Source organism: Thermococcus henrietii (assembly GCF_900198835.1).
Classification (GTDB): Archaea; Methanobacteriota_B; Thermococci; order Thermococcales; family Thermococcaceae; genus Thermococcus; species Thermococcus henrietii.
Map to the genome: position 1 here is coordinate 496,185 of NZ_LT900021.1, position 55,476 is coordinate 551,660.

The following is a 55,476-nucleotide window of genomic DNA, read 5'->3' on the forward strand; positions in this document are numbered from 1 at the left end:
GGCGGGAACTGGAGTCCCCCTCTTTACGAGCTTTTCCGAAAGCTCAACTGCCAATGCGTACTCCCTGGGTGTGGGGATTAGAATCCCCAGGTCAAGAACAACGGCTTTTGGATACTCGACGAGGTTGAGGGTCGTCGTGTACCCCCTGCTGGCGTTTATCGTTCCTTTGACCATCTCAATCAGGACGTTCGTGTCGTAAAGCTTTCTGTCCTCTCCCATTCGAGCTCCCTCGCTTTTTTGTAGTTCATTTCATACTCATCAGCGGGAGTCGATGATATCTCGTCGAGTACGTTCTTCCCCAGGATTTTCCTGAATTCCTCCATTGACATCTCGGTTCTGGAGTTCTCAAGCTCTCTGAGGTATTCGGCTATTGCCCTTCTTGCAACTTCACTCCACTTTATCTCTGGGTGTTCCTTCATCTTCCTGTACAGGTCGGGGGGTATCGAGAGCGTCATCGTTGGCATGGCACCACCGTACATAATTATGTGTAATCACATACTTAAGTTTTCTCACCATCCCAGCTTCCACGGCGTCGGGTGGAGGACCTTCTCGTTCACCAGCGGCCTCCACCAGTCCTCGTTCCTCAGGTACCACTCGACGGTCAGCTTTATGCCCTCCTCAAAACTCACCTTCGGACGCCACTTCAGGTCCCTCGTTATCTTCCAGGAGTCGAGGGAGTACCTCAGGTCGTGTCCGGGTCTGTCCTCGACGAACTCTATCAGCGACTCGTCCTTTCCGAGGAGTTTGAGAATCGTCCTGACGACCTCTAGGTTCGTCTTCTCCTCGCCGGCAGAGACGTTGTAGACCTCCCTCGGTTCACCCTTCAGCAGAACCCTCTCGACGGCCCTCACGTGGTCCTCAACGTAAATCCAGTCCCTGACGTTCTGGCCGGTGCCGTAGATTGGAACCTTGAGCCCCATGTTGGCCCTTATTATTGTCTTGGGTATGAGCTTCTCCGGGAACTGGTAGGGGCCGTAGTTGTTTGTGCATCTCGTTATCGAGGCGTTGAGCTTGTAAGTCCTTGCCCATCCGAGGACGAGGGTGTCGGCGGCAGCTTTGGTGGCGGAGTATGGGGAGGAGGGCTTCAGCGCGTCTTCCTCCCTGAAGGAGCCCTCGAGTATGTCACCGTAGACCTCGTCTGTGCTTATGTGGACGAGCCTCGCCTCGGGGTTCTCCTTTCGTATCGCCTCGAGGATTGTGTAAACGCCAATCACGTTGCTCCTGAGGAAGTGGTCAGGACTTGAGATGCTTCTGTCGACGTGGGTGTTGTGGGCTACTATGTTCCCGACACCAGCTATAAAGTTGTGAGATCTTTCGACCTCTAAGTCATAGACGTAGCCCTCGTACTCGATTTCAATTATCTCCCTTTTCCCAGCGGAAACGTTGTAAAACAGCCTTGTCCTGATGGTGTATGAAGTATGGTTCCCATTTCTCGGCTTGCTTATATGGTACGTGTAATCAACACCCATCAGTGCCAGGAGCAATCCCAGCCCAGCTGCCAGTCTTCTTGAGACCGTTGTATACTCGGCAGTCTTATCTCTTTTCCAGCGCCTATACGTTCCGTCTCCTTCTAACAACGTTTCCCAGAATAACGTCTGATACTTCTTGTCCAGTCCGTACACGAAATCTGGAAGTCTTTTTTCTGGGGCATTTTTGCCGCAGAGCCTTATGCACATTTGGTAAAATTCTTTGCTGTTTAGTTCCAGCTGATAAACTCCGTGTTTTCGTTTTATAATTGAGTATGAGCCGTTCGAAATTAGCCTATAATCTTCAGCCAAGCTCTTTAGCCAATCTTCGTTGCTATTATTTATGACCACAGTGTATGAGCCGTTTGCTTTGTTGTATGTGGCGTTTCCTTCTGAAATGTATGCTGCGAGTAGTCTCAGGAGGGCTTCTAATTTCTCTCCAGTGTATGTTTTATCAAGAGCTACCCTTAAATGGCCGGTTCCCTCAGCATGAATCTTGGCAGTGTTTCTAAATTTGTGTTCGTGTGGGTAGTAGTTTATCCTCCTAATTGCCAAAAGCTCCGGGTTTAAATCTGCATCGACGAGGTTTCCAAAAACATCGTATACGGAGTGGTTTGGGGTCACGCAGATTTCTCCCCACTTCTGGCGCAGACATAGGAGTTTCCCTTTGTAATAATGCCGGATAATCTTTTTCAGCGGAAACCATGCCCCATAGCCGTTGTAAAATGACAGTACCTTTATGTTTTTCCCCGAAACATCGATTATTTCATGCTTCCCGTCTTTTATCACCCTGTTAGTTTTGCGCAGTTGCTCAAATAATTCACCGAATGTTACAAGCCTTATCCTGCCATGTCTGTGAACTGCCACAAATTCATCTTCCGCAACGCTTTCTGCCGCGAAGTTAACGACCGCATCAACCTGCTTTACGAGCCCCTTCATCAGCTCGAAGTCCGCTATGTCACCCTTCACGAAGGTGTAGCGGGGGTCGTCTTCAACGTCCCTCAGGTTTGCCGGGTTCGACCCGTAGCCGAGCTTGTCGAGGTTGATTACCTCCCAGTCAGAATGCTCTTTGAGGACGTAGTGGATGAAGTTGCTCCCTATGAAGCCCATCCCACCGGTTACGAGGAGCCTCATCCTTCCACCTCACAGGATTATCCTCGAGTTGTCGCCGACGACGAGCTTCTTCCCGAGGGGGTGGGAGTTGCCCTTTAGAATCTTAACCCCCCGTCCGATGACGCTCTCGACTATCCTGCCGGCGTTCCTAATCTCGCTGTCCGGCAGGATTATCGAGTCCTCCACCTCAGTGTTCTCAATGACGACGTTGTCGCCGATGCTCGTGTAGGGCCCTATGTAGGAGTTCCTTATCACTACGTTCCTGCCGATTATCACCGGGCCCTTTATGACCGTGTTCTCGTCTATCTCGCTCCCCTCCCCGATGACGACCCTTCCGTGAACCCTCGCCCTCGTCTCGATTCTCACGTCCGGTTTCAGGTCGTCTAGTATGAGCCTGTTGGCGTCGAGCAAATCTTCAGGCTTCCCCGTGTCCTTCCACCATCCGGTGACCTTCGTCCAGCCGACGCGGTAGCCGTGGTCGATGAGCCACTGTATTGCATCGGTAATCTCGAGCTCGTTCCTCCAGGAGGGCTTTATGTTCCTGACCGCCTCGTGGATTACCGGCTTGAAGAAGTATATCCCGACAAGCGCGAGGTTGCTCGGCGGGTTCTTCGGCTTCTCGACGAGCCTCTTTATCGTTTTCCCATCCTCGCTCAGCTCGGCGACGCCGAACTGCCTCGGGTCCGGGACCTCTTGGAGGAGTATGCTCGCGTCGTAGTTTCCCTTCTCGAAGTGCTCCCTGTGTTTGGCTATTCCCTCCCTCAGGATGTTGTCCCCGAGGTACATGACGAAGTCGTCGTCGCCCAGGTAGTCCCTGGCCACGAGTATCGCGTGCGCCAGACCCTTCGGCTCCCCCTGGTAGATAAACTCTATCTCCGCGTCCCAGTCCCTGCTCATAACGGTCTCCTTCACCTGCTCGGCGTTCGGGCCGACTATTATCCCAATCTCGTGGATTCCCGCCTCGATGACGTCCTCTATCGCGTAGAAGAGGACCGGCTTGTTAGCCACCGGGATGAGTTGCTTCTGCTGGGAGTAAGTAAGGGGCCTGAGCCTCGTTCCGTGGCCACCGGATAGTATGAGTGCCTTCACTTCCATCCCCCCTCGAGCACGTCCTCAATCCTAAAAACTCCCCTGTCCACTATAACTTTTCCCTCCGCGTAGGCGTACCTGACCACAACGCTCCCGTTCAGGTTCTTCGGAAGCACGAACTCATTTCTGCCCTTCACGCCGTACCACTTCTTGAACACGAGCGTTCCGTTGTCGAGGTATCCAAATATCCCAAGTCCGGTCCCGGTCGCGTTCTCAAACCTCAGCACGATGGAGCCGTTTTCAGCGGTAACAACGACGTTCGGATGAAGGAAGCGGTAGACCTTGATGTAGCCGCCGTCGGAGTACACTAGGCGGTACCCCTTCATCCCGCCGTTGAAGAGGAGCTGGGCGAGCGTCGTCCTGAATGCCTTTTCGTTCATGATGAACGCGTAGTCGTAGTTGAGGTTCACGTAGACGTAGAGGCCGTTTCCGCCTTTTCCCACGCGCTTGATGGACTTCCCGGCTTCAATAATCAGCTCCGCGGGGGTCACGGGGCCCCTCGGCGTCTGCACCGAGACGGAGATGGCGTTGCCGCTCCGCGCGAGGACGACGGAGTAGCCCTCTCCCGAGAACACCATCGTCCCCCCTAGTCCCCCGTGAAGCCAGAGGGGCACGATGAAGTAGCCGTCCCATCCCTTTATCCCCGCGGTGTCGAGTATGGACGGGAACTGAAGGGCGGTTGGAAGCGAGACGATGACGTAGTCAACGCCTAGACCCATCAGCGTCCTGTTGGGCAGGAGGCCGAGGTAGTACTTTGCAACCAGTCCGCTTGGGCTCCCCTGTGCAACCGGTGCCCTGTGGGCGTAGTAGGTTACCCAGTGGCCGTAGTTCCACCAGGTGATGACAACGTCGTTTATAGCTGAGTGGTTGCCTATGTACTCTAGGGCGGCCTCCCAGTGGGGGTTCATGAAGGGCTCCACGTCCCACGTCGTCTTGACGCCCTCGACTGCAGTCACCGCCGGAACCAAGAGCACGAGGGCGGTGACGGCGAGCGCCGCACCCTTCGTTTCCCTTCCCTTCACCAAGTTGGCCAGCTCGGTGAGTCCAACCCCCGCCATAACCGCGACCGCGAGGGACCCTATGAATAGGAACCGCGTCCATATCAGGAGCATTGGAACAGATACGAACGCCAGGCCAAGGATGACGTAGTCGCCGAGCCTTTTCCTCCTGAAGCCCAGGAGGAACGCGGGGGTCACGAGAAAGGAAAGGCCGTAGGCCTCCCACAGGTCGTGGAGACCCGTTCTCTGGGTCTCTATTATCGGTGCGTTCACGAATATCCCCTTTACCAGCGACTCCGCTGTTCCGTAGTACCTGAGACCGATGAGGGCCGCGACGACCGCACCGGCTCCAACGACCCAGAGCCTCTTCCTTCCCCTGACTTTCCTTCCGACTATGAGGAGGACCACAATCGCAACCAGGGCAACCGGAGCGGCGTACTTCAGGTAGGCCAGAAGGAACGCGTCCTTTATGAAGCCGAAGTGGAGGCCGAGCTTCTTCGCGAGGCTTTGTCCGAGTCCCCTGTCGTAGCCGACCATGCCGTAGTGGAAAATTCCCCCGAGGGCGTTTGCAAGCAGGGCCCCGAGGGCGGTTGAGATTGTTATTGCGGCCCCGTCAAGTATCGTCTCATCTTTCTCGAGTATGAAGGCCCCCACCGAGAGCAAAACCGCGTTCGCGAGGACGAAGGCGAATATGGGGTAGTACGCCTGCCAGAATATGGCGGATAGGCCCACCGCGATTCCCGGGATTGCGTAGAACGCGAACCTCTCGTACCTCCACCGCCGGGGCCTCCACGTCAGTCCGAGGGAGATTCCCAGGAGGGCAACGCCGTACCAGAAGAGCATGTAGTTATCGCCGCGGTAGTATCCAGCCATCGAGCGGAAGACGTGGCCAAAGCTCACGGCGAGGAGGAACGATGCCAGGAACGCCTCCTTCTTCCCGTACAGCCTGAGGACCGCGAGGTACGTTAGGACGACCGTCAGCACGCCGAAGATTACGGGTGTGATTCTGAAGGCGTTGAAGACCGAAACTCCGAAAGGATGGAGGAGCTTGTACACGTAGGCCGGCGTCATCCAGAGGCCGAGCGGGTGGAAGAGCTTAATCTGCATGCCCCACGGGCCGAAGGCGTAGGGAAAGAAGTTCACCCAGCCGTGCCTAAGGGCGTACTCGATGTAGGCCAGGTGGAAGTACGGGTCGTAGCCGAGCAGGTACTTGAAGCGCATGGGAAGGAGCCTTACGACGAGCGCTACGGCTGTCACGACCGAAAGGGCAACCTTAGGCTCCAAGAACCTGACGAGAACGTTTTTGGTTTTGTTTTCACCGCCCCCCATCAGAATCTCCCTCTTTTTCGCTGTTGTTATTCCTACGAAGGGGGGCAATAAAAGGGTTGCGCAAGCGCTGGGGGGTTATCAACCCCGTTGAGCGCGGGGAAATGCCTCCAAGAACAGAAATTATTTTCGAATCACTTAAAAAATTTTACGCTAACTAAAAGTGAAGATTTATATGGGTGAAACTTCACTCCAGCCTTTCCAGGGGCACTCCTCACTCCTTCTAACTCCCTCTTACACAGTCTGAAAATATCACGTCTGGAAGAGCCTTCTGACCACCGGGTCAGGGATTATGTATTCCCTTCCCACATGCTCCAGAAAGCCGTAGTTGACGAGCTTCTTGAGGAGCAGGTTAAGATTTTTGTCATCAATCCCCTTACCTTCTCTGAGTTCTAGGGCGTTCTTTATTTCCGTCCAGGAAGCAGAGTTCTTCCTGGAAGTGATGCCCGCCACGATTTCCATAATGGTGATACCTTCAATGGAGTCCGTTATTTTCAAGAGCCGCCTTTTTTTTGGAATGTTTTCTAATGCTGAGGAGCTCTCTCACAATTTGACCCTGGGGGTTCTTTGAGTTGGCAGTTGAAATGGCCCTGGCGTCGATGATTATGTGGGGTATTTGTACTTCTCGTGAAGGTCGTTCAGCGCCGCCGTGAGGAAGGTAGTCTTTCCAATCCTCCTCGGGCCGGTTATAACAAAGAAGTCCCTCCCGTTTTCGATTTTCTCAACAGCTCCCAATACTCGGCCTTCCTCCCAAAAACCTCATTCATTGAAGCCTTTGGACGGGTGTCAAAAAGCATTAGACCCTACCTGTTTCAGGTAGGGTCCAGTTGTCAATAAGGGTTGCGATTTGATTTACCTCAAGGCCAAAGAAGTAGGCCCCACCTGAAACAGGTAGGGTCTTACTCTCCCCTCTGTATCTTCGCGTGGCCGCCGACGAGGCTCTTCCTCAGCTCGAGGTTCCTTATCTCGCACTTCTCGTCTATGATGGAGCGCCATATGGTTGCGTTCCTTATCACGGTCTTCCTGAATATTATCGAGTCGCTGACGTCGGAGTTCTCAATGAGGCATTCCTCGCCGATGTAGGCAAAGGGCCCTATAATCGAGCGGCCCAGTATCTTCGCCCCGCGCTTTATGACGACCGGCGGGATTATCTTCGCGTAGGGGCTTATCTGGATTTCCTCTATGCGGCTCTCCTTCAGAAGCGTCTTCAGGGCCTCTAAGTAGCTGTCCGCGCTCCCTATGTCGTACCAGTACTCTGAGAAGCGGTAGGCTTTTATCGGCTCACCCCTCGCGAGAAGCCACTGGACGAAGTAGCCCGGCGAGTCCCTGTTCCCATCCCTCAGGTACTCGTCGAGGAGCTCCATGACCCTCTCCGGGAAGACGTAGACACCGGTGCTTATCAGCGTCGAACGCGGCTGTGCCGGCTTCTCCTCAAATGCCACTACCCTGTCCCCCTCAAGCACGACCACGCCGTAGCGCTTGGCCAGCTCCAGGTCGCCGACGTCGTAAACCGCTATGAGGGTTTCGCCGGAGTACCTCGCCAGGAAGTCCTTCAGTGAGAATGAGAAGAGGTTGTCGCCTGCGATGACGAGGTAGTCGTCGAGCCCGAGCTCATCGACGGCTTTCTTCATGGCCCCTATCGTTCCGAGCTTCTCCTCCTCGTGGAGCGTGTCCTCGACGATTAGCTCGACGCCGTACTCCTCCGCGACTGGCCTGAAGTGGGACTCAAAGAAGCGGTTCGTGGAGATGTAGACCGGGAGGTCGAGTGTGAGGACCTTCTCGAGGATGTAGTCTATTATCCTCTTCTCCCCGACCGGGAGCAGTGCCTTAGGGTTGTCCTTCGTTATCGGCCACAGCCGAGTTGCGTAGCCGCCGGCCATGATTAGGACCTTCACGGTTCTCCCTCCCTGGTGTCTCGGCATACCGGGGCTATAAACTTTTCATCGTATTCCAAGGGCCTCCCTCCTGTACATGTTCAGGTAGTATGAGTAATCGTGATACTCCCGCATTGTCCCCTCCTCGAAGTTGCACCGGGCTTTCTCGTCCCTGCTGAAGAGCAGCAGGCCCCCAATGGCGCGGAACCTGAACGCTACAGGAGCGTCGTTGAGAACTCTAACGTCAACCGGAAGCCCGATTATTCTTGAGAGCTCCTCTTCCAGCTCCTCCTCGTAGAACGGGTGAACCTTTGACTTAACGTAAACTGCAACGTCCACATCCCTGAAGGGGCCGTCCTCGCGGAATGAGCCGTGCAGGTAGGCGAAGGCAACCTCCTCTCGTTTCAGAAGAAACTCCCTGAGCAGCTTGATAATTCTCTCTTTCTCTTCCTTCCCCAGCGTGTAAACCCGCATGGTTATAGGTATGTGCTGGATACAAAAAACTTTCCCAAACCTTAATAACCTTCCTTCAAACTCCCAACGGTGATGGCATGAGGGTTCTCGTTACCGGCGGGGCTGGCTTCATAGGCTCGCACCTCGTTGATAAGCTCATGGAGCTCGGACACGAGGTCAGGGTCCTCGACGACCTGAGCGAGGGCAGTTTGGACAACGTAAGGCGGTGGCTCGAGGACGAGCGCTTTGAGTTCATAAAGGGCGATATGAGGAACCCCGAGATTGTAAAAGAGGCCGTTAAAGACGTTGAAGCCGTCTTCCACCTCGCGGCCAACCCGGAGGTTAGAATCGGCTCCCAGAGCCCCGAGCTCCTCTACGAAACCAACGTGCTGATAACCTACAACCTCCTCAACGCGATGAGGGATTCGAGCACGAAATACATCGTCTTCACGAGCTCCTCAACGGTTTACGGCGACGCCGAGGTCATACCGACTCCCGAGGACTACGCTCCTCTCGAGCCCATAAGCGTCTACGGCGGGGCGAAGCTCGCGGCTGAGGCCTTGATAAGCGGCTACGCACACACCTTCGGCTTCAGGGCTTTAATCTTCCGCTTGGCGAACATCATAGGCGAGCGCTCCAACCACGGCGTAATCTACGACTTCATCAACAAGCTCAGGAGGAACCCCGAGGAGCTTGAGATACTCGGCGACGGAACCCAGAGGAAGAGCTACCTCCACGTGAGCGACACCGTGGAGGGCATGCTTAAGATCTTTGAGCACTTCAGAGGGATCGAGAAAACCGTGGACTTCTACAACCTCGGCAACGACGACTGGATAACCGTTCGGGAGATTGCGGAGATAGTGAGCGGGGAGATGGGCCTTAAGCCGAGGTTCGTCTTCACGGGCGGCGTTGACGGTGGCAGGGGCTGGAAGGGCGACGTTAAGTTCATGCGCCTCAGCATAGAGAAGGCAAAGAAAACCGGCTGGAGGCCGAGGCTCAACAGCTATGAAGCCGTGAGGAGAACGGTTGGGGAGCTCCTCTAACCGAAAACTTTTTAAACCCTCCAGCGCCCTTAATCTCGGACGCGCCCGGGTGGTGTAGCCCGGTCAATCATGCGGGACTCTCGATCCCGCGACCCGGGTTCAAATCCCGGCCCGGGCACCATAATTCTCGCGGGCCCGTGGCTCAGCCTGGTCAGAGCGCCCGCCTGATAAGCGGGAGGTCCGGGGTTCGAAGCCCCGCGGGCCCACCATTCAGCCCTTTCTCCGAAAGCGCTGGCGGAAAGTTAAGTGCATGTTCTAAGATTTAGCAATTGTGAAGTGGAGTTTCTTATTAACTTGCCCTTTGTTGAGTGTTTCACTCTCCAAACGGCGTCCTTTGGACGCCAAAACTAAGTTGAAACTAATACTCAAGGCATCTTTGAAGTTAAACTCGTTTTAAAACCGCGTCTTAATTAATGCACGACTGACTTTTGCTTCTTTGGGGGAAAGGGCATTCTTTGGTCAAGCTTTCATAAAGCTTGCTCGCCTGCGCGAAGTTTGACCAAGGTTCGTGATTCTTTGTTGAAAATTGCGATTTGAAAAAGGATTTTTCACTCAAACTTCACGATTCCAGCTAGAATTCATTTCTAAAAGAGCAACATTCACAGGGTTCAAAAACCTTTATAGCGCTCCTTTGGAGCGCGGTTTAAGTAGAACCTGTGTGAGGGAGCCCTTAGAGTGTGAATTCAAACTCTCAACGGCTGACTTGATTTTGAAATCCTTTGAAGAGGAGCCCTAAAGAGGAATCACGAGCTTTTGGTCAAGCTTTGTTAAAGCTTGCTTTGTACTCTTAAACCCCTGGAGTGGGGCTTCGCCCCACGTTGGGAAACTTTGCCTTCGCAAAGTTTCATCAAAGTTGGCATGCCTTTTGAATGGTTTGTTCTCAGGGGGGTTTACTTCCAAACCTGCCAATTTTGAGCGTGTTTCCTCCCGTTAGCGCCCTTCGGGCGGTGTTTAAAACTAAAAACTTCCCTCCACACGCTATCATGAGAGTAAAACCCTAACTCCTTGACTGTTTAATAACACATGCAACTTTCCCTCTGCCCTTCTGGACAGTTAAACCATTTTGGTCAAGCTTTGCGCAAGCAAAGCTTGCGGGGAGTAAAATTTATAAATCCTCCCCTTTAGCTATCAACGGGCACAGCCCCGTGGTGTAGCGGCCAAGCATGCGGGACTCTGGATCCCGCGACCGGGGTTCGAATCCCCGCGGGGCTACCATCGTTTAAGGGCTCCAGAACCCCGAACCCCCTCTCTTAAATTCCCTTCTCGAACCTCGTGTTATACCTCAAGACGTATTTTTGCCGTTGATGTTCATCCTAACTTGTCGTGTTTTGTGACGTTTTTTTTACCTCGCTGGCTTCGTGGGAGGAGCCTTGGGAGGTCCCCAGTTTCCGAAACTCTGGAAAATATCCAATCGTTCCCCTACCGAAAAAAGGCATTCCTTCGACTTCGGTGGTGTTGCCCGTTGATGTTTCCTTGTACCCCCAAACGAACCCCTTCCAGCAGTTTTTACTCATTTAAAGTCTCTTTTCGAACTTTTGAGGCAGGTTTAAATACTCCTGTGACTTAATTCTCCCAAGGCCGGGTCTTACTCCGGTCGGGAGGTCGTAGTCATGAGGAAGGATTTTGAAAGTGAGATTGTTGACATGCTCCGGGAGAGGGAGCTCACGGTTGCGTTTCTCACGCGGTTTTTAACGGAGAGGGGCTTTGACGTCACCCGTCAGAGGGTTGAGAGAACGCTGAGGAAGCTCGTGAGCATGGGTCTCGTCGAAGCGAGGGTCGGCAACAACGGCAGAAAGCACTACAGGTTGGCACGGTGATTGCCATGGGAACCTCCTCGGTCATACTCGGAAACAGCCGGAGGATGCTCCTCATAGAATACCTCCGAAGCTGTGAGGGGAAGGCCGAGCTGAGGGACGTTGTTGAGTTCATAGCCGAGAATGAGGGGAACACTGACAGGAAGCACAGGAAGAGCGTCTACGTGAGCCTCGTTCAGACGCATATCCCGAAGCTTGAGCGAGAGGGAGTTATCACATTCAAGCACGGCGTTATCACCCTCGTTAAGGTCCCGGACGACGTTACGGTTTACATGGAGACTGTAAAGAAGAACGACATAAGCTGGAGTTCGTTCTACATCGGGCTCTCGGTTATGTTCTTCATAACCGCCCTCTACCTAAACAACCTTCACCTTGCCCTCGCATCGCTGGTTTACGCCGGTGTTGGGGTCATTCACCATAGAAAAATGAGGCGCATCTGAGCCTTTTTCTTTGGGTAATCTCCCATTACCGGCCGTTAATCCGACATTTCATATATACCACAAAGGTCCAATGAATCAGTGAGCAACCCCACGGGGTTGCAGAGGCACTGCGTTGATTTCACCGTTGCAGTGGTCGTGAGTGTGTCTTGGTTTAGGGATGAACCTTCACTCTCACCGCTGGCTTCTCTACCACAGTGCCTCCCTAATCCGGAGGCGAAAAAAGATGAGAAAGAATATTGCCCTTGGAATTTTTGGCCTGTTGGTGGCCTTTGGCCTTGTCTTAGGGGCTGGAGCCAACTTCAGGGACTACCACGCCAGCAGGAGCGTCCACTGGGATATCGTCAGCGACGATAACGAACTCATTGACCTGACTCCCCTTCAGCCCTACGCGTACATAAACAGCGGTGGCGTTCTGGTGGTGGATATCAGTCCGGACAACCCGAACTACCCAGGCTACGGCCAGGGCCTCAGCCCGAACTCGGAGTACAACTTCGACGAGGTCTTTGAGGTAAGCAACGACCTTTGGGAGAACAACATGAGCATAGTCGTTAGGATTACAAACGCCAACACGGCGATTCAGTTCTACGGCGCCGACCACGACGTGCACGACGCCGCGACTGGAGCGATTGTCTACCGCAGTGACATGGCCAAGAACGACGTCTGCTTCACCCTTGGTCCGGGAGAAGCCGCCAAGATAGGTATGGACTTCACCGTTGGAAACAACGCGCTCAACACCACTGAGAGCAGCACCATACACATCCAGGCATGGAGGCTCGGCACCGAGCCTGATGAACTCGCAGGAAAATGTGGACAGCCGGGACAGTGAGGGGGTGTAAAAGATGAATAAACTGTTTGGATTGGCCTTATTGATGGTTGGAATGCTCCTGGCCGTTGGAGCCGGAGCCAATTTCAGGTACTACTCTGCCGACAGGCAGGCGAGCTTTACCGTCGTTTCAGACGATAACGAGCTCATTGATTTGACCGCCCTCCAGCCCTACGTAACCTACGACGCTGGAAAACTCTACGTGGACATAAGCAAGTACAACCCGAACCACCCCGAATACGGCGGTGCTGGAATGAGCCCGAACACGACGTACGTCTTTGAGGAGATGTTTGAGGTCAGCAACGAGCTGTGGGAGAACAACAACACAGACTACCCGATATGCGTCACCATCACGACCGGAAACGACCATGTGTTAATCTTTGCCGGCGACTACGGAAACGAGATTGCCGGACCGGCCCACAACCTCAAGTTCACCGTTGAGCACGGAAGCCCTGTAAAGATTGGCATGATATTCAACAACACCAACGTCAGCATGGGCGAGTACCAGTTCCAGATGAACGTAGAGGCTCAGGCTGGTGCATGCGGACAGTGATTTCTTTTCGGGGCCTTTGCCCCAACCCCTTTGAGGGGGAGTTGATATGAGAAAACTAATCGAACTCACGTTTGCCATCATCGTTTTCGTTTTCATCACCGGTTCGTTAGTTGGCTTCTTCCTTGACAGGCCCGTTTTTCTCTCGTACGCTTACTCCAAGAGCATGACCCCCACTATAGACAAAGGTGACCTCTTTTTGATGAACCCATTCGCGAGGAACTTCGACGTCGGGGACATAATAGTCTTCCACCGCAGGGATGGCTGGACCGTCCACAGGATATTCGCCGTGACCGAGGAGGGCTTCATAACGAAGGGTGACAACAACGTGGCAACGGACCAGCAGGATGGCCTTTACAAGCCCGTTAAAGAATCTGACATCGCCGGAAAGGTCGTGGTTGTCCTCGGCCACCCCCTGGTCATCCGCGGCGGCGGTGCGTTCATACAGTCCCTTAGGGCAAGGCTGAACAACGTCTACGCCATAGCGTTTCTGCTTCTCGTGGGGGCCTTTCTAACGTTCTCGGGGGGCTCCAAACGGAAAAGGCGAACTAAATACTACCGAGTCAGTGTTAAGACCCTCTACGCAGTTGTTTCCGTCTTCATAATAGCGGGTTTTCTCTTCGTGACGGTGGCATCATGGGGAACTCTCGCATTCACTTACTCATCGACCCTCGCCGGTGGTCAGAGGGAAGGATGGTACCTCCCGGGTTCAACCTTTGAAAAGAACCTGAGCGTCCGCAACAACGCGGTTTACCCCTTCTACTACTTCGTGGAGGGGGGCAGTGAGCGGGCGGAACTCCTGGGGCCTAATTTCCTGAGGCTCACCGGGGGTTCGAGCGCCAACGTCTCGGTTCACGTCACGGTTCCGAAGGACACGCGGATTTACAGGGAAGAGTTCAGCGTGCGCTCGTACCCTGCCATACTGCCGGCGTCCTTCGTTATCTTCCTGTACTCCCTAAACCCGTACCTGCCGCTGGTCGCCTACGCCCTTCTGCTGTCCGCGGTCCTCTGGGCGTTCTACCGCCTCGCGGGGATTTCCGAGGGTGACGTCATTAGAATCAGAAAAAGGAGGGGAAGCGTTCTCTCCAAGGTACTCGGAGATGGTTAGCATGAGAAAGTTCATACTCTTCACATCGTTCCTGCTGGGGCTGCTCCTCATAGTGGGTTCGAGCGGGAACTTTAGGGAATACACGTCCCAGAGGGACGCGGACTTTGCCGTGGTGGATGGCAGCAACTCCTACGTTGCGTACCATTGCCTTCAGGGGCCGGTTATGCTGAACGCAAGTTCGGGCGTTGAATTCGCCGCGATAAAGCTTGAGAACCTGATGGACAGGACCATAACGGTTCGCGTCGTCGGCGATTACTCCAGCCTTCCTGAGGGCATCAACGGGAGCGTGGATGGCTCCACTTACACACTCGAACCCGGCGAGGAGGTCTCGATTGGCGGCAGTTTTTCCGCCGGTGACGACGTCGAAAACGGAACTTACGGTGTTCCGCTGACGGTCTACGCCGAATGGGATGGTGGAAGCGCCGAACTCAAGGACTGCTCGATGTACGTCACCGTTAGGAGACCGACTTACGTGCTGAAGAAGGGAATAGTCGGGGACGTCTACAACTACACGACGAAGAAGGTCTACCGCATAACGCTTCAGCTCAACTTCACGAACAATGGGCCAAGCGGGGACTTCGTCATAAAGGACTTCATCCCCAACCCGGGATGGAAGGCCATATACGTGCCCCTGCCCCCGGAGCCAACGACAGGAAACGTCAGCTACACCCTTGGGTTCTCGTGCTGTCATTGCTCTGGCATGGTGATAGTATGGAGAGTTCACGTCGCCCACGGGGCAACGGTGACCCTGAACATCCCCATGGAAGTCGTTTTCTTCCGCAAAGGGGACTACACACTCAACTGCGGTGCGCATCTCTGCGGGACGCACGTCGTCTCGAACCGCGTCACCGTTCACGTAACTGGAGGTAGGTGATTATGAAAGTTGATAAGAGAAAGGCTTTCCTGGTTGGGATTGCCTTTTCAATTTCCCTTGCCGTTGTTTTCGGCATGTACTCAAGCCTAGCCTACTCAAGGGCTCCCATAACGACCCACGCGACGTATTCAACGCTCTACGTCGAGGAGGGGCACTTCAAGCACTCTGGATTTTTCTCGAACGAGACGGTGTACAAGAACGGGACGTCTCTTGAGTACTACCCCTCGAAGATAACCGAGGAACTGCTCGGTAACTATACCTTCACTTCGTCCCCGGGCACCATGGGAAGCTACGAGGCGACGCTTCACGTGAAGTATTACGTTTCCTCCGGGAAGAAGAAGGTCTACATCCTCAACGAGAGCTCCTCGCTCGGAAGGGGGACCTTCTCGGGTTCATTCACCCTTCCCGTTGAGTTCAACATGAGCGCCCTCGACGCGAGGCTCAAGGAGGTAAGGGAAGGAACGGGACTCTACCGCGCCGAGAGGGAAGTTTACTTCGTCGTCAAGGTGCGGGCCAACGGCAGGGAACCCTTCACCCAGGAAATCCGCCTGAACCGCGACGCCTCGGGGATGCTGTACTTCAGCGGTGCCGACAAGGAGTACAAGAAGGTCGTCAGGAACGTGAGCACGACCACGAACTCAGTGTCGTTCCTCGGCTCGGACGTCGGCGTCTCAACGGCCAGAACGGTCTTTCCAGCGATGGCGCTTCTCTTCGCCATCCCGCCGGCGGGCTTCATGTACGCGAGGAGGGAGAGGAAGGAGACGGAACCCAAGGAGCTGAAGGGTCTGAAGAAGTACACCGTCGAGGGAACCGTTCCTGAGGGAAGGCGCGTTGAGCTGTCCTCTCCGAGGGACCTGGAGAGGGTCTTTGAGCTCGTTGACAGGCCGATAATTCATTACCGCGACGGCGAGACGGATGTCTACGCGGTTGCAGACGGCGAGACGGTTTACGAGTACCGGGCGAATTAGCCCGGCACCAACAACTTTAAAAGCCCAAGCGGAAAGCCACCTTAGGAGTTCTAAAAAGGGTTAGAGGTGGTTAGAGATGAACCCGTTCCACGACATCGAGCCCGGACCGGAGGTTCCGGAGGTTGTCTACGCCCTTATAGAGATTCCGAAGGGGAGCAGGAACAAGTACGAGCTCGACAAGAAGACCGGCCTCATAAAGCTCGACCGCGTTCTGTACAGCCCGTTCTTCTACCCGGTTGACTATGGTATAATCCCGCAGACCTACTACGACGACGGCGACCCCTTCGACATAATGGTCATCATGCGCGAGCCCGTTTACCCGCTCACCCTCATCGAGGCCAGGCCGATAGGCATAATGAAGATGAACGACTCCGGCGACAAGGACTGGAAGGTTCTCGCGGTTCCCGTTGAGGACCCGTACTTCAAGGACTGGAAGGACATCGACGACGTTCCAAAGGCCTTCCTTGACGAGATTGCCCACTTCTTCCAGCGCTACAAGGAGCTCCAGGGTAAGGTCACCAAGATTGAGGGCTGGGGCAACGCCGAGGAAGCGAAGAAGGAAATCCTTCGTGCTATAGAGCTCTACAAGGAGAAGTTCGGTAAGAAGGAGTGACTCCTTCTCAACTCTTTTTGGAGGTCAGGCCATGTACAAGCTTTTGACGGTTAAGGACGTCGTCAGGATTCCACCCAGGATGTTCACGATGGACCCTAAGGAGGCCGCCAAGAAGGTCCTCCGCGAGACCTACGAGGGCATCTACGATAGGGACGAGGGAGTTATCCTGGCAATCCTTGACGTCCACGACGTTGGGCAGGGAATAATCGTCCCAGGCGACGGGGCCACTTACCACGAGGTAACCTTTGACGTCCTCGTCTGGAAGCCCGAGAACCAGGAGGTCGTTGAGGGCGAAGTGGTGGAGATGATGCCCTACGGCGCCTTCATCAGAATCGGCCCGATGGACGGTCTCGTCCACATAAGCCAGCTCATGGACGACTACGTCGTCTTCGACGAGAAGAACAGGCAGTTCATAGGCAAGGAAACCAACCGCGTCCTCAAGCTCGGCGACTTCGTGAGGGCGAGGATAATCGGCATAAGCGTCAAGAGCAGAATCATCAGGGAGAACAAGATTAACATGACCATGCGCCAGCCCGGTCTCGGAAAGTTCGAGTGGATTGAGAAGGAGAAGAGAAAGGCCAAGGAGGAGTGAGCATGGCGAAGGAGAGGGCCTGCAGGCACTGCCACTACATAACGACCGAGGACCGCTGTCCCGTCTGCGGGAGCAGGGATTTGAGCGATGACTGGTTCGACCTCGTCATAATCCTCGACACCGAGAGCAAAATTGCCAAGAAGCTCCGCGAGAGCATACCAGAGGCCGCTAAGGTTCCTGGCAAATACGCCATAAGGGTCAGGTGAAATGCTGTTCCGCCTAACTGAAGAGCTCCGGCGAGAGCTCAAGGAACCGCTGGGAGAGCTGATAAAGGGCCCGATTCCGGAGCCCTACATTCGAATTAAGGACGAGCTTAGGGGTAAGACCGTAATCACCGTTGGGGACGTTGTTACGGAGAACGTCCTCAAGCTCGGCATTTCCCCTTCCCTTGCCCTCTACGACCTCAGGACGAAGAGGACCGACTATTCTCCCGATATAAACGCGAAGGCCGTCTTCATGACCGTTTCTAATCCCCCCGGGACCATAACGAAAGCTTTATTAGACGCCATCAGAAAGGCCTTCCGCCTCGTCGAGCGGGGCAGGCCGGTTCACATACTCGTCAGCGGTGAGGAGGACTTGGGGGCGATTCCAGCGGTGCTCTACGCCCCGTACGGGAGCGTCGTCCTCTACGGCCAGCCCGACGAGGGGGTAGTGCTTATAAAGGTAACACCCGAATGCAAGCGCAGGTGTGCGCAAATACTTGCCAAGATGGAGGTGGTTCGTGATGGAGATTAAGGTGACCGAGATAAAGGAGAACAAGCTCCTCGGGAGAAAGGAGATATACTTCGACATCATCCACGAGGGCGAGCCTACCCCGAGCAGGGAAGCGGTGAAGGGTAAGCTCGTCGCCATGCTCGACCTCGACCCGAACACCACCGTTCTCCAGTACATCAGGAGCTACTTCGGAAGCCACGTCAGCAAGGGCTACGCCAAGGCCTACGAGACGAGGGAGAGGATGCTCTACATAGAGCCCGAGTACATCCTCGTTAGGGACGGCCTCATTCAGAAGGAGGAAGAGTGAGGTGGTGTAAATGGCCAAGGGCAAGAAGAAGACCAGCCAGAAGTGGAAGCTCTACGAGGTTAAGGGTGGAAAGGTCGTCAGGAAGAACAAGTTCTGCCCGCGCTGCGGGCCGGGCGTCTTCATGGCCAACCACAAGGACCGCTGGTCCTGCGGAAGGTGCGGCTACACCGAGTGGAAGAAGTGATTTCCCTTTCTTTTCTCTTGGCGATGGCTATGCCGGTCTATTACGGAATAAGGATTGAACTCCACCCCGACGTCTATGAGCCGGCGGAGGATACGTTTCTCCTCGCCGAGACCGTTGAGGTCAAGCCCGGTGAAACGGCGCTCGACGTTGGAACCGGGACAGGGATTATAGCCCTCCTCATGGCGAGGAAGGCCAAACGCGTCCTCGGCGTTGACGTGAACCCAATGGCTATAGAACTCGCCAGGAAAAACGCCCTGCTGAACGGAATCGGGAACGTCGAGTTTTGCCTGAGCGACCTTTTTGAGAACGTCTCGGGAAGGTTCGACGTGATAACGTTCAACGCCCCTTACCTACCGGGTGAGCCGGAAGAGCCAATAGACTTGGCCCTCGTCGGTGGGAAAACCGGGAGGGAGGTAATAGACCGGTTCGTCCGGGAGGTGCCGGATTATCTGACCGAGAACGGCAGGGTTTACCTCGTCCAGAGCTCGATAACCGGGATTGAAGAAACGCTGAATCTTTTCCGGAAAGTCGGTCTTAGGGCTGAGGTTGTCGCCAAAAGGCACCTCTTCTTTGAGGACATCGTGGTTGTTCAGGCCAGGCGGTAGCGCCTTATCTCGTGGAGGAGCTTCACCTTGGGCCTCTCGTTACCTTCCTCGGGCTCCTCGCCAGGGAAGAGAACTATCTCCCTCGGCTTGAGCATGGGTTCGGGTTTTATGCGCATCATGGTTGTGGGCTCGGTCCTGACCTTTTAAACCTTTCGCAGATTGACGAAGGAATTTTCGACGATGCACAGTCGCGACCAATCAGGTTTTTAAAACCTCGCCCGAGTTTGGGTTAGGTGAGACTAATGGCGATAGTGGTTAAGGCCAACCCGAACATGCCCGAGGAAATCGCGCTCCTCTTCAGAAAACAGCACTACGAGCTCGTTGGCAGGCACAGCGGCGTTAAGCTCTGCCACTGGCTCAAGGAGAGCCTCACAAAGGGTCGCTTCTGCTACAAGCAGAAGTTCTACGGCATAGCGAGCCACAGATGCCTTCAGATGACGCCGGTCTTGGCCTGGTGCACCCACAACTGCATCTTCTGCTGGCGTCCGATGGAGGGCTTCCTCGGCACTGAATTGCCAGAACCCTGGGACGACCCGGCGTTCATCGTCGAGGAGAGCATAAAGGCCCAGAGGAAGCTTCTCGTTGGCTACAAGGGCAACCCGAAAGTTCCGAAGGAGAAGTTCGAGGAAGCGTGGAATCCGAAGCACGCGGCGATTAGCTTATCGGGCGAGCCGATGCTCTATCCGTACATGGGCGACCTCGTTGAGGAGTTCCACAAAAGGGGCTTCACGACCTTCATAGTCACCAACGGAACCGTTCCGGAGAGACTGGAGGAGATGATTAGAGAAGATAAGCTTCCAACGCAGTTCTACGTCTCGCTGACCGCACCAGACATCGAGACATACAATCGCGTTAACGTCCCGATGATTCCCGACGGCTGGGAGAAGATAAAGGAAACTCTCAAGCTCATGCGCGACGCGGAAACGAGGACGGTGATAAGGCTCACCCTTGTCAAGGGCGAGAACATGCACAGCCCCGAAAAGTACGCCGAGCTGATTAAGCTGGCGAACCCGATGTTCGTTGAGGCCAAAGCCTACATGTTCGTCGGCTTCTCGCGGAACAGGCTCACCATCAACAACATGCCGAGGCACGAGGAAATCAGGGCCTTCGCCGAGGAGCTCGTGAAGCACCTCCCCGGTTACCACATCGAGGACGAATACGAGCCGAGCAGGGTTGTTCTCATCATGCGCGACGACGTGGACGGCAGAGGAAGGGGATTGACGGGAAGGTTCATCTCTGATTGATTCCACGCCACGTGGAAAACTTTATTTATATTCCCGACTTTTCTCCTCTAGGGGTGTTAGGGCTATGAATATGAAAAGGGTATTAACTATGATGCTACTCATAGTGCTTTTAACGATTCCGTACTCCGCCGCCGGTAGCGTCCTAGATAACGCTTCTAGGGTCTTCATCGGGGTCAATTCGTATGTGGACACCGTTCCGCTGAAGGCGTACTCACTGCTCGCACTTGATTCAATGGCCGGAAAGGTTCACAACGAGACCCCCCTTTTTGTCTCCATTGAAAACATTACCAAGAGCCTGCTCTCAATGCAGAATCCGGACGGGGGTTGGGGCTATCATGTGAACGAAATCAGCACCCCCCAGGATACTGCACTTGCGTTGATAGCTCTCAACTATTCCCTTGCAGTTTCGAGGGAGTTTGGGGTTGGGTTGGATGAAAACGCCCTTCTAAAGGCCCTTCGAGAGGGGGAGAGCTATCTCCTGGACTCCTACTCCTCTCCTGGCTGGGGCTACGTTTCCGGTTCCGTTCCCAAGTTCTATCCAACCGCGCTCTCCCTCTGGGCCCTCGGCACCCTCGGGCTGAAGTACTCCAACAGCCTCATCGTTAAAACGGCCGCAGATTTCATAGCAAACGCCTCGGACCTTTCCCCAGAGTACAGGGCCCTAAGGCTGATTGCCTTCCATGCCGTTGGTTATCCAAACGTGACCCCATACCTTTCCAAGTGCCGCGAACTGCTCTCAAGCGACACCCTAAACGAGTATCAGAGGACAATACTCACCTACGCGGTCATACTCTACGACCCCCTAAGCTTCGACGTCGGTAGGTCCCTTGCGATACTCGAGAGCTTGGGGATGAGGAACGATACATACTTACTCGTGACCGAAGGGGTTCCCTTCATGACGAGGAACGACTTGATGGCAACGGCATACGCCGTCATGGCGTTTTCTAGCGTTTCCGACGTTCTCGTCAATGCTTCTCCCCGCAATCCTCGGGGTTTCCTTTACAACGACCTTGTCTCTCGTCAGAACCCCGACGGTGGCTGGCCGCTCCTCAAGAGCGGTATCTCCTCGGCGAAGGCCACTTACTACGCCCTCCTTGGAATCTCTGCCTCTGGGAATCCGTCTGGAGCCGTTGTGAAGAAGGCCGTCGCGTGGGCCAGGAACCACCTCCCCTCAGCCGAGGAGGCCGCCCGGGTTCGTGGCACCGTAACGGATGACTACTACTACACCGCCATGATACTCATCAAATTTGGGAATTTGTCCTCCGCCGAAAAGGACGAGTTAATCAACTTCACCCGGTCCCTTGAATCTGCTCCTGGCCTTTGGAGGGGTCTCTTTGGTATTCCTCAGCCATACCAGACGGCCCTTGGTCTGAATCTGCTCCTGGCCCTCGGTTACAAGGGGAATGACGTGGACCTCGCCGCAAATTGGCTGCTCTCAATAAGCCCCTCCGGCTGGGGCGTTAGGCTTAATTACTTCATGCCCGCCACCACCGGGATGGACGTTCCAACAACTGTCACCGTGCTCGAGGCCCTCTCTAAGGTAGTGTCCCCTGAGAAGCTGACTCCCCACGTCAAGTGGCTGATTGAGCAGAGGCTTCCGAGCGGTGTCTGGGGATGTTTCCGCGAGAGCACCAACATACTCAACCAGCGGTTCTACGCAGCTCCATCGATGGAATACACCGTGAGGGTCGCCGAGGTCCTGAGGAAGCTTGGTTATGACTACTCCAGGGATGTTCTCCCGTGGGTTCTCAAGCACGCCCTTGACCCCAACATGAGCACGGTTGATGAGGGCTTGGCCCTCCAGTTCCTCAGCGGCTTCAATCTCCTGCCCCCCACGACCCTCTACGAGGTAATTGAGAGCTTGGAGAGCGGAGGTCAGTGGTACCTCAACTACTGGGAGGGCTATGACTTCATCGTCCAGGAGATTGCCTCATCTCTCCTTCCAGAGACTGTGATAACGCTCGTTAAGGGCAACTTAACGCCGAGTGCCGGAAACCACATAATCATAGCCCCCATCGGTCTCGTGAACGTTTCCCGCTACAATCCATTCGTCTCCGTCTATGTCAATGGCACTTCCGTTGTTGTAAACGGTCGTGAGTACCCGCTCTCAACGAGCATCGTCCTGGTGCCCGGAAGGACCCAGGATGGGGGCTATGTCCTCGTAATCCTCGTCGGTGAGGATGCCGTTGATGGCGTCCCCGTGCTCTTCACGAGTGGCCTCTACCGCTACCTCCACGGTGCATACATGGTTCTCAGCGCCGTTGATAAGAACAACGATGGGAAAATTGAACCTGAAGAAATAACACTGCTGGGGTTGGGGTGAAGGCCCTTGAGGGCCCTGATAATAGGAATCGGACAGTGTGGGACGAAGATGGCCGACCTCTTCGCGCTGGTCGACTTTGAAACCCTCGCGGTAAACACCTCCCGCGGTGACCTGGAGTACCTCAAGCACGTCCCGCAGGACAGGAGGATCCTGATAGGCGAGAGCATAACGGGGGGCAAAGGAGTCAACGCAAATCCAATACTGGGCAGGGAGGCCATGAAGCGCGACCTGCCGTTGGTGATGCGCAAGATAAACTCCATAGTCGGCTACGAGGACGTTGACATATTTTTCCTCACCTTCGGCTTCGGCGGTGGAACCGGTGCCGGTGGAACGCCCGTCCTCGCGGAAGCCCTGAAGGAGGAGTATCCTGACTCACTCGTGGTTGCCATTGGCGCCCTTCCGCTCAGGGAAGAGGGCATAAGGCCCACAATCAACGCGGCTATAACGATAGACAAGCTCTCCAAGATTGCCGACTCCATAATCGCCATAGATAACAACAAGCTGAAGGAAACCGGCGATGACATAAGCAGGGCCTACGAGAGTATTAACTATACCATAGTCGAGAGGATAGCCTCTCTTCTGGCCCTCGTGGATGTCCCCGGCGAGCAGACCCTCGACGCGAGCGACCTCAAGTTCGTCCTCAAGGCCTTTGGAAGCTTTGCCACCGTTGGCTACGCCAAGGCCGAAGCGAGCAAGGTGAAGAGCCTGTCGAGGTTAATCCTTAAATCCTTTGAGAGCGAGGGTCTCTACCTTGATGCCAACATAGAGTCCGCCCTCTACGGCCTCGTCGCAATACACGGCCCGCCGGAGGTTCTCAAGGCTGGAGACATCTTTGAGGCCCTCGATTACCTCACGAGCAAAATCCGGGGCAAGCAGATTTTCCGGGGCTTTTACCCTGACCCGCGCGAGAGGGAAGTTGAGGTCGTCACGCTCCTCAGCGGAATATACGAGAGCAGGAGCATCGAGGAAATCGTTAAAACTGCCAAGCAGTACGCGAGGTCCTTCATGGAGGCCAAGAAAGAGGCCGAAACCAAGAAGAGTGAACTGCTCAGTGGTCTGCCGGATTTCGACGATGTCTACAACGCACCGATTATTGGGGACGTTGTTGAGGATGACGGTCCCGATGTGGAGAGTGTTGTGAAGAGCCTCAGGAGGAAGAGAAATGGTTGACCTAACGGTCAGGGACTCGGTTGAGGTTGCCCTCGAGCTCGACGAGAAGTCCGTCTACTCACACATCGCCCACGAAAGTGCAGAGGACATAGTCAGAATTATCTCCTCCCTCGACGCAGAGAGGGCAAAGCTCAGGGGGGAGGTTATCTATTACGCCGACGACTGGGATGCTCTCATACGGGAGAGGATAGCCAAAGGAAAGCGTCACACGGCTTTTGACTTCTACAATCCGACTCTACTTGACATCTGGGAGGAGAAGGTTAAGTTTGGAAAGAAGCTAAAGCTGATTGAGAAAGCCGTTTACTCTATCCTGGGGGTTCTCGTTGCTGGAACTGGGGTTGCAACAATATTAACAGGCTCTCCATTTGTTCTCATCGGTCTCTTGGTAATCCCCCTAGCAATCGCCGTGAGGGATAGGGTGAAGAGCTCGCTCGACCTTATCTACTACGAGCTGACCCAGTTTTTCATTGACGAACTCAGAGAGATTGTTTCAAAACACGGCCTTAAATCGGAGAGGTACAAGTTTAAACTTTTCACTGGGGGTTATTTTGGGGTAGAGACTAGGAGAACACCTTCTGGCATATTTGCGGTTGTTGAAGACAAATCTGCGGAGTAACCGTTAAATATAGTCCAATCCAACTATTGATGGAGGGGGAGATTATGGGGTTAGTCCTTAAAAGGCGAGGCCAGATATCACTGGAGTTCATGCTGGTGTTCGCGATAATGATGGTTATGCTGATGTACTCGGTCAAGAGCGTTGGCTTTAATTCGAGCTCTCCTTCCTCGGGAACGCTGGCCATTCAAATTGCCCTTGAGGAGAAGAGCGTCGCCAACGTGATAGCAGGGGCCATAGACCAGGTCTATGCCCAGGGGCCCGGCTCAAAGGTCACGGTTTACGCTCACTTCAACCTGCTTCGCAATTCGAAGTACCTCAAGAACGCCTTTAACCTCACGTCTCCCCAAGTTCGGCTTATGTTCCTTGGAACTGAGGACCCACTTTTCCCAACTGGGGCCGAGAACTCTGTGGTTGTCGTCGCGGTTTCCAACGCCGGCTCAACTCCGGTGATTTCCGGCTCCAACAGGACGGGGGTTTGGGTTCAGACGTACTTCCTCTACAACTCGACGTCCACGACGGGTTTTACGCTTAGCTTTGCTCCATCAGACGTTCCCACAACGATGAGGGTGGTAGTGGAGTGGAACCCTTCAAAGCCCGTTTCCATGACCTATGATAGCACCTCCGGGACACTCCACATAAACATTAGGCCAGGTGGATGAAATGAGGGGTCAGGTGAGCCTTGATTTGCTCTTTGCAGTGACGATAATCTCGATAACGATGCTCAGCGTGATGAACGTCGCCCTGAGTGAGAAGACCGAGACAGAGGTTATCGGAACCTCCGCGCAGCTCAAGGCCTTCGCCATAGATTTGAGGGGAACCGTCGCGAGACTCTACGCGGCCCCCGGCATGACCGTGCTGAAGACGGCCCCCCTAAAGCTTCGGTCTGGGGACTGGATTAACGTCACCCTCAAGTCGGAGGGTTACCTCATAGTAAAGGCCCACATAGATGGAAAGGACTACGTCGTGGTTCAGAAACTTCAGGTTTCCCCCGGTGCCAACAGCTCCGTGATACTTACGCCCTCAAGTGAGGGGTTTAAAATGGAGTCAAGGAGGCTCTCCGATGGTGTTGAGGTCACGGTCACAACGTAGGGGTCAGACCGCTGTGGAACTGCTCTTCATAACCGCGATAATCCTGACTGGGATAGTTTATATTATCCCTTCCGTTGTTCACACCAATAAGACCGTCTCCACAACGGACGCCTTCAGAACAGTCGGTTCGGACGTCTGTACGTACCTCAACACCGGTGTTATCGTTAACGATTCAACCCACGCACCCCTCAACAACATCGTTGAACTCTGGAACTACACCCCTGTTGGATGTCGGCTCGTTGGCCTCTCAGTTGTTCCAGTAAACGGCACGCTTAACGTTTCAATTGTGTACTCGTACCCGGACCCCGTCACGAAGTCGGCCTTCGTAGGCAACGTTACGGACTTTCTTAAGCTCAGGCTCTCATCGATTCAGGGCTTCCGGCTCGTTGGTGATAACCTGTATTACGGCGGGATGAAGGTTAACCTCACGGTGGTGGTGAGATGAGGCGCGGTCAGCTCCTGAGCTTTGATGCCCTCCTCGCGGTCGTTATCGTCATCTTCATGCTCGGTGCTGTTAGTGCTACCTCCGATAACCTTAAGTCTGGCCTTACAAACCTCCTCGGCTGGTACGATAGGACCAGCATCCCAGATACCATGCTCGATGTGCTCCTTAAAAGCCCGGGAAGTCCGCCAAACTGGAGTGAAAACGTTTCAACCCTTGCGGTCCCGGGCCTTAGGTCCTATTCCGGTCAATACGTCGATTACAACAAGGCAGTTGCCTTCTTTGACCTCCTGAAGAACAACGATTCCCGGGTCGAGAAGGCTCTACTGAACCTCAGTCTAAAGCATCCGTTTCTCCTTGACTTTTACCTCGGCAAATGGACGTTTAAGGCCAACTTCTCATGGAACCCAAACGCGGGAGGGGGCATTCCACCTGGTTTTAGTGTTTATAACGGCAGTTGTTCGGTTGCAGGAACGACGAACATAGACTTTACTCAGCCCACGATAATTCCCTGCGACCCGGAGTTTTTCTCCCATGGAAGCCTAAGTATAAACTCCAACTCCGATATCTGTATAGTTCACGAATTCAGGAGCGTTGGTTCCTCTCACCTGTACATATCCAGCGGTGGCAACCTCGTGGTGGGTGGGGACTGGGTTATAGATGGAGCGGTTACTACCGATGTGGACGGAAGCGCCTACATTATGGGAGCCCTAGTGATAAGGGGAGAAGGTTCGAGGACTATTAACATAAAACACGACCTTTACATCTTTGGCGAGACCTCAACTCGACCCTTAATCTCTGTAACCGGCGCCGCCACGATAAACATCGGAACCCCTGGATGCACGCCTGGCACCCAAGTTCCAGGATGTACCCTCGGTAACCTTTATGTGAACGTGAACGGCGTTTGGTACGCCGCCAACCGGTCCCCGATAACCGACCCCAGCTCATGGTATAAGTGGACGGGAAGTGGATGGGAAAAGCTTGACAGCCTCGCGCCTCTGGAGGGAACCGTTTTCGTGAGGGGAACCCAGCTTGTGATTAACATCGCTGGTCATCCCCTTTCCTCCGACTGGACCCCGCCTTCATCCCCCGAGTGCCTTAACTACGGCTCGGGCCAGCCCCTGACGATTTCGTCCCTTGAGGGCAACTACACATATCCGCAACAGCTCAACGTGAGCCAGGCGTGGAACCGCGTCGCGTACCTCAACGGCTCGTTCCTCGTGAACCCGACCAACGTTTCCAACGTGTTTGCTACGATGAACGCCTCTAGTTGGGTCTCGTACTCGGAGAGGAACACTGTAATGAGTCTATTCAAGTACAACAGAACCACGTGGATTGTAGGTAACTCCAAGGGCATAATCTTTGGAGGTGTCCTCAGGTACTCGATTCCCAACTACGCTCTCCTCAAGTTTGTTGTTCCCAACGAAACTGGCTACGTCCTCATCATGGTAGTTGATGGTGGAAACCTAAAGGTCCTCGGCGTTTGGAAAACTTCGGGAACGTCCATGGTAATGGGCCAGATATGGGAACTCGCCAATGGTACCGTCAGAACAGTGGCAACTTACAGGGGCTCCAGTAACTCCCTCACTGTCCCCTGGGGAGATGTATTCAGCTCCCCCGGCGGGGCGGGTCGGCCGGTGCTCATGTACCTGTACTCAAACACCTTCACGCTGCCCGTTGAGATGGTTGATGAAGGCGACATCGGGGTTCTTCTTAGTCCAATGTACGAGCCCCTCCTTGTAAAATTGTGGGTGTGGGATGAGAGATGAGGCGGGGATTCATATTCACGCTTGATGCCGTGCTGGCTCTCTTCCTAGTTTTGATAATGATAACCGCCATAACCACCGCTGAGAGCCAAGTTCAATCGGTTTACAAAACCCAGATGAGGATGGGGGAGTTGGGTGATGCGAACGCGATGCTAAAACTGCTCAGAACCGTTCCGCTGAGTCAGCTGGTTCCGGCTAACGTGATAGATAACTGGGAATCCGGCTCCGACCCGGTTCTGAACCTGACCTTGGTTACCCCCGACATGAGCCCCCTTGAGATAGCCGCCACCTACTGGGCAGTAAGCCCGCTTTACCCATCGAAGGATTACCGGAAGAAGGCCTCAATAATCATCGGTTACATTCTGAACTCGACGCTCAAGGGCTACAACTACGAGCTTCTCATAAACAACTGGACGAACACATTCCTGAGTAAGGGAACCTACAACTACTCCCTCGCAAAGGACGTTTCCGCCGCCACCCTCGTGCTCAGCGGTTACGCCTACAACCAGACTCCGAGGGGCTACGTTGCAAGGGCGTTCCTCAGCAAGCTGAGGGCGAAGGTTACGAGCTACGTGTACCAGGGAGACTACATTTCAACCCAGCACAGCAAGAAATGGATTCAAATTACCTACATTATACCTACCAGTCAGTTTCCGCTTAACACAACGATTATCAACGTCACCTGGTACTTTGAGGCTGCTGTCGTTGATTCCACTTATCGTGCCTACATCAATGGAGAGCCCGTCAGTTGCTTCCCTCAATGGAGCACCATGACCTTTAAAGAAATCACTGACGATGGAAGTGGAAGCTGTAACCTGGTTGAGAACGTGCAGAAGAGCGTAAACGAGAGTACTGACACGAACTTTACCGTTGAGGTATACAACAGCGGTGGCGTGTCTGGTGAAGACGGTGCTCAGCACATCATAATAACTTACAAGACATCTCAGGTATCCACCTTTAGGTATCCCCACTACTATCACTTCGCGGACGTTAGGGCAAACGACTCAATTCACATAGAGAAGTACGTTTTTGTTCCCGGTAACCTTACTGACTTGAGCATTAAGATAGCAGGTCAGAACATCAAAACGGTAACCGCTGCGATTAGGGTTTATGGAAGTGTATCGAAGAGTTTCTCTCTCACTAAGGTAGGTGGATACTTTGTTGCCACCAACGGAACGCTTGCGGACATAGTCAGGGACATGGGTTACAACTACTCTGACCTGTCGGGAACGTATTTCACGATACTCTTCAACGTCACTTGGGATGGGAGCGGTGAGTTGCATTTGGACGGTAGGGACTCCTACGTTTACGCCGACTACATACCGTTTACTGCAATGAGTCTGTATTCTGTGGACGTTACTGATGTGATACCCCCGTACTATTGGTCAGGCGGTCCCGCTTTGGGGTACTTCTATCACAATGCGGAGTGGGAGTGGGACATACCGGAGTACGCGACACCGCTGTACGTTACATTCCAGCTTCCATGGTATCACTCCTCTTTCAGTGATTGTCGTCAGAAGGTTTCTATCCTCATGAACTCGTCAGCGAATCAGTGGAGAACCCTTTACTATGCTCCTGACTACAATCCATTCATAGACGCCTTCGCCAGATGGGGATACACTAGGGTTACCAGGGATTACCTGGATAGAATCATTGGGAATGCCCTCCATACCGGGTTGAACGCCTTTGAGCTAGACTTTGGAAGCTGTTACTACGTTGCCCCCAAGTACACACTGGCTTCTGTCGTTTACCTCCTCAACGCTTACGCCCCTTACGGCAACGTTAAGCCCTACCTCATGCAGGGATACCCCAAGGTTAAGGCCTACAACTTGACCTACGTTTACAACCTTGGTGGACGGAACTACACCGCCTCCATCATAGTTGGAAGCCTCAACGCCGTGACATCTGGGGAGTACCTAAACATTACCGCCTGCAAGTTGGACCCGACCAAGTACGCAGTTGATGACGCGATACTCAGGCTCTTCAGGAACCTCGGGGGGAACGGCTGTACCAAGCCAATCTTGGTGAACCTAGGGGACACGCTCATAGACTACGTTTCCCTTCCGGGTGTTCCGCGGTCAATATCACCCATTACAATCACCCTCAGGATTTGGAGGGTCGGAGGATGAAGAGGCGAGGGTTTGTAATAAACGCTACGGTCCTTGTTCTGCTCATACCCCTACTCCTGTTGCTCGCCACGTACAGTAACGTTACGTCCTACGTAATACAGGCCCAGTCCCAGGCGACGCGTTTAAAGACGACCCAGGACGTTGTCTCCTACCTCCAGCTTGACCTTCAGAACGTTATGAGGCTCTCCCTTCAGCGAGCCCTTGTTCTGAGCATCGCCTACGTTACCACCGTTCAACCTCTGGACAACGCCCAGCTTGCACTTGAGAGCTTGGTTAAGTACGGCAAGTACTCCCAAATCAGCAATGCTGGGCCCGAGTGGGTGTCCCGGGAGGACCAGTTCATGGGAAACGCCACCCTCCTTAAGTGGCTTGAGAACATGAGAGACTACCTTAAGAAAATGGGGTACATCATGGTCACACCACCTACCCAGATAGTTAACAACGTGAAGCTCACTATCGCTCCCCTCGACTCCTTCCACATCGTAGCCAACGTAAGCATCCCCCAGATTGTCATAAAAGACACATCCGGAAAGATAGTCTACAACTCCAGCATTCCCCCCAGGGGCTCTCTGTACGTTGTTGTACCAATAACGAACCTCGAGGACCCTCTAATTGCCTACTTAACCAAGGGCAGAATGTCGAGGGTCATCGAACCGTGCTCCTTTGCGTACCCGAACCTCACACCTCCATACTACCTCCTCACGGGTTACGGCAGTGACCCAAGTACGTATCCTCTTAGGTTCGCTGCCCCGTTTTCCCCCACTATTTCAAGCGATAAAGTGTACTACGGCGACACATACCCTGGGGATGGAGCCCTGGCCTACGTCCTCAGGGACAGTCCGAGTACTGCCCCAACGGTTCCCTACGTCTTTGGAACCTCCATAAACGGTTCCCTCGTTTCCCCATCATCCGTCCTTGGAGACGGGGACATGGGTGTCTTGGTCTTCTCTGGAAGGGTTGGTCAAGCGGTTCAATGGTGCAACGATAGCTTCAACAAACGCGTTGAATTCACGCTCTCCGGCGTAACCAACCATAGCGTTGTCCTCCTTAAGTTCAACCCCTCTGCCGTCCCGTTTTCAGAAATCTCCCACAACGGGTCCCTTGCCGAAATGAGAATATACACCTCGACCTGCCAGCTCGCTAATTACTGGATTGAAAAGTGGGACTCGAACGAGATTCTAATATGGCTCAACGTGACCGGAACGGACTACTATATCTACTACTCTCCTACTTCCCAGGTTCAGCCGAGCAGGGGCTATCTTTCGAACGTCGTTGGGAACAACTACTACACGAACGTTACCGTTTATCCAGGTCAGCGCGTCTTCTTGTTCAACACCACTGGGTCAGTCTTTGTGCGCTATAACGTTACCGCAGATGAGAACTCCGGTTTCAACGGTGGCGTTGAAGTGCTGACACCCTCTGAAGGCCTTACAAGCGTTCTAAACGTCACTTTGGATTACCCCTATAGTGTTAATGACGTTCAAGTTCCGATATACCTAAACTCGACATGGGCATCGCGTATTCCCCATTATGGGAATGAGTCCAGGATTGAAGTATACTCCGACCCGGACTTCACGGAGAAGGTTCCCTTCTGGATTGAGTACTGGAACGATAGCGGTGCCCTGATATGGGTCAGGACGAACTTACCCGGCAACGTCTACATTAAGTTCGGTGAAGACCTTCCCCTTACCCGGGGCAACGGAGATGAAGTGTTCCTGTTCTTCGACGACTTCAGCGGCAGCTCCCTGAACACCTCAAAGTGGTACGTTAAGAACCCGCGCGGAAGCTATTCCGTGAGCAACGGAATCTTAAGCTTAAAGGGAAACAACAAGGCAAGTAACCCCGACGTCTGGCTGTGGACGAAGAAAACGTTTCCCTACTACCGCTACGTTATCGGGATGAGGGTGTACATAAAGAACCAGCCATTCTGGATGTGGTACATAGATAACGATGGATGGGGTTGGATGGAGCACATCATTGGACTGTACGGGCACCTGGGGGACTTCGACGTTAACAGCGGAGACTTCGATGATGGGATTGAGGATGGCGGTAAGTATACCAAAAACAGATGGAGCTATGTTGAGGTTGCAGTCAGGGACTATTACTACAATAGCTACCATCTTGCTAGCTTCACAACTTACCAGACGCTGAATCCGTTCGTCTGGAACTGGAGCGACCAGAGCGAGGTTAGTTACTATTACAGGTATTGGCAGGATGGGTGGAATTATTATCTGGCTACATACAACACCTCAATTGGCCTCGGCCAGTTTTATAAAGGCCCCACGGAGTACGACTTCATCTACGTTAGAAAATACCTCGACCTTTATTACCTCACCGAGAGCGTCAAGCAACTTACCTCTTCCGTTCCTGTATCGGTCCAGCTCGTTGACAACTGGACGACGGCTGGAAGGCTGTTCATACTCAAGAACTGGACGGAGGTCCTGTCGAGGTATCAGACCGGAACATGGCCGGTGAACGTCCCCAATCGCTATGAGGTAGACATCATTCCCGCATCAACGCTGGCCTTGAACTTCACCCACGAGCCCAATTCTGTGGTTTCCCAGAACTCAAACGCTGACTTGGAGGTAACCCCAATCGGCAACCTGAGCGTATACCTCGTAGTCAACAATACCGCCGACAACTCAGCTCACTTTGCGTGGGTCTTCTGGGCCCCATATCCATACAAGGTTATCACTCCCGTTCTTGGCGTTCCGGAACAGAAGCCGCCGACTGGCAACTATGTGAGCGCCAAAGTCTTTGACATTCAGCCGTTCATAAGCTGTGTTGTCAATGCCAGGTACTTTGGCGTCGCTGGAGCGCCCTCGTTCTTCGAGCGTCTTGAGGGCGGAAGTACTGCCCACAGAGCACAATACCTCGCCCTCGCCCAGGCGATGCAGAAGGCAGTGTACGGTCGCGTTAAGTATCCGATAGGTCTCGTCAGCTTCATTCTCCCGAGGAACCTTCCGGCAAACCTCAACTTCCTAATCCGCGAACAACCAGCCGTTGATTACATATACCTGGATTACTCCGACTACCCCGGAAACGACCCCGGTGCAATGAAGGTTCTGGGAATTTCGGCAACCGGCGGAATCAGCACGACTCCAGTTCTCGACCAGAACTTCTACCTGACGCTCCAAACCGCCCAGCTAATCTTCGGGCCCTACGCGGCAGACCTGCTCGTTCCCCTAACATCTGGGTGATGCAAAATGAGCATTGAGAACCTCCTGTACTCAATAGGAGAGGGGGTAGAACGCCTCGCATTTGGATTTAAATCTTTCCTTTTCCCTGAACCTTCGAGGGAGCCTCCATCCTTTAGGCTGACCTCTCGGCTCGTGAAGTCCCGCGTTACCGTTCACGAGCTCCTCAGCCTTCACCTCCAGCTGTGTTTCCTAACGTACCTCCTTCTCAACTTTGCCGCGGTACTCCTGACGAGGAACCCCCAGTGGGTTGTCGCGGTTGCGGTTCCGTACTTCCTTTACTTACGTTATCTTTTTGGCCGCTACGGAAGTTTTCTTCTAGATGAGAAACCGTACCGGGTTTTCTATACGGTGATTTCAGCCCTATCCTTCTTGGCTTTTATTGGTTACTCCCTTGTCAGACTCTACCTTAAAAACGTCGTTGCCGTGTATCTATACGTCCTCGTTATTGCAATTTCGGTCCTGCTCTTTCGCTGGTACTTCAAGAGAACCTTCGGCAGGGACTACACCTACGGCACCGTTGAGGAGGTTCGTGGCGACCTGGTTAGGGTTTTCGTTCACGACGATATAGCGGCCAACGTTAAGCCCGGCCTTTACTGGCTTCCGGCCGTTCCAGATGCCGAACCCGGTAGAGTCGTTAAGGTCCTCGTGGAGGACAGAACCTTCAGGAGCGCCAAGCCCGTGAGGATAATCGAGGTTTACTTCTCTCAATCCTCCCAGAGCTCCACCGAGCCGAAAGCCGAGACCGAGTGAAGGATGAGAATGTAAATTGAATGGTGGGGCTCTATTAGGTTTGTCTTTGCGAATCCCTGCCCTTCCTTCTCTATTCTGAGGGGTTCGACCATGGGGTGGCCCGGATTCAGCACGAGTGCATTGTCGAACACCTCAATCCCGTATCCCAGTCCTGTGGAGACCCTCTCCATCAGCGAGACGAACGCTTTCCATTTCCTCACTACCGTGGTGTAGTAGAGGGTGTGTCCCACGATATCACCATTAAAGGTAAATGCTAAAACTTTAAAAGATTTACTGATATGCAACCCATAAGCGTAACAAACCCATTAAGTTTTTAAGGACCGCCCATCGTGCTCGGTTGGTGGTGCCATGATAAACTTGGTTGCCCTCTTCAAGTATCTTCTGATTCTCTACGGCGGCCTGTTCGCGATAACTAACCCTGTTGGGGCCGTCCCCGTGTTCCTTGGCGTTACCCACGACCTCAGCCTCCGCGAAAGGAGGGAGATAGCGACGAAAACGGCCATGACTGTTATCATGACCCTGGTAGTTTTCGCTCTCATCGGTCAGTGGATTTTCAAGTTCTTCGGCTCGAGCGTTGACGCCTTTGCGATAGCCGGTGGAATCCTTCTCTTCAGGATGGCGATGGACATGCTCTCTGGCAGGCTCTCCTCCGTCAAGATAAGCCGAGAGGAAACCGAGGAGTTCGATGAGGAGGTCGTTACGCTTGAGGAGGTCGCCATAATCCCCCTCGCAATCCCCCTGATTTCAGGTCCCGGTGCCATAACGACGGTGATGCTCTACATGGCAAAGGCGGGGAGTATCGCCGAGAGAGTCATAGTCTTGCTCAGCATCGTTCTCATAGGCATTACCGTCTGGCTCGTCCTCTGCTCGGCAAACGTGATAAAGGCCCGCCTCGGAAGGGTCGGCATAAAAGTCATGACGAGGATGATGGGTCTAATCCTGACGTCAATGGCCGTTCAGATGATTATAAACGGCATCAAGGGAGCCTTTGGTCTCTGATATGGTTTTTTCAAACCTCACCGTTCACGGCGGAGGGAAGTCAGTTTTCCAAAACCCTTAAATCGTTCGAGTTGAACTCCCCTAGGTGTTGAAAATGCGCGGGGACCTGATACGGATCCTGAGTGCCGTTGAGGAGAAAGCGAACGAGCTGAAGCTTGAAGGTTTTGAGCCCGATGTGGTTCTCGTCGGAGGGGAGGCCTACGAGTTCATAAAGGTCCAGGTGAACGAGGAATTCGGAGGCGACGAGGAGGTCCTCGAGCTCTCGGGCCTGCCTGTGAGGATAGTCGACGAGCTCGGTAAGGACGCGGTTGTGATAGACAGCAAGGCCCTCGGCTACGCTCCTGCGGCAAAGCGCTTCACCGTTGTGAAGTGACCAGCCAGGCCCTTCCGTTTCTCATTTCGACCCTTACTCCAGCCAGAAACAGCAGGCTCAGCGAGACTGCCATAACGTCCGCCAGACTGCCCGGGTTCCTTAAGTCACTCTTCTCGCGCATGAACGCGTCGAACTCCTCAAGGCCCATCCTTCCCTCAAGAACGTCTCTCGCCTTTTCCCTGACGAGCTCGGCCTCTTCAATGCCTGCCTTGCGCAGGATTAGCGTGTCGGGGTTTTCCGCGAGGAGCTCTATGAAGACCCCAACGACGGTCTCCTCCAGCGGGCCAGGAATCTCCCCGGCAAGCCTCTTAAAGGTCTCGTAGGTGAGCCGGTAACTCTCACTCCACTCGCGAAAGACGAGCTCCCGCTCTCTGCTAATCTCGGCAATCCTGGAGAGGTTTATTCTGTCCCTGAAGAGCTCCTCGAAGGCCTTCTCCGAGTAGACGTCGTACTTCACCCCGCTCGGGAGCCCCTTGGGGTTCGCGATTCTTATCGCCCGGTAGAGCTCCATCGTGTCCCCCACCGTTGACTCCTCGATGAGGAGCCTTGCCTTTTCGCCACCCTCGCGTATCTTCCTCGTCATCGAGAGTCCCATCAGGAGCGGAATCGAGAGGACGATTACCCCGAAGTTCGGGTTGGCATCTTGTACCCTCTTGCTCGTCTCAACGCCACGCCTTATGAGCTCGCCTATTCCAGCTTCGTTCGGCTTGAGAAGACCGGAGCGGATTGACTCGGCCCGCTTTATCGCCTCGTGGTAGATGCCGGCCAAAGCAGGATACGCAACGAGAAAGTTGTAGATGCTCAAATCCTCGAAGTCCCTCCTCCTGCTCACGTTCCCGGGCTTTGGGACGGCTACCTCTATTAACGGCCCTGTGAGAAAAGCCCTGATGAGCTCCCATCGGTTCATCTTTCCACCTCTGGAAGAAGGGAATGGGGCCTTAAAAAGTCAACCCCCAACCTCGACGTTTCCAACCACGTCGTTCACGGAGACCTCAACCGACCCGTTTCCGGTGGCGTCGTTGAGGACGTTGCCCATAACGTTCTTCGCTTTGAGAACCGCACCCTTCCCGGATGGAACCGCAATGACCACGTTTCCAACCACGTCGCTGACGGTGGCCCGCTCCCTCACGTTGATGTAAACGTTACCCACGATGTTCGAAACGGTGTAGTCCGCCCACGCGCGCCCCTTAACCGTCCCAACGATATTGGAGAGCTCCACGTTCGTCGCGTTCACGTCAACGTAAACGGTCCCAACGACGTTCTCAACAGTCAAGCAATCGAGCTTCGCAGGAACCTCTACAATTACCGTTCCATTCCTGTAATCGTCGCAGATTGTCCCCCCGCCGAGATGCGCGTGCTTCGCGGGGCAGTAGACGGTTATGACGTCGTTTTGAAGGCTCGCCCTGACGGGGAGATTGCTCCTGACGGCAACTCCGCTCACGTTGGCCGGGACAATCGAGACGCCGCCGTTGACGTTTACGACCTTTAAACCTGAGACTGAAAAATTAAACGTCCCCACCTTGACTATCCTGCCTGCAGTCTTCTTGGGCTCGGAACCGTTTAGTGTTATCTTCCCGCTCACGGCCAGCACCGTTATCGTGCCTGCGACCAGGAGAACGAGCAGGAAAATGCCAAGCGCGAGAACGTGAATGCCACCCCTCCTCATGGACTCACCCATGAGAACAATATCATATTTCCGTATAAACTTTACACAAAAACTGGGAAAGAAGAGTTCAGCGGAGCAGTTTGACGAACTCCCTCATCCAGGCGTACAAATCCCCGGGGTGCCTTGAGCTGACCCAGTTGCCGTCAACGACAACCGGCTCATTCACCCATTCTACTCCAGCGTTCCTCATGTCGTCCCTTATTCCGGCGTAGCTCGTTCCCTTCCTGCCCCTGAGCACCCCGGCCGAGATGAGTATCTGTGGCCCGTGGCAGATGCTCGCGACCGGCTTTCCGTCCTCGAACATCTTCTTCGCTATCGCCACGGCCTTCTCGTTGAGCCTTACCCTCTCCGGTGCCCTTCCACCAGGAAGAACGAGGGCGTCGAACTCATCCGGGTCAACCTCGTCAAAGGTCAGCTGAACCTCAACGGTGTAGCCGTGCTTTCCGGTAATCTTCCCGCGCTCGAAGCTCGCTATGTAGACCTTGTGGCCCTCTTCCTTGAGCCTGTGAAGCGGATAAATCAGCTCGACGTCCTCAAAATCGTTGGCGCTGAGGAACAGAACCTTCACTTCAATCACCCCCTTAACGTTCAGAAGAATATATGGGTGACCGCTTATAACCCTAACTGGACAAAAATGGTTAGAGCGGGAGCTCGGTCGTTTCCTTGTGGGTCTCGAGGACGACCATCGTGTGGGTTGATTCGACTCCGTCGACCTCTCCAATCTTGTCGAGGAACTCGTTGAGCTCTTCACTGCTCCTCGTTCTAATTTTGACGAGCATGTCGTAGTCCCCGGTCGTCTCGTAGACCTCGCATATCTGGGGGTACTTCTTGAGCTCGTCCGCGACGTGGCCGTACATCCCGGCGCGGGCCTTTATGAGAATGAAGGCGAGAATCTTGAAGCCCAGTGAGTCCGGGTCGAGAATGACCGTGAACTTCTTTATTATTCCCCTATCCTTCAGCTTCTTTATGCGTTCGTAGATGGTTGATTCGGCGAGGCCAACTTCCTTAGAAATCTCACGGAGAGGAGTTCTACTGTTTCGCTGAAGTATGGTGAGTATCCTCCTATCAACTTCATCGAGACCGCTCCTCGTCATTTCCATCACCATCGTGGAAAATTTTCAGGATTCCTTATAAATTTGCCGATTCTCGATAACCATACGTTTATAAAACGCCGTTCGTCTTTTAGTTCCGGGCCGGGGGTGGGCAGGAATGCCAACGAACGTAACAGCGGAGTACCTTGCCGCAGAGGAGGAGTACAGGAACGCAAAGACGATTCCTGAGAAGATTCGAGCCCTTGAAAAGATGTACGCAACAGTCCCAAAGCACAAGGGGACCGAAAAGCTCCGCCTCCAGATAAAGCGCAGGTTAGCGGAGCTCAGAAAGGAGCTTGAGAAGCAGAGGCAGATGCGCAAAGGTGGTGGCGGGCCTTCCATAGCCGTTAAGAAGGAAGGGGCTGCCCAGATAGTCCTCGCTGGTTTGCCGAACGTTGGCAAAAGCTCCCTCCTCAAGGCTTTAACAAACGTCGATGCGGACGTTGCAGATTACGCCTTTACAACCGTTCAGCCGATTCCGGGAATGATGCACCACAAGGACGTTCAAATCCAGCTCGTTGAGGTTCCCGGCCTCGTTGAGGGCGCCGCTCTGGGTAAAGGAATGGGCCCACAGCTCCTGAGCGTCATAAGGAACGCCGATGCCATAGCGATAGTCGTTGACCTCTCCCAGGACCCGGTCAAGCAGATGGAGATTCTTTTGAGGGAGTTCGAGAGAGCCGGAATAAAGGTCAACAAGAGGAAGCCGAGAGTCGAAATCAAGAGAACAGCGATGGGTGGAATCGTCATCAACGGCCAGGAGAACATAAAGGGCGACATTCAGGAAGTCATGAAGATGCTCCGCGAGGAGCGCATACACTCGGCTGAGATAACGGTCAAGGAGCCGGTGACGCTCGAGGAGTTCGCCGATGCCATAGACGAGAGCCTCGTCTGGAGGAGGGCCATAATCATAGCCAACAAGGGCGACGCTCCTGGGAGCAGGGAGAACTACGAGAAGCTGGTTAAGGCCTACGGCGACCGCTTCAAAATAATCCCGATATCGGCGAAGAAGGGCATAAACCTTGACAAGCTGAAGGACGAGCTCTACGATTTGGCCGGAATCATCCGCGTCTTCACCAAGAGCCCCGGTGAAGAGCCGGCTTATCCGCCGGTCGCGCTTAAGAAGGGCTCTACCGTCATGGATTTAGCCGAGAGGATTCACAAGGACTTCGCCAAGAACTTCCGCTATGCAAGGGTCTGGGGCAAGAGCGTCAAGTTTCCCGGCCAGAGAGTCGGTGCCGACCACGTGCTCGAGGACGGCGACATAGTGGAGATTCACGCAAGGTGACCCTTCTTCCAGCGTCTTTAACCTTCTTTGTACAACCTAACGTTTATAAGCATCGGTGTATATGGTTGAACGCTTACCGTAAAATTTTCGGGGTGGGAGCATGCGAAAGCTCGACCTTACCGAGAAGGACCCTTCTAAGAGAGTCACGATTTACTTCGAGGGGCAACCCCTGGAAGCCTACGAGGGCGAAAAGATTACCGTCGCGCTTCTCGCGAACGGGGTCTACTGGCTCACCACGAGCACCGAGGGCAGAAAGAGGGGCGCCTTCACCTTCGGCCCGGTTCCGATGGTCGTCAACGGCGTCAAGAACATCAACGCGAGGAAAACCGCCGTAAAGGACGGCATGAGGCTTGAGAGACAGGGCTACGGCGACTTCCAGGAGAATGTAGAAATCGACGAGGACAAGCCCGTTCTCCGCTATGTTGTTGACGTGGCCGTTATCGGCGCCGGTCCGGCCGGCCTCGGCGTCATCAAGGAAATCGGCGGAAGGCTCACGACGGCGATAATCGAGGAGAAGGGCTGGCTCGGCGGTGATTTGAAGGTTAAGGGCGTCGAGCAGGAGGGCTTTGGAGACCCCAGGGAGGCCCTGAAGGAGCTCACCGATTTGCCAGAGAACACCCGCGTCTTCCTGAAGAGCGTCGCGATAGGTGTCTTCGACAAGGGCGAGTACTTCCTCGTGCCTATCGTTAGGGGCGACCAGCTGATTGAGCTCCTCGCCAAGCGCGTGGTTTTGGCTACCGGAGCCGTTGACAACATCATGCTCTTCGAGAACAACGATTACCCCGGCGTATTCAGGAGGAGCGACGCGCTCGAAGTCATGAACGTCTGGGGAGTTGCGCCAGGAAAGAAGGTCGCTGTCGTCGGGGCCTTTCCGGAGGAGCTGACGGCCGAACTCGACCGCTGGGGGATTGAGTACGTCGTCGTGCCCAACCCGAAGCGCGTTGAGGGCAACGAGAAGGTCGAAAGGCTCATAGATGCAAACGGCAACGTTTACGAGGTCGACGCCGTCATAGTCTCCGACGGCAGAAGACCGGACATAAACCCCGTAACTCAAGCTGGCGGAAAGCTGTACTTCAAGCGCGGCTACTACCGTCCGGTTCTCGACTCAAGTCATAGAATCCGCGAGGGAATCTACGTTGCAGGCAGTGCGGTTTCAATAAAGCCCCACTACGCGAACTACCTTGAGGGAAGGCTCGTAGGTGCCTACATCCTCAGGGAGTTCGGCTTCGAGGCCGAGCCGTGCGTCTACGAGGAGAGGCTCAAGAACTACGAGCCGATAGCAGTTCCAGTCCACAGGCTTCCGCTCGACGAGTTCAACGGCGAGGACGTCCAGATTTGCGGCTGCGACGTGACGCTGAGAAAGGTCGACGACGTCGTGAAGTCCGGCATCACCGACCTCCAGATAATCAAAAGGCTGACCCACCTCGCCATGGGCTTCTGCCAGGGACGCTTCTGCCTCTTCAACGGTGCCGTCGTTGTGTCCCAGAGAACCGGAACGCCGATGGAGGGGCTTGACATTCCCGTCGCGAGGCCCCCGCTCAAGAACATCCGCATGAAGGTCCCCGCGGGGAGGGATTGAAGATGCCGACGAAGGAACTTCCCGAAATGAGCGAGATAACGATTATCGGTGGCGGAATAGTCGGCGTTACGATAGCGCACGAGCTGGCTAAACGCGGTGAGGAGGTCACTGTAATAGAGAAGCGCTTCATCGGCTCGGGCTCCACCTTCCGTTGCGGAACGGGCATAAGACAGCAGTTCAACGACGAGGCCAACGTTCAGGTTATGAAGCGCTCCGTCGAGCTGTGGAAGAAGTACAGCGAGGAGTACGGCTTCTCCTTCGAGCAGACCGGCTACCTCTTCCTGCTCTACGACGACGATGAAGTCGAGGAGTTCAGGCGCAACATCGCGATACAGAACCGCTTCGGCGTTCCGACGAGGCTCATAACGCCGGAAGAGGCCAAGGAGATAGTTCCGCTCCTTGACATCAGCGAGGTCATCGCCGCTTCCTGGAACCCAACAGACGGAAAGGCCGACCCGTTCCATGCAACCGCGAAGTTCGCGATAAAGGCCGAGGAGTTCGGTGCTAAGCTCGTCGAGTATACCGAGGTCAAGGACTTCGTCATCGAGAACGGCGAGATTAAGGGCCTGAAAACGAACAGGGGAACGATAAAGACCGGTATAGTCGTGAACGCCACCAACGCCTGGGCCAAGCTCATCAACGCGATGGCCGGGATAAGCGTAAGAATTCCGATAGAGCCCTACAAGCACCAAGCGGTCATCACACAGCCCATAAGGAAAGGGGCTATTAAGCCTATGGTCATATCCTTCAAGTACGGCCACGCCTACCTAACGCAGACCTCGCACGGTGGCGTCGTCGGCGGGGTCGGCTACGAACTCGGGCCAACCTACGACCTCAATCCAACCTACGAGTTCATGCGCGAGGTGAGCTATTACTTCACCAAGATTATCCCCGCTTTGAGGGAGCTCCTTATACTGAGAACCTGGGCCGGCTACTACGCAAAGACACCGGACAGCAATCCAGCCATAGGGAAAATCGAGGAACTGAGCGACTATTACATTGCCGCAGGTTTCAGCGGGCACGGCTTCATGATGGCTCCAGCGGTGGCGGAGATGGTGGCGGACCTGATTACGAAGGGCAGAACCGACCTGCCGGTCGAGTGGTACGACCCGTACCGCTTCGAGCGCGGTGAACTCCGCGGGGAAGCGCTCCAGATGGGCTGATTGCCCACGATTTCCACCCTTTTCTTACCATTTCGACGGAAATTTTATAAGCCCCTCGCCGGTTCTCCCAGCGATGAGCAGGCGAGAACTCGTTGTCACCCAGGGAAAGCGCGAGAAAACGCTCAAGCTCAAGAAGCTCCGGGTTAAGCGGAGGAACGTCGTAATCTTGGCCATAGCCATGTTCATCGCCAACGTTTCATTCGGAATGGCCTTCCCCTATCTCAGCGTCTACATGCGCCTCCTCGGCGCGAGCATGTTCATGGTCGGCCTTCTGAGCGTGGCATTCAACCTGACCTCGACGGTCTTCCAGTACCCCTTCGGCTGGCTCTCCGACTCAACCGGCAACAGGAAAGGTTTCATAGCCTTCGGCGTGGCCTCGATAGGATTCTTCTATACCGCAATGGCCTTCGTCGGCTCGGCCACCGGCGTCCTAATCCTGAGGACCCTTCAAGGGGTCTTCGGTTCCGCCATGACTCCAGCGCATTCGGCCTTAATCTCCGAGCTCTCCACGAGGGCGGGCTCGATATTCGGCCTCTTCAACTCCATCGAGAACGCCGGGTATATGGTGGGCAACTTCCTCGGCTCCGCGATAGTCGGCTACCTCGGCGTCAGGAAGCTCTTCCTAATCTCCGGCCTTCTCCTCTTCGTATCCGCAGGAATAGTCCTTCTAATCCGCGAGCGTCCGACGGGAAGGCGCTCCCTCCTCGGCATGATTCTCGTGCAGGAAGGCAGGGAGAGCTGGCGGGCGACGGTCAAGGGCTCGGCCTTCAGGAAGCTCATGCGCGGGCACCTCGGGCTCTTCTACGTCACGGTCTTCCTCGTCATGGTCGCCAGCGGGCAGTTCTACAGCGTTTCCTCCGTTTACTTCAAGGAGACCTTCGGCGAGTGGAGCGTTGGAGTTATCTTTGGCATCGAGAGCCTCGCCGCGGCGTTAACCGGTTACTTCCTCGGGAAGCTGATAGACAGGCACGGCGCGAAGAGGTTCTATTTAATAGCGATAGCGGGCTATGCCCTGGCCTTCCTGCTCTATGCCGTCGTTAGAAACGTCTGGCTCGTGTTTGGGGTTGCCTTCCTCTCGGGCGTCAAGTGGGTTCTGACAATAAACTCGACCTCCGCCTATGTGGCGCAGAACGTCAGGGTGAGCGAGAGGGCCCAGGGAATGGGCCTGCTCAACGCCATGATGAGCCTTGGCTGGGTCGTCGGGCCTCTCCTCGGTGGCTACTTCTCGGGAATAAGCTTCCAGCTGAACTTCATGAGCACGCTGATTCCCCTCGGGCTGGCCTTTCTGCTCGCCCTCAGACTGCCAGGGTGATGCACTCGGGCGGAACGCGCTCAACGATTCTCACGTTCTTTCCGGCTTTGTAAACCCTCAGGCCCCTTCTCCTCAGGCAGTCCGCATCTATGATGAGCAGGACCACGTCCCTCCCGTGCCTTCTGCCCGTTTCAAGGGCCTCGCTTTTACTCGTCGTTAGGTGAACGAACTGCCTTTTCATCGGTTTAAGTCCCTCGCGCATAATCCTCGGGAGGTTTCTCCTCGGCGTGCCGTGGTAGAGAACCCTCGATTCCGTGTCCTCCTCGTGGTCGAGGTCAACTTTGAAGCTGTGACCGTAGCGGGCGCGGATTTTACCTCCCCTTATCTCGTAGCGCCCCTTGGAGTCCCTTTCAACTATCTCCCTCACGAACTCCTCGGTAACGTCGGGATAAACCGTTTGGAGCGCTTTCACGAGCTCGTCCAGCGGGACGAAGCCCTCGCTATCCGGTTTCAATCCGAACTCTTCCGGCGAGTGCCTGAGAACGTATGCCATGAGCTTGCTGACCTTCACGCGGTTCATCGGTTGGGAAATGGAAATGGAGTAGAAAAGCGTTTCTCAGGCCCTGTACGATGCCGGAACGTGAACGGGCTTTTTGACGTTGATATCCTTAACGACGAACTCGTCGTAGACGTGGCCCACCTCGTGAACTTCGACGGGCGTTCCAGTCGGTTGCACCGTTCTGAGCGTCATTTCTATTCTGTATGCCATTCTGCCCCCGACGAAGGTTCCGTTTCTGAACCTCAGCTCAAGAATCCCGTTCGTGACGTTCAGGCTGACGTTGGTATTGGGGCCCAGGAAGGCCGAAGCTATGGCCTCGAGGTCCGCCTTTGTGATTGGGTAGTAGAGCAGTTCAGTGCCGTTGGCGTAGCTGACGTTGGAGGGCTTCCTCTTGAGGTACTTCATGGCAAACGACACGGTGTTGTACTCCCAGGTAAAGTTCAGTATCTTCGAAACGTTCAGCTTCGACGTCGCGTTGGTGAGCTTAATCCAGCTCCCGCTTGCGAAGATGTATATGTCGTTGCCCTTGACAAGCTGACGGGTGAATACTGAAGCCCCGCCCGGGAATGTAATCGTGGTTATGTTGATGGAAGCTTCCCTGTCCTTCAGGTCCACGTAGCCGGCCTTCCGGTATATGATGGTCACGTTTTCGCTCTGCGTGAGGTTGCCGACGGCCAGGTTCATCGTGAGCTTGAGGCTGGTGTTCTCAAAGTAGGTGAACTGCTCTATCCCCTTCATCTTCTCCAGAAGTTCCTCGGTCGTGTAGAGCTTTGGCCCCGATGCTGCCGGGCTCGTCGTTCCTGTATAGCTCCCGGAGGTGACGTTTGAAGCGCCGGGGGACCCGGTTGAAACGCACCCCGAAACGAGCGCCACCAGGATAACAGATACCAGAACAAGGGCGAGCTTTCGCATAGCCATCACCTTTTCGGTTACACGAGCAGATTCGTTTAACGTGGAGGGGGAACCCGTCGGTACGTACAACTTCCACACTTTAAAAATTTCCTCTTGTGCGTGGGATATCAAAAAGAAAAGAGGTCACCTGAGCCTCCTCAGCGCCATCTCCGCCGCGACGCTTATCGGGTCTATCGTCGGGCTTATCGGCGGGGCGTAGGCTGTCTCAAGGTAAACGATATCTTCTACCGTCGCTCCCTTCTGAGCCAGGGCCGAGAGCGTCATTATCCTGCCCCAGACCCTCTCACCGCCGACTATCTGCGCGCCGACGAGCTTCCTGTCCGACTTCCTGAAGAGAACCTTGACCGTTATCGGCTTTCCGCCGGGGTAGTACTCGGGCTTCGTTGAGCCCTTGAACTTGCCGACGGCAACTTCAATCCCTTCTTTCTTCGCCCGCTCCTCTGTTATTCCGAAGGTCCCTATCTCGAGGCCGAAGAGCTCGGTTATGGCCGTGTTGAAGACGGGCCTGAATGAGACGTCCTTTCCTGCTATGTGCTCCGCTGCCACTTTCGCCATCCTAACAGCGCTCGTTCCGAGCTGGCTGAGCGTTCTCTCCCCAGTTACCGCATCTATCACCTCGGCGCAGTCGCCTATCGCGTAGACCTCCGGGTCGCTTGTCTGTAGATGCTCGTTGACCACTATTCCCCTGTTAACCTCAAGCCCCGCCTCCTTTGCGAGGTCTGTGTTGGCCCTGACGCCCGTAGCAACGAGAACCAGCTCGGCCGGAACCTTCTCCTCGCCTATTCTAACCGCCTCGACGGGACTGCCGATTATCTCGCTGACTCCAACGCCGAAGCGGAAGGAGACGCCGTTGGCTTCCATCTCCTTCTGGACGAGCTTCGCGGTGTCTTTGTCGAGCATCGTCGGCATGAGCCTGTCCATAAGCTCGACGACCAGAACCTCCATTCCGAGCTTGGCAAAAGCTTCAGCCCCCTCAAGGCCGATTAGACCCGCGCCGATGACGACTGCTCTCTTCGGCTTCCTCTCGGCGATGTAAGCTTTAATCCTCCTCACGTCGTCGAGGCTCTTGAGGGTGAAGACGCCCTCGTTCTGAATTCCTTTAATCGGCGGGACAAAAGCTTTGGAACCAACCGCCAGAACGAGCTTGTCGTAGGGGACCTCACCCTTGTCGGTGATTACAACCTTCCTCCCGCGGTCTATCGCCTTCGCCTCGGTGTTGAGCATGAGCTTTATCTTCTGTTTTTCATAGAACTCGTTCGGGAAGACGATGACGTCTTCTGGCTTCTCTATCGTCCCGCTGATGACGTGCGGTAGGGCGCAGGGCGAGTACTGCATCGTGCTTTCCTTCCCGATGACAACTATCTCCGCCTTCCTGTCGAGCTTCCTCATGAAGAGGGCGAAGTTGCTTCCCGCTGTTCCAGAACCGATAACGACGATTTTCATGAGCACCACCAGCTTGAGAAGGGCGCGGAGGTATAAAAAGTTGGCTTTGGAAAGGGCGTTGCCTTTTCAAAAAGAATGCGCAGGAGAGGAGACAAACGTCAAGGTTTTCCGTCAGCGCATCCACTTCCTCGCTATCACCGCGACGATGAGGGCCATGAAGACGGCTCCGGTTAGGGCTTCAAGGGCGCTCAAAGCCTTGAGCCAGCCCGTTGGGTGCATGTCCCCGTAGCCAAGGGTCGTGAAGGTGACGAGGGAGTAGTAGAGGGCGTTGAGGAACCCTGGAATTCCATTAACCGCGCAGTGTTTGCAGGTATAGATTGTGCCAAGAGGAATTCCAAGAAAAACTTTTTTGGAAAATCTCGAGAGAATCCAGTAAACAAGCCCCATAATACCAATGACAGCCCCAGATGCCGTTAAAATCCTGCGCCAGTTCGTACCGTATTCTGATGGCAAATCAGCTAAAAGCCATTCAAAAAAATTTACTATCCTAAACAACAACCTAAGAAGTCCACTTTCAGTAACTTCTAATCTCATTCTTCTCTTGGCTCTCATTTCAATTATGAACATTTTATCTGCGTCGTTTCTTTTTCCCTCTCTTTCAAAACTTAATCTCTGGAGACGAGCAGCTTCGGAGAGAGCTTGGTATTTTTTAAAACATGATGTGAAAAAACCCCACAAACTACCAGTGAATAACAGTTTTTCATTTAACATCCCTAAGAAATCAATTCCTAATCTAAAATCGCAATTTGAAAAAAATAAAAGATCTTTAAACCTATGTTCTTTACACCTATATATACTTGTAATTCTTGACTCGGCGTATATAGGTTCAACGTATCCAACAAATGTAACATAACGTTCAAAAATAGAATTGCTAAATTTAACATTGGATTCGAATACTACATGGGTAAAATCAACTATGTGCTTAAACCTACATTCTTTAAACCATACCCCTTCGTGGAATCTTGCTCCCTTAAAACTAACCTTTCCATTAAAAACTGAATCTACAAATGAAGTGATAGGAACTGGGCCAATATATTTATGTTTCTCCGGATTAACTTCTTTAATAAGTTTAGGACATAAGTTGTCACGTGATATTATGTCAATTTCTTTTTTGTGATACGATATATCCCCACCAAAATTGACACTCTCGAATGATACTGATTTAGCAAACTTAACCTCGTTAAAGCATGCGAACTTCTCAAAGGTAGCATGTTCAAACGATATCGCTCCTCCAAACATCGCATGATAAAAGCTTACATTATCTTTAAACACAGCACCCTTAAAATCAATACACTCGGAGTTGTATCCCCTGTTACAGAACTTCCATCCTCCCGGCATCCATGTTGGTTTTGAGGGTACTTCAGGAAAAACAAAACCTTTTGCATCTACTGGGTTTTCAAAAACAAGAACCTTTTGTTTGTTGCCATCAATCTCTCTTTCCTCAATTTTTGGTTTGAATTTACTAAAGAACTTCCACCAAAAAATGTTAATATCCCTCTCACTCTTGTCTGGCTTATGAAAAATGCAGTACTCTTGGTCTGCCGTCTCAGGGTCGCAGTTCCCGAAGTGTGCCATCTTGCACATGGCTGTATATTACCGAACTTGATGATAAAAACATTTTGGCTCAGCAAAATTAGTCAGCAACCAAAATCAAAAGAAAGACTTCAAGGCTCCACCACAGTCCCGCTGTGCTTTCCTCTCACGACATCGAAGAGATGATAGGCGTCCTTCTTGCCGACGATGTAGGTCCTTATCCGCCCGCGCTGGATGAACTTCGCCGCCAAGGCATCGACGACACCGCTTCCGCCGGCTTTACTCTCGGCCTCCATCGCAATCTCGACGAGCCCTTCCGGTGTTATCTTGTCGAGCTTCCTTGCGTTCGGGTTCTTCCTCGGGTCAGAGTCGTAGACGCCGTCCACGTTGGTGACGACGACAAGAAGGTCGGCCTGAAGGTACTCGGCGAGGAGAGCCGAAACGGCATCTGTGGTGTGGCCGGGATGAGTTCCGCCCATTATCGGTATCTTCTTGAGTTGTATGACTTCCCACGCCTTACGGAAGTCCTGAATGACGAAGGGATAGGCCTTCTCGCCGAGCGCCGCTATCAGGAGCATCGCGTTCGCCCTCGTGATGTGGATTCCTATGTAGTCCTTGAAGGTCTCGTTGGGCGTGAATGTCTTCGCGGCTTCTATGTACTTGCGCGCCACTCTGCCGCCGCCGACAACAACCGCCACCTCGTGATCCTCGCTTATCTTGATGAGCTCGTACGCTATCGCCTTGATGAACTCGACGTCCGGGTCTTCGGGAACGAGAACAGAGCCACCTATGTCGAAGACGATTCTCATGACGACCCTCACGGTGCTAATCGGCTCGATTTATAACCTTTTTCTTGACGGAGGGATGTTAAAAGGGAAAGCCGGAGAAAAAGCTCACCCAATCTGGAACGCCGAGCTTCTCAGCTCTCCGCGCTCGAAGCGGTACGGGTTGTACCACTCCCAGTCTAGCGGGACCCTGGAGCGGCCCTTCGAGATTAGCTCGGCCATGGCCTGGGCAACGGCCGGCGCCATCATGAAGCCGTGTCCGGAGAAGCCCGCCGCGATGTAGAAGTTGTCCAAGAGCTTCCCGATTGCCGGGTTGCTGTCGGGCGTTTTGGCGTAGAAGCCGGCCCACTGCCTTACAACGTGGGCGTAGCGGAGCGGAGGGGCGATTCTCACTGCCCACCTGAGAACCCCGCGCAGGAAGTCGTAGGTGGGTTCCACATCTTCTAAGCTCTTCGCTTCGTGCTCTATCCCCGCACCGCAGATGATTCCGCCGTCCTCTCCGTCCTGAATTATGTAGGCGTCTTCCCACGCTGGCGGGCACACCAAAGGCTCTGCCTGTCCCCTCTCAAGCGGTTCCGTTTTGACGAGCTGGTGCTTGTAGGCCTTAATTGGGACGAGGTCGCGCTTTAAGCCGGCCATCTCGTTGATTAGAGGCGCCCAGGCGTTGGAGGCATTTAGAACCGCGTCAACCTTAACGCTCTCAACCTTCCCGTTGCTCCTGAACTTTACAGCGGTTATGGTATCTCCCTCGCGCTCAAGTCCAACGACCTCTGTGTGCTCGCGCGCGTCAACGCCAAGCTCCCTCGCTTTCTGCAGATAGGCGAAGAGCGTCTTGAAGGGGTTCGCCTTGGCGTCCTTCGGGTTCCACGCTCCCGCCAAAAACGGCTCGGTGTTGAGGATGGGCACTATCTCCTTCGCCTCGTCCATGTCGATGAGCCTCGTCGGGACGCCGAAGCGGTTCTGCAGCTTTATGTTGGCCTTGAACGCCTCAACCTCCTCCTCGCTCGTCGCTAAGAACAGGTAGCCAGTCTGGTTGAAGCCTATATCCGCCCCAAGCTCCTCCTCGAGTTTCTCCCAGCGCTCGACCGAGTGCTTCATGAGCTTAATGTTCGCCTCGTCCGTGAACTGGGCGCGTATTCCAGTGGCACAGCGGAAGGTGGAGCCCGAGCCGAAGTAGTTCTTCTCGAAGAGAACCACCTCCTCGCCGAGCTTGGCCAGCTCGTAGGCAGTGGCGACCCCTATTATCCCGCCTCCGATTACCGCGATTCTACTCATCGGCACCACCCACGATGACCTCTACGCGAACCGGCCGAATCGGAACCCTCGCCTTCGGAAGCGGTATCTCCTTGGGCCTCTTCCCCATCTTCCTCGCGAGGATTGAGATTACGATTGGAATGCACGTCCTCCCCTGGCACGGCCCCATGCCGACGCGGAGGAGCCTCTTAATCTCCTCGATGTCCGTGACGCCTGAATCTATGAGTCTCTCGACGTCTTCAACCGTTATGTCGTTACAGCGGCAGACGATTTTCTTTCCGGTCATGTCATCCCTTCCGTTCAACCCTAACCGCCCGAACATCCCATGCCAGCTCAATCGGCACCTCGACGACGATTATCGGCGTGTCTCCCTTGCTCTTCTCCCTCGGAACGACCGTGAGAACCTTCCCCTTTCCGACCGGCTCGCCGACCCTGTTGAGAAGAACGACCTCCTCGCCCTTCTCGGGAACCGGAAGGAGTTCGTGGGGCATCGTTATGCGCGCTTTGTCGCCGACGTAGTGCACCATGAAGAACGCCAGGCCGGGGCAGATTTGGACGCAGAGGGAGCAACCGATGCACTTGTCGTAGTCGACAATCGGCAGGTCGTTCGGGGTGGGCATGTTTATCGCGCCCGTCGGACATATCTCCCTGCACGGGGCGCACGGTATCTCCTGGGGACACTCGGGAACTGCGACGGGTCTCTTCCTGAGCCTCTCCTCGCTCGGCTTCGGAATTATTGAGAACAGCTCCTCGGGGGTTAGGTATCCCCTCTGGAGGTAGGGCGGTATCTCGCTCATGCTCTCGCCTCCGCGAGTATTTTCCTAATCCCCTCCGCCACGTGCCTGCCGAAGGGCCCGGAGCGGAACTCGTCGAGGTCGCGCTGGGCCTTCTCTATCTCCCCAACCCAGCTCTCGTCCGCTATTCCGAGCCTCAGCGCTGCTGCTATTCCCGCTATCTTGCCCTCAAGCATCGCGGTGGTTGCCTCCTCAATTCCGGCCGAATCTCCCGCAACGAAGATTCCCCGAACGGTCGTTTCCATCCATTCGTCGCGAACCGCCACGTGGCCTCCCAGCTCGCGGACGTAGCGAATCTGACAGCCGGCCTGGTGGAGCAGTTCGATGCTGGGCCTCAGACCAACGGCGAGCGCTATGATGTCGACCTCGAAGGTCTTCTCGGTTCCCGGAATCGGCCTCCAGTTCTCGTCGAGCTGGGCCACAACGGCCCTCTCGACCTTTTCCCTTCCTTCGGCGCGGAGGATGGTGTGCCTCGTGAGTATCGGAACTCCAAGACGCCTGACCTTCGCCGCGTGGACGAAGTAACCGCCGACTTTGGGCATGGCCTCGACTATCGCCTTCACCTCGACGCCGGCCTGGATGAGCTGGTAGGCGAGGATGAGCCCCACGTTTCCCGCTCCAACGATGAGAACCCTGTCTCCGGGTTTGACGCCGTAGGTGTTCATGAGCGTCTGGATTGCTCCGGCGCCGTAAACCCCGGGCAAATCGTTGTTCTCGAAGGGAATCATCCTCTCCATCGCGCCGGTGGCGACGATAACTGCCCTTCCCCGGAACTCTATGAGCTCGCGCTCCTTTCTGACTGCCAGGACGAGCTTCTCTTCGCCCTCCTGGAAGATGCCAACCGCTGAAGTTTCGAGAAAGACCTCGACGTTCTCGCTCTCCCTCAGCCCCTCCTCGAGGATTCTCGCGATTTCCACTCCCCTGACTCCCGCGAACTGCTCGCGCTTGCCGAAGAACTTGTGGGTCTGCTTGACGAGCTGGCCGCCGAGGGTGTGGTTCTCGTCTATGAGGACAACCTTGGCCCCGGCCCTCGATGCGTGGATTGCCGCCATCAGTCCTGCCGGGCCGCCGCCTATGACTATGATGTCCGCCCTAACGACCTTCGCATCTTTGAATTCCGGCGGCTTGGCCTTAGTCGGGAGCCTGGACCTTCCGCGCTGGCGCTCTATCTTCATGCCGTCCTCGACGAGGGTTATGCACGTCCTGACGTTTGGAATTCCGTTGACGACCATCAGGCAGGAGGAGCACTTGCCGATGGCGCAGAAGAGACCCCTCGGGCGCTTTTCGTTTGGGGAGTAGTTGAGGACCCTGACTCCCGCGGCGTGTAAAGCTGTTGCTATCGTCTCGCCCTCGTAGGCTTTGAGTGGTTTTCCTTCGAAGTATATTGTAACCTCCTTTCCGCGTTCAAACCTGAGAATGGGATGTTCATTGAGGCGCATTAAGCGTCACCTATGAGCTGATGACCAACAATGCTTATGAAAATTTTTCAATCCGAAGGTTCTTCACCTTTGGTTTTCCCACCTACCAAACCTTTATATATCAGCCCTTGGAACTAACGTTGGCGGCGGGCTAGGCCGGGGGGTTCGGCGTCCCCTGTAACCGGAAACCGCCGATATGCCGGGGCCGAAGCCCGGGGGGCGGTTCCCAAAACCGCGCCCCGAAGCCGGGGTGCAACGATGAGCCCTCGTCCCGGGGGGCCGGCGGTGGGCGAGGTCCGGCTGGAGGGCCGGGCTAACGCCCTTTGCCCGCCGAACCCCGCCAGGCCCGGAAGGGAGCAGCGGTAGGCGGGACGTTCGGCGCTCCCGGGGTAGCGGGGGTGAGGGAGCCCCGGTGGAGGGGCGCGGCGGAGGGTTCCCACCCCCGGGCGCGCCCGCCGCCGCTAAACTTTTGAACGGTTCTATGCGACTCTTAACGGTGACCCCGATGCACCCGAAGATAGGTTCGCTTCTCGCGAGGTTTCCGAGGGTTGAGCTGATAAGGTGGGAAACCCCGATTCAGTACCTCCCGAAGGTAAGCGAAAGGCTTGGCGTTGACGTCTACGTCAAGCGCGACGATCTGACAGGCTTCGGAATCGGCGGAAACAAGGTCAGGAAGCTTGAGTTCCTGCTCGGCGACGCGATAGCTAAAGGCTGCGACACGGTCATAACCACCGGTGCCGTTCACTCCAACCACGCGTTCGTCACCGCTCTCGCTGCAAAAAGCCTCGGATTAGATGCCGTTCTCGTCCTCCGCGGCAAGGAACAGCTCAGGGGCAACTACCTCCTCGACAGGCTGATGGGGATAGAGACGAGGGTTTACAGCGTCGAGAAGACGAGCGAGCTCTGGCCGCTTGCCAAGGAGGTTGCCGAAGAGCTGAAGAAAGAGGGCAGAAAGCCCTACCTCATTCCCGCAGGTGGAGCCTCCCCGGTTGGAACGCTCGGCTACGTGAGGGCCGTTGGGGAAATCCACACACAGATGAAAAGGCTCGGCGTTGAGTTCGACTCGGTCGTTGATGCAGTTGGCAGTGGGGGAACTCTGGCAGGCCTGCTCCTCGGCTCGGCCCTCGTGAAGGCTCGCTGGAAGGTCGTCGGCATGGACGTCGGCGGCTTCGTTGAAGGCCTGGGAGAGCGCGTGAAGAAACTCGCCCTTGAGGCGTCGGAGCTAATCGGAGCTACCGTTGAAGTTCCCGAGCCTGAAATCCACGACTACGGCTTCGGAGCCTACGGAAAGATAGTGAAGGAGGTCGCCGAGCTCATAAGGTTCGTCGGCACGAGCGAGGGAATAATCCTCGACCCGGTCTACACCGGAAAGGCCTTCTACGGCCTCATGGAGATGGCCGAGAAGGGAGAACTCGGCGAAACCGTGCTCTTCATCCACACCGGCGGCTTCCCGGGGGTCTTCCACTACGGCGAGGAGATGCTCGAGCTAATCCAAAAGGCTTAAAGTTCCTCCCCCTTTTTGCCTTTGAGGTGTCAAGATGGCGAGCCTTGAGGTCGAGCTTTTCGGGGTAAGGTTCGAGAACCCGCTCATTCTCGCATCGGGAATCAACGACAAGGTTCCGGAGCAGTGGATTCGAGCGCACGAGGAGGGAGCCGGCGGGGTCGTTACGAAATCCATCGGAATCGAGCCGAGGAAAGGTTACGACAACCCCACAATCGTCGAGCTTCCCTACGGCCTGATAAACGCGATGGGCCTGCCGAACCCGGGCTGGAGGGGCTTCCTTGAGATGGTTGAGGGCTACACCTTTGACTTCCCGCTGATAGTCTCGATTTTCGGCGGAACGCCGGAGGAGTTCGCCTTCTTAGCCCAAAAGCTGAGCGACGTGGCGGATGCATTCGAGCTGAACCTCAGCTGCCCCCACGCGAGGGGCTACGGCATGGAAATCGGCCAGAACCCGGAGAACGTCTACGAGGTCGTGAAAGCCGTCAAGGACGCCACCGATAAGCCGGTTATCGCGAAGCTGACGCCGAACATAGACGACATCACGAAGCTCGGCTTGGCCGCTGAAAAGGCGGGAGCCGATGCAGTCTCGGCCATAAACACGCTGAAGGCGATAGCGATTGACATCTACGCAAGGAAAGCAATCCTCAGCAACCGCGTTGGCGGTTACTCCGGGCCCGGCGTTAAGCCCGTCGCGCTCAGGGCAGTTTACGACCTCGCGAGGGCTCTAGAGGTTCCAGTGATAGGCATCGGCGGAATAACGACCTGGCAAGATGCTATTGAGTTCCTCCTCGCTGGTGCATCGGCGCTCCAGATTGGAACTGCCGTCTCGCTTCGGGGATGGAAGGTCTTCAGGGAAATCAACGAGGGCATCGAAACCTACCTCGAGGACGAGGGCTTTTCGAGCGTGGAGGAGATAGTCGGCCTCGCCCTTGAGTGAGGTTTTATTCCGTTTTTGTCCCATACTCCTTCTGCCAGAAGAGCTTTATAGGAGGAAAGCCTACTATACTATGGTGAACTACTATGCCGGTCACGAAGGTAACCCGGAACTACCAGATAACGATTCCGGCCGAGATAAGGAAGGCCCTCGGCATAAAGCAGGGCGAATACCTCACCGTTGAGCTGAGGGGGGACGAGATAGTCATCAAAAGGGCGAGGAGAGAGTGGAAGACCTACCGGCTGGGCAGAAAGTACAGCCTTGAAGAGATGGAAAGAATGATTGAGGAGTCCATAGAGGAGGCATTGACATGGGAAGAGTAGCGGTTATCGACACGAACTTTTTCGTTTATGCCCTGTTTGAGGATTACGAGAGACACGAAGAGGCCCTCGACATCTTAATGAACCTTGATAAGTGGGTCGTGCCTACAATAACCCTCTATGAGCTCATCTGGCAACTGGCAAAAATGGGTGTTCCCCCGAATAACGCTGGAGATATGGTTAAGCAGATAATTGAAGAACCCAGGACAGAAATCGTCGATGATAGGCTGTATTTACTCTCGGCCTTTGAGCTCTTCGGAAACCTCGGTCTCAAGCACTACAACGACTCCGTGATCCTCGCGATAGCCAAGGAAGTCGGAACCCTCGCGAGCTACGACAAAAAGCTTAGAAACCGTGCAGGGAAAGTTGGGGTTAAAACCGTCCCGGAGGTGCTGAAATGAAGCGTGCGGTGGTGCTGTTTTCGGGTGGACTCGACTCAACGGCCTGCCTCTACTGGGCGAAGAAGAACTACGACGAGGTCATAATGCTCGTCATCAACTACGGGAGCAACGAGGAGCGCGTTACGAACAGGGTTGCTGAGTTCTTCTCGAAGGAGCTTGGAGTTCCACTGAAGATAGTTCGCCTCGACTTCCTCGAGGAGTTCTCCAAACTGAGGGGGACGACGCTCGTCGGTGGAGAGACGCCGAAGGTAACCGCGGAGGAGCTTGAGGACTTTGAGAGGGCAAAGGAGACTGCCAAGAGCGTCTGGGTTCCAGCTCGTAACGTCGTCCTCATAAGCGTTGCCGCTTCGCTCCTCGATGCACTCGGAGGCGGGGACATAATAGTTGGCTTCAACGCGGAAGAAGGGACGACCTTCCCGGACAACACTCCCGAGTTCGTCGAGAGGATGAACGAGATGCTAAAGTATGGAACGATGGCAGAGGTTAAGGTCGTTGCCCCGCTCATAGACCTCGACAAGAGGGGCATAG

General features: G+C 54.6%; 61 protein-coding genes, 3 tRNA genes and 1 other RNA gene (2 of these 65 running past the window's edge). 41 read left to right on the top strand and 24 right to left on the bottom strand.

The genetic code is table 11. The annotated features are described in order from the left end of the window. The 9 genes from CS910_RS02720 to mntA form a co-directional block, all read right to left on the bottom strand. Positions 1 to 219, bottom strand: the 5' portion of a protein-coding gene (locus CS910_RS02720) for a PIN domain-containing protein (RefSeq protein ID WP_099209624.1). The gene continues 117 nt to the left of window position 1, outside the view; the window shows 219 of its 336 coding nt (coding positions 1-219); its start codon is at positions 217 to 219; its stop codon lies off the left edge, out of view. Beyond that, positions 180 to 464: a hypothetical protein gene (locus CS910_RS02725; RefSeq protein WP_099209625.1), complete on the bottom strand. Its 285-nt coding sequence runs from the start codon at positions 462 to 464 to the stop codon at positions 180 to 182. Before CS910_RS02725 ends, CS910_RS02720 begins: the two co-directional genes overlap by 40 nt. Before the next feature lie 45 nt (positions 465 to 509). Then, positions 510 to 2,600, bottom strand: coding sequence for a dTDP-glucose 4,6-dehydratase (rfbB, locus tag CS910_RS02730; protein WP_099209626.1), 2,091 nt, complete (start codon positions 2,598 to 2,600; stop codon positions 510 to 512). A 9-nt stretch (positions 2,601 to 2,609) separates the two neighbouring features. After that, positions 2,610 to 3,668, bottom strand: coding sequence for a glucose-1-phosphate thymidylyltransferase (locus tag CS910_RS02735; protein ID WP_099209627.1), 1,059 nt, complete (start codon positions 3,666 to 3,668; stop codon positions 2,610 to 2,612). Beyond that, positions 3,665 to 5,995, bottom strand: coding sequence for an STT3 domain-containing protein (locus CS910_RS02740; RefSeq protein ID WP_099209628.1), 2,331 nt, complete (start codon positions 5,993 to 5,995; stop codon positions 3,665 to 3,667). Before CS910_RS02740 ends, CS910_RS02735 begins: the two co-directional genes overlap by 4 nt. Positions 5,996 to 6,244: 249 nt before the next feature. Then, positions 6,245 to 6,454: a hypothetical protein gene (locus tag CS910_RS02745; protein WP_099209629.1), complete on the bottom strand. Its 210-nt coding sequence runs from the start codon at positions 6,452 to 6,454 to the stop codon at positions 6,245 to 6,247. 141 nt (positions 6,455 to 6,595) lie between these two features. Continuing rightward, on the bottom strand, positions 6,596 to 6,727 hold the full coding sequence (locus CS910_RS12130) for a hypothetical protein (protein ID WP_262926563.1): 132 nt from the start codon (positions 6,725 to 6,727) through the stop codon (positions 6,596 to 6,598). Positions 6,728 to 6,891: 164 nt separating this feature from the next. Next, positions 6,892 to 7,887, bottom strand: coding sequence for a sugar phosphate nucleotidyltransferase (locus CS910_RS02750; RefSeq protein WP_099209630.1), 996 nt, complete (start codon positions 7,885 to 7,887; stop codon positions 6,892 to 6,894). A 45-nt stretch (positions 7,888 to 7,932) separates the two neighbouring features. Then, positions 7,933 to 8,340: a type VII toxin-antitoxin system MntA family adenylyltransferase antitoxin gene (mntA, locus tag CS910_RS02755; protein WP_099209631.1), complete on the bottom strand. Its 408-nt coding sequence runs from the start codon at positions 8,338 to 8,340 to the stop codon at positions 7,933 to 7,935. Positions 8,341 to 8,417: 77 nt separating this feature from the next. On the opposite strand from mntA, the gene CS910_RS02760 reads away from it, so the two are divergent. From CS910_RS02760 to CS910_RS02845, 18 genes are all read left to right on the top strand, one after another. Then, entirely contained in the window at positions 8,418 to 9,362 is a 945-nt protein-coding gene (locus CS910_RS02760) for an NAD-dependent epimerase/dehydratase family protein (protein ID WP_099209632.1), read from the top strand. Positions 9,363 to 9,405: 43 nt separating this feature from the next. Then, positions 9,406 to 9,483, top strand: a tRNA-Glu gene (locus tag CS910_RS02765). 10 nt (positions 9,484 to 9,493) lie between these two features. Beyond that, a tRNA-Ile gene (locus CS910_RS02770) sits at positions 9,494 to 9,571 on the top strand. A 930-nt stretch (positions 9,572 to 10,501) separates the two neighbouring features. Next, positions 10,502 to 10,577, top strand: a tRNA-Gln gene (locus CS910_RS02775). Positions 10,578 to 10,972: 395 nt separating this feature from the next. Further along, complete coding sequence (locus CS910_RS02780) at positions 10,973 to 11,179, top strand: helix-turn-helix domain-containing protein (RefSeq protein ID WP_099209633.1); 207 nt, start codon at positions 10,973 to 10,975, stop codon at positions 11,177 to 11,179. A 5-nt stretch (positions 11,180 to 11,184) separates the two neighbouring features. Next, on the top strand, positions 11,185 to 11,616 hold the full coding sequence (locus CS910_RS02785; RefSeq protein ID WP_099209634.1) for a DUF7344 domain-containing protein: 432 nt from the start codon (positions 11,185 to 11,187) through the stop codon (positions 11,614 to 11,616). A gap of 223 nt (positions 11,617 to 11,839) precedes the next feature. Beyond that, positions 11,840 to 12,442 (top strand): DUF1102 domain-containing protein, encoded by a 603-nt coding sequence (locus CS910_RS02790; RefSeq protein WP_099212392.1) that lies wholly within the window; start codon positions 11,840 to 11,842, stop codon positions 12,440 to 12,442. A gap of 13 nt (positions 12,443 to 12,455) precedes the next feature. Further along, entirely contained in the window at positions 12,456 to 12,992 is a 537-nt protein-coding gene (locus CS910_RS02795; protein ID WP_099209635.1) for a DUF1102 domain-containing protein, read from the top strand. Positions 12,993 to 13,038: 46 nt separating this feature from the next. Further along, complete coding sequence (locus tag CS910_RS02800; RefSeq protein WP_099209636.1) at positions 13,039 to 14,097, top strand: signal peptidase I; 1,059 nt, start codon at positions 13,039 to 13,041, stop codon at positions 14,095 to 14,097. Beyond that, positions 14,090 to 14,971 carry a COG1470 family protein gene (locus CS910_RS02805; protein ID WP_223211917.1) on the top strand — a complete coding sequence of 294 codons (882 nt, stop codon included), beginning with the start codon at positions 14,090 to 14,092 and terminating at the stop codon, positions 14,969 to 14,971. Before CS910_RS02800 ends, CS910_RS02805 begins: the two co-directional genes overlap by 8 nt. Positions 14,972 to 14,973: 2 nt before the next feature. Then, positions 14,974 to 15,939, top strand: coding sequence for a DUF5305 family protein (locus tag CS910_RS02810; protein WP_099209638.1), 966 nt, complete (start codon positions 14,974 to 14,976; stop codon positions 15,937 to 15,939). Positions 15,940 to 16,015: 76 nt separating this feature from the next. Then, positions 16,016 to 16,552: an inorganic diphosphatase gene (locus CS910_RS02815; RefSeq protein ID WP_099209639.1), complete on the top strand. Its 537-nt coding sequence runs from the start codon at positions 16,016 to 16,018 to the stop codon at positions 16,550 to 16,552. Positions 16,553 to 16,583: 31 nt separating this feature from the next. Then, entirely contained in the window at positions 16,584 to 17,144 is a 561-nt protein-coding gene (locus tag CS910_RS02820; RefSeq protein ID WP_042691412.1) for a DNA-directed RNA polymerase, read from the top strand. 2 nt (positions 17,145 to 17,146) lie between these two features. Continuing rightward, entirely contained in the window at positions 17,147 to 17,350 is a 204-nt protein-coding gene (gene spt4 / locus CS910_RS02825; protein ID WP_042691415.1) for a transcription elongation factor subunit Spt4, read from the top strand. A 1-nt stretch (position 17,351) separates the two neighbouring features. Beyond that, positions 17,352 to 17,879 carry a GTP-dependent dephospho-CoA kinase gene (locus tag CS910_RS02830; protein ID WP_099209640.1) on the top strand — a complete coding sequence of 176 codons (528 nt, stop codon included), beginning with the start codon at positions 17,352 to 17,354 and terminating at the stop codon, positions 17,877 to 17,879. Next, complete coding sequence (locus CS910_RS02835) at positions 17,869 to 18,165, top strand: 30S ribosomal protein S24e (RefSeq protein ID WP_042691419.1); 297 nt, start codon at positions 17,869 to 17,871, stop codon at positions 18,163 to 18,165. Before CS910_RS02830 ends, CS910_RS02835 begins: the two co-directional genes overlap by 11 nt. Positions 18,166 to 18,175: 10 nt before the next feature. Further along, entirely contained in the window at positions 18,176 to 18,349 is a 174-nt protein-coding gene (locus CS910_RS02840) for a 30S ribosomal protein S27ae (RefSeq protein WP_011250646.1), read from the top strand. A 29-nt stretch (positions 18,350 to 18,378) separates the two neighbouring features. Beyond that, positions 18,379 to 18,954: a HemK2/MTQ2 family protein methyltransferase gene (locus CS910_RS02845; RefSeq protein ID WP_099209641.1), complete on the top strand. Its 576-nt coding sequence runs from the start codon at positions 18,379 to 18,381 to the stop codon at positions 18,952 to 18,954. On the opposite strand, the gene CS910_RS12135 is transcribed toward CS910_RS02845, so the two are convergent. Further along, the gene (locus CS910_RS12135; protein WP_262926564.1) at positions 18,939 to 19,073 is read right to left on the bottom strand and encodes a hypothetical protein; all 135 of its coding nucleotides are present in this window, start codon (positions 19,071 to 19,073) and stop codon (positions 18,939 to 18,941) included. The two genes, CS910_RS02845 and CS910_RS12135, sit on opposite strands and share 16 nt — an antisense overlap. 123 nt (positions 19,074 to 19,196) lie before the next feature. On the opposite strand from CS910_RS12135, the gene twy1 reads away from it, so the two are divergent. From twy1 to CS910_RS02900, 11 genes are all read left to right on the top strand, one after another. After that, positions 19,197 to 20,198, top strand: coding sequence for a 4-demethylwyosine synthase TYW1 (gene twy1 / locus CS910_RS02850; RefSeq protein WP_099209642.1), 1,002 nt, complete (start codon positions 19,197 to 19,199; stop codon positions 20,196 to 20,198). A 64-nt stretch (positions 20,199 to 20,262) separates the two neighbouring features. Then, complete coding sequence (locus tag CS910_RS02855) at positions 20,263 to 22,521, top strand: prenyltransferase/squalene oxidase repeat-containing protein (protein ID WP_145955341.1); 2,259 nt, start codon at positions 20,263 to 20,265, stop codon at positions 22,519 to 22,521. Positions 22,522 to 22,527: 6 nt separating this feature from the next. Next, on the top strand, positions 22,528 to 23,691 hold the full coding sequence (locus CS910_RS02860; protein WP_099209644.1) for an FtsZ/tubulin family protein: 1,164 nt from the start codon (positions 22,528 to 22,530) through the stop codon (positions 23,689 to 23,691). Continuing rightward, positions 23,684 to 24,307 carry a hypothetical protein gene (locus CS910_RS02865; RefSeq protein WP_099209645.1) on the top strand — a complete coding sequence of 208 codons (624 nt, stop codon included), beginning with the start codon at positions 23,684 to 23,686 and terminating at the stop codon, positions 24,305 to 24,307. Before CS910_RS02860 ends, CS910_RS02865 begins: the two co-directional genes overlap by 8 nt. A gap of 29 nt (positions 24,308 to 24,336) precedes the next feature. Further along, positions 24,337 to 24,966: a class III signal peptide-containing protein gene (locus tag CS910_RS02870; protein WP_099209646.1), complete on the top strand. Its 630-nt coding sequence runs from the start codon at positions 24,337 to 24,339 to the stop codon at positions 24,964 to 24,966. 1 nt (position 24,967) lies between these two features. Then, entirely contained in the window at positions 24,968 to 25,396 is a 429-nt protein-coding gene (locus tag CS910_RS02875; protein ID WP_099209647.1) for a hypothetical protein, read from the top strand. After that, a complete protein-coding gene (locus tag CS910_RS02880; RefSeq protein WP_145955342.1) occupies positions 25,368 to 25,841 on the top strand; it encodes a hypothetical protein in 474 nt (157 codons plus the stop codon). The genes CS910_RS02875 and CS910_RS02880 overlap by 29 nt, the downstream gene beginning before the upstream one ends. Next, positions 25,838 to 27,607 (top strand): hypothetical protein, encoded by a 1,770-nt coding sequence (locus tag CS910_RS02885; protein WP_099209649.1) that lies wholly within the window; start codon positions 25,838 to 25,840, stop codon positions 27,605 to 27,607. Before CS910_RS02880 ends, CS910_RS02885 begins: the two co-directional genes overlap by 4 nt. After that, positions 27,604 to 29,733 carry a hypothetical protein gene (locus CS910_RS02890; protein ID WP_099209650.1) on the top strand — a complete coding sequence of 710 codons (2,130 nt, stop codon included), beginning with the start codon at positions 27,604 to 27,606 and terminating at the stop codon, positions 29,731 to 29,733. The genes CS910_RS02885 and CS910_RS02890 overlap by 4 nt, the downstream gene beginning before the upstream one ends. Continuing rightward, positions 29,730 to 32,933, top strand: coding sequence for a DUF2341 domain-containing protein (locus tag CS910_RS02895; RefSeq protein WP_099209651.1), 3,204 nt, complete (start codon positions 29,730 to 29,732; stop codon positions 32,931 to 32,933). The genes CS910_RS02890 and CS910_RS02895 overlap by 4 nt, the downstream gene beginning before the upstream one ends. A gap of 6 nt (positions 32,934 to 32,939) precedes the next feature. Further along, the gene (locus CS910_RS02900; RefSeq protein WP_099209652.1) at positions 32,940 to 33,683 is read left to right on the top strand and encodes a DUF2101 family protein; all 744 of its coding nucleotides are present in this window, start codon (positions 32,940 to 32,942) and stop codon (positions 33,681 to 33,683) included. Here CS910_RS02900 and CS910_RS02905 read toward each other — a convergent pair. Then, on the bottom strand, positions 33,638 to 33,913 hold the full coding sequence (locus tag CS910_RS02905; RefSeq protein WP_099209653.1) for a TonB-dependent receptor: 276 nt from the start codon (positions 33,911 to 33,913) through the stop codon (positions 33,638 to 33,640). The two genes, CS910_RS02900 and CS910_RS02905, sit on opposite strands and share 46 nt — an antisense overlap. Positions 33,914 to 34,031: 118 nt before the next feature. On the opposite strand from CS910_RS02905, the gene snatA reads away from it, so the two are divergent. Both snatA and CS910_RS02915 read left to right on the top strand, forming a co-directional pair. Continuing rightward, positions 34,032 to 34,682 carry a neutral amino acid NAAT transporter SnatA gene (gene snatA, locus CS910_RS02910; RefSeq protein ID WP_173866215.1) on the top strand — a complete coding sequence of 217 codons (651 nt, stop codon included), beginning with the start codon at positions 34,032 to 34,034 and terminating at the stop codon, positions 34,680 to 34,682. Positions 34,683 to 34,776: 94 nt separating this feature from the next. Then, positions 34,777 to 35,055: a family 4A encapsulin nanocompartment shell protein gene (locus CS910_RS02915; protein ID WP_099209654.1), complete on the top strand. Its 279-nt coding sequence runs from the start codon at positions 34,777 to 34,779 to the stop codon at positions 35,053 to 35,055. Here the strand turns inward: CS910_RS02915 and CS910_RS02920 are convergent. The 4 genes from CS910_RS02920 to CS910_RS02935 all read right to left on the bottom strand — a co-directional run bounded on the left by CS910_RS02920 (position 35,039) and on the right by CS910_RS02935 (position 37,827). Then, entirely contained in the window at positions 35,039 to 35,962 is a 924-nt protein-coding gene (locus CS910_RS02920; protein WP_099209655.1) for a triphosphoribosyl-dephospho-CoA synthase, read from the bottom strand. The two genes, CS910_RS02915 and CS910_RS02920, sit on opposite strands and share 17 nt — an antisense overlap. A gap of 39 nt (positions 35,963 to 36,001) precedes the next feature. Further along, a complete protein-coding gene (locus CS910_RS02925) occupies positions 36,002 to 36,733 on the bottom strand; it encodes a hypothetical protein (protein ID WP_158523797.1) in 732 nt (243 codons plus the stop codon). 55 nt (positions 36,734 to 36,788) lie between these two features. Then, positions 36,789 to 37,289, bottom strand: coding sequence for a deglycase PfpI (gene pfpI, locus CS910_RS02930; protein WP_099209657.1), 501 nt, complete (start codon positions 37,287 to 37,289; stop codon positions 36,789 to 36,791). A gap of 70 nt (positions 37,290 to 37,359) precedes the next feature. Further along, positions 37,360 to 37,827 carry an Lrp/AsnC family transcriptional regulator gene (locus tag CS910_RS02935; protein WP_223211918.1) on the bottom strand — a complete coding sequence of 156 codons (468 nt, stop codon included), beginning with the start codon at positions 37,825 to 37,827 and terminating at the stop codon, positions 37,360 to 37,362. A 103-nt stretch (positions 37,828 to 37,930) separates the two neighbouring features. Here CS910_RS02935 and CS910_RS02940 point away from each other — a divergent pair, with 103 nt between their 5' ends. From CS910_RS02940 to CS910_RS02955, 4 genes are all read left to right on the top strand, one after another. Continuing rightward, a complete protein-coding gene (locus CS910_RS02940) occupies positions 37,931 to 39,097 on the top strand; it encodes an OBG GTPase family GTP-binding protein (RefSeq protein ID WP_099209659.1) in 1,167 nt (388 codons plus the stop codon). 100 nt (positions 39,098 to 39,197) lie between these two features. Further along, positions 39,198 to 40,676, top strand: a complete 1,479-nt coding sequence (locus tag CS910_RS02945; RefSeq protein WP_099209660.1) for an FAD-dependent oxidoreductase — start codon at positions 39,198 to 39,200, stop codon at positions 40,674 to 40,676. 2 nt (positions 40,677 to 40,678) lie between these two features. Continuing rightward, positions 40,679 to 41,839, top strand: a complete 1,161-nt coding sequence (locus tag CS910_RS02950) for an NAD(P)/FAD-dependent oxidoreductase (protein WP_099209661.1) — start codon at positions 40,679 to 40,681, stop codon at positions 41,837 to 41,839. Positions 41,840 to 41,912: 73 nt separating this feature from the next. After that, complete coding sequence (locus CS910_RS02955; RefSeq protein WP_099209662.1) at positions 41,913 to 43,151, top strand: MFS transporter; 1,239 nt, start codon at positions 41,913 to 41,915, stop codon at positions 43,149 to 43,151. Here the strand turns inward: CS910_RS02955 and CS910_RS02960 are convergent. The 9 genes from CS910_RS02960 to CS910_RS03000 form a co-directional block, all read right to left on the bottom strand. Then, positions 43,135 to 43,671, bottom strand: a complete 537-nt coding sequence (locus CS910_RS02960; protein WP_099209663.1) for an RNA 2'-phosphotransferase — start codon at positions 43,669 to 43,671, stop codon at positions 43,135 to 43,137. The two genes, CS910_RS02955 and CS910_RS02960, sit on opposite strands and share 17 nt — an antisense overlap. A gap of 36 nt (positions 43,672 to 43,707) precedes the next feature. Further along, positions 43,708 to 44,568, bottom strand: a complete 861-nt coding sequence (locus tag CS910_RS02965) for a hypothetical protein (RefSeq protein WP_223211919.1) — start codon at positions 44,566 to 44,568, stop codon at positions 43,708 to 43,710. Positions 44,569 to 44,685: 117 nt separating this feature from the next. Then, on the bottom strand, positions 44,686 to 46,005 hold the full coding sequence (locus tag CS910_RS02970; RefSeq protein WP_099209665.1) for an NAD(P)/FAD-dependent oxidoreductase: 1,320 nt from the start codon (positions 46,003 to 46,005) through the stop codon (positions 44,686 to 44,688). Between the two features lie 111 nt (positions 46,006 to 46,116). Beyond that, positions 46,117 to 47,589, bottom strand: coding sequence for a potassium channel family protein (locus tag CS910_RS02975; protein WP_099209666.1), 1,473 nt, complete (start codon positions 47,587 to 47,589; stop codon positions 46,117 to 46,119). Between the two features lie 80 nt (positions 47,590 to 47,669). After that, a complete protein-coding gene (gene pyrH, locus CS910_RS02980) occupies positions 47,670 to 48,347 on the bottom strand; it encodes a UMP kinase (protein ID WP_099209667.1) in 678 nt (225 codons plus the stop codon). Positions 48,348 to 48,431: 84 nt separating this feature from the next. Beyond that, a complete protein-coding gene (locus tag CS910_RS02985; protein ID WP_099209668.1) occupies positions 48,432 to 49,598 on the bottom strand; it encodes an NAD(P)/FAD-dependent oxidoreductase in 1,167 nt (388 codons plus the stop codon). Beyond that, a complete protein-coding gene (locus CS910_RS02990; protein WP_099209669.1) occupies positions 49,591 to 49,863 on the bottom strand; it encodes a (2Fe-2S)-binding protein in 273 nt (90 codons plus the stop codon). The genes CS910_RS02985 and CS910_RS02990 overlap by 8 nt, the downstream gene beginning before the upstream one ends. A 1-nt stretch (position 49,864) precedes the next feature. Continuing rightward, positions 49,865 to 50,374 (bottom strand): 4Fe-4S dicluster domain-containing protein, encoded by a 510-nt coding sequence (locus CS910_RS02995; protein WP_099209670.1) that lies wholly within the window; start codon positions 50,372 to 50,374, stop codon positions 49,865 to 49,867. Further along, positions 50,371 to 51,810 carry an FAD-dependent oxidoreductase gene (locus CS910_RS03000; protein WP_099209671.1) on the bottom strand — a complete coding sequence of 480 codons (1,440 nt, stop codon included), beginning with the start codon at positions 51,808 to 51,810 and terminating at the stop codon, positions 50,371 to 50,373. Before CS910_RS03000 ends, CS910_RS02995 begins: the two co-directional genes overlap by 4 nt. A 123-nt stretch (positions 51,811 to 51,933) precedes the next feature. Here CS910_RS03000 and ffs point away from each other — a divergent pair. The 6 genes from ffs to queC all read left to right on the top strand — a co-directional run. Further along, positions 51,934 to 52,247, top strand: an RNA gene (gene ffs, locus CS910_RS03005) — signal recognition particle sRNA. Positions 52,248 to 52,294: 47 nt separating this feature from the next. Continuing rightward, positions 52,295 to 53,293, top strand: a complete 999-nt coding sequence (locus CS910_RS03010; RefSeq protein ID WP_099209672.1) for a pyridoxal-phosphate dependent enzyme — start codon at positions 52,295 to 52,297, stop codon at positions 53,291 to 53,293. 34 nt (positions 53,294 to 53,327) lie between these two features. Then, positions 53,328 to 54,230, top strand: coding sequence for a dihydroorotate dehydrogenase (locus CS910_RS03015; protein ID WP_099209673.1), 903 nt, complete (start codon positions 53,328 to 53,330; stop codon positions 54,228 to 54,230). A gap of 83 nt (positions 54,231 to 54,313) precedes the next feature. Further along, positions 54,314 to 54,550 carry an AbrB/MazE/SpoVT family DNA-binding domain-containing protein gene (locus tag CS910_RS03020; RefSeq protein WP_099209674.1) on the top strand — a complete coding sequence of 79 codons (237 nt, stop codon included), beginning with the start codon at positions 54,314 to 54,316 and terminating at the stop codon, positions 54,548 to 54,550. After that, entirely contained in the window at positions 54,538 to 54,948 is a 411-nt protein-coding gene (locus tag CS910_RS03025; protein ID WP_099209675.1) for a PIN domain-containing protein, read from the top strand. Before CS910_RS03020 ends, CS910_RS03025 begins: the two co-directional genes overlap by 13 nt. Next, a protein-coding gene (gene queC / locus CS910_RS03030; protein ID WP_099209676.1) for a 7-cyano-7-deazaguanine synthase QueC crosses the window boundary here: on the top strand, positions 54,945 to 55,476 show its 5' portion. It continues 188 nt past the right edge of the window; only the first 532 of its 720 coding nucleotides appear in the window; its start codon is at positions 54,945 to 54,947; its stop codon lies off the right edge, out of view. The genes CS910_RS03025 and queC overlap by 4 nt, the downstream gene beginning before the upstream one ends.

Coding starts and splice junctions, on each gene's coding strand:
- CS910_RS02725 (WP_099209625.1), bottom strand. CDS start 464: ATGCCAACGATGACGCTCTCGATACCCCCCGACCTGTACAGGAAGATG.
- rfbB (WP_099209626.1), bottom strand. CDS start 2,600: ATGAGGCTCCTCGTAACCGGTGGGATGGGCTTCATAGGGAGCAACTTC.
- CS910_RS02740 (WP_099209628.1), bottom strand. CDS start 5,995: ATGGGGGGCGGTGAAAACAAAACCAAAAACGTTCTCGTCAGGTTCTTG.
- CS910_RS02745 (WP_099209629.1), bottom strand. CDS start 6,454: ATGGAAATCGTGGCGGGCATCACTTCCAGGAAGAACTCTGCTTCCTGG.
- mntA (WP_099209631.1), bottom strand. CDS start 8,340: ATGCGGGTTTACACGCTGGGGAAGGAAGAGAAAGAGAGAATTATCAAG.
- CS910_RS02760 (WP_099209632.1), top strand. CDS start 8,418: ATGAGGGTTCTCGTTACCGGCGGGGCTGGCTTCATAGGCTCGCACCTC.
- CS910_RS02780 (WP_099209633.1), top strand. CDS start 10,973: ATGAGGAAGGATTTTGAAAGTGAGATTGTTGACATGCTCCGGGAGAGG.
- CS910_RS02785 (WP_099209634.1), top strand. CDS start 11,185: ATGGGAACCTCCTCGGTCATACTCGGAAACAGCCGGAGGATGCTCCTC.
- CS910_RS02790 (WP_099212392.1), top strand. CDS start 11,840: ATGAGAAAGAATATTGCCCTTGGAATTTTTGGCCTGTTGGTGGCCTTT.
- CS910_RS02795 (WP_099209635.1), top strand. CDS start 12,456: ATGAATAAACTGTTTGGATTGGCCTTATTGATGGTTGGAATGCTCCTG.
- CS910_RS02800 (WP_099209636.1), top strand. CDS start 13,039: ATGAGAAAACTAATCGAACTCACGTTTGCCATCATCGTTTTCGTTTTC.
- CS910_RS02805 (WP_223211917.1), top strand. CDS start 14,090: ATGGTTAGCATGAGAAAGTTCATACTCTTCACATCGTTCCTGCTGGGG.
- CS910_RS02810 (WP_099209638.1), top strand. CDS start 14,974: ATGAAAGTTGATAAGAGAAAGGCTTTCCTGGTTGGGATTGCCTTTTCA.
- CS910_RS02815 (WP_099209639.1), top strand. CDS start 16,016: ATGAACCCGTTCCACGACATCGAGCCCGGACCGGAGGTTCCGGAGGTT.
- CS910_RS02820 (WP_042691412.1), top strand. CDS start 16,584: ATGTACAAGCTTTTGACGGTTAAGGACGTCGTCAGGATTCCACCCAGG.
- spt4 (WP_042691415.1), top strand. CDS start 17,147: ATGGCGAAGGAGAGGGCCTGCAGGCACTGCCACTACATAACGACCGAG.
- CS910_RS02830 (WP_099209640.1), top strand. CDS start 17,352: ATGCTGTTCCGCCTAACTGAAGAGCTCCGGCGAGAGCTCAAGGAACCG.
- CS910_RS02835 (WP_042691419.1), top strand. CDS start 17,869: ATGGAGATTAAGGTGACCGAGATAAAGGAGAACAAGCTCCTCGGGAGA.
- CS910_RS02840 (WP_011250646.1), top strand. CDS start 18,176: ATGGCCAAGGGCAAGAAGAAGACCAGCCAGAAGTGGAAGCTCTACGAG.
- CS910_RS02845 (WP_099209641.1), top strand. CDS start 18,379: ATGCCGGTCTATTACGGAATAAGGATTGAACTCCACCCCGACGTCTAT.
- CS910_RS12135 (WP_262926564.1), bottom strand. CDS start 19,073: ATGATGCGCATAAAACCCGAACCCATGCTCAAGCCGAGGGAGATAGTT.
- twy1 (WP_099209642.1), top strand. CDS start 19,197: ATGGCGATAGTGGTTAAGGCCAACCCGAACATGCCCGAGGAAATCGCG.
- CS910_RS02855 (WP_145955341.1), top strand. CDS start 20,263: ATGAATATGAAAAGGGTATTAACTATGATGCTACTCATAGTGCTTTTA.
- CS910_RS02865 (WP_099209645.1), top strand. CDS start 23,684: ATGGTTGACCTAACGGTCAGGGACTCGGTTGAGGTTGCCCTCGAGCTC.
- CS910_RS02870 (WP_099209646.1), top strand. CDS start 24,337: ATGGAGGGGGAGATTATGGGGTTAGTCCTTAAAAGGCGAGGCCAGATA.
- CS910_RS02875 (WP_099209647.1), top strand. CDS start 24,968: ATGAGGGGTCAGGTGAGCCTTGATTTGCTCTTTGCAGTGACGATAATC.
- CS910_RS02880 (WP_145955342.1), top strand. CDS start 25,368: ATGGTGTTGAGGTCACGGTCACAACGTAGGGGTCAGACCGCTGTGGAA.
- CS910_RS02885 (WP_099209649.1), top strand. CDS start 25,838: ATGAGGCGCGGTCAGCTCCTGAGCTTTGATGCCCTCCTCGCGGTCGTT.
- CS910_RS02890 (WP_099209650.1), top strand. CDS start 27,604: ATGAGGCGGGGATTCATATTCACGCTTGATGCCGTGCTGGCTCTCTTC.
- CS910_RS02895 (WP_099209651.1), top strand. CDS start 29,730: ATGAAGAGGCGAGGGTTTGTAATAAACGCTACGGTCCTTGTTCTGCTC.
- CS910_RS02900 (WP_099209652.1), top strand. CDS start 32,940: ATGAGCATTGAGAACCTCCTGTACTCAATAGGAGAGGGGGTAGAACGC.
- snatA (WP_173866215.1), top strand. CDS start 34,032: ATGATAAACTTGGTTGCCCTCTTCAAGTATCTTCTGATTCTCTACGGC.
- CS910_RS02915 (WP_099209654.1), top strand. CDS start 34,777: ATGCGCGGGGACCTGATACGGATCCTGAGTGCCGTTGAGGAGAAAGCG.
- CS910_RS02920 (WP_099209655.1), bottom strand. CDS start 35,962: ATGAACCGATGGGAGCTCATCAGGGCTTTTCTCACAGGGCCGTTAATA.
- CS910_RS02925 (WP_158523797.1), bottom strand. CDS start 36,733: ATGGGTGAGTCCATGAGGAGGGGTGGCATTCACGTTCTCGCGCTTGGC.
- CS910_RS02935 (WP_223211918.1), bottom strand. CDS start 37,827: ATGGTGATGGAAATGACGAGGAGCGGTCTCGATGAAGTTGATAGGAGG.
- CS910_RS02940 (WP_099209659.1), top strand. CDS start 37,931: ATGCCAACGAACGTAACAGCGGAGTACCTTGCCGCAGAGGAGGAGTAC.
- CS910_RS02945 (WP_099209660.1), top strand. CDS start 39,198: ATGCGAAAGCTCGACCTTACCGAGAAGGACCCTTCTAAGAGAGTCACG.
- CS910_RS02950 (WP_099209661.1), top strand. CDS start 40,679: ATGCCGACGAAGGAACTTCCCGAAATGAGCGAGATAACGATTATCGGT.
- CS910_RS02955 (WP_099209662.1), top strand. CDS start 41,913: ATGAGCAGGCGAGAACTCGTTGTCACCCAGGGAAAGCGCGAGAAAACG.
- CS910_RS02960 (WP_099209663.1), bottom strand. CDS start 43,671: ATGAACCGCGTGAAGGTCAGCAAGCTCATGGCATACGTTCTCAGGCAC.
- CS910_RS02965 (WP_223211919.1), bottom strand. CDS start 44,568: ATGGCTATGCGAAAGCTCGCCCTTGTTCTGGTATCTGTTATCCTGGTG.
- CS910_RS02970 (WP_099209665.1), bottom strand. CDS start 46,005: ATGAAAATCGTCGTTATCGGTTCTGGAACAGCGGGAAGCAACTTCGCC.
- CS910_RS02975 (WP_099209666.1), bottom strand. CDS start 47,589: ATGTGCAAGATGGCACACTTCGGGAACTGCGACCCTGAGACGGCAGAC.
- pyrH (WP_099209667.1), bottom strand. CDS start 48,347: ATGAGAATCGTCTTCGACATAGGTGGCTCTGTTCTCGTTCCCGAAGAC.
- CS910_RS02985 (WP_099209668.1), bottom strand. CDS start 49,598: ATGAGTAGAATCGCGGTAATCGGAGGCGGGATAATAGGGGTCGCCACT.
- CS910_RS02990 (WP_099209669.1), bottom strand. CDS start 49,863: ATGACCGGAAAGAAAATCGTCTGCCGCTGTAACGACATAACGGTTGAA.
- CS910_RS02995 (WP_099209670.1), bottom strand. CDS start 50,374: ATGAGCGAGATACCGCCCTACCTCCAGAGGGGATACCTAACCCCCGAG.
- CS910_RS03000 (WP_099209671.1), bottom strand. CDS start 51,810: ATGCGCCTCAATGAACATCCCATTCTCAGGTTTGAACGCGGAAAGGAG.
- CS910_RS03010 (WP_099209672.1), top strand. CDS start 52,295: ATGCACCCGAAGATAGGTTCGCTTCTCGCGAGGTTTCCGAGGGTTGAG.
- CS910_RS03015 (WP_099209673.1), top strand. CDS start 53,328: ATGGCGAGCCTTGAGGTCGAGCTTTTCGGGGTAAGGTTCGAGAACCCG.
- CS910_RS03020 (WP_099209674.1), top strand. CDS start 54,314: ATGCCGGTCACGAAGGTAACCCGGAACTACCAGATAACGATTCCGGCC.
- CS910_RS03025 (WP_099209675.1), top strand. CDS start 54,538: ATGGGAAGAGTAGCGGTTATCGACACGAACTTTTTCGTTTATGCCCTG.